The organism is Ensifer sp. YR511, assembly GCF_900103045.1.
Taxonomy (GTDB): domain Bacteria; phylum Pseudomonadota; class Alphaproteobacteria; order Rhizobiales; family Rhizobiaceae; genus Ensifer; species Ensifer adhaerens.
The window spans coordinates 1-55,801 of sequence record NZ_FNGR01000021.1 but is presented as its reverse complement, the minus strand read 5'-3'; the positions used below and the strand labels follow the sequence as shown (position 1 = coordinate 55,801).

The 55,801-nt window shown below is 63.3% G+C and carries 56 protein-coding genes and 1 other RNA gene (1 of these 57 cut by a window edge); 34 read left to right on the top strand and 23 right to left on the bottom strand.

Annotation, left to right across the window (positions count from 1 at the left end):
• The 3 genes from BLU15_RS27125 to BLU15_RS27115 all read right to left on the bottom strand — a co-directional run.
• Positions 1–721: the 5' portion of an efflux RND transporter periplasmic adaptor subunit gene (locus BLU15_RS27125; protein WP_090299738.1), read on the bottom strand. It extends 434 nt beyond the left edge of the window; the window shows 721 of its 1,155 coding nt (coding positions 1–721); the start codon lies at positions 719–721; its stop codon lies beyond the left edge, outside the window.
• A 482-nt stretch (positions 722–1,203) separates the two neighbouring features.
• Positions 1,204–2,028 (bottom strand): TIGR00282 family metallophosphoesterase, encoded by an 825-nt coding sequence (locus BLU15_RS27120; protein WP_034806196.1) that lies wholly within the window; start codon positions 2,026–2,028, stop codon positions 1,204–1,206.
• Positions 2,029–2,240: 212 nt separating this feature from the next.
• Positions 2,241–2,813, bottom strand: a complete 573-nt coding sequence (locus tag BLU15_RS27115; RefSeq protein WP_034806194.1) for a 5-formyltetrahydrofolate cyclo-ligase — start codon at positions 2,811–2,813, stop codon at positions 2,241–2,243.
• 350 nt (positions 2,814–3,163) lie between these two features.
• On the opposite strand from BLU15_RS27115, the gene BLU15_RS27110 reads away from it, so the two are divergent.
• On the top strand, positions 3,164–3,373 hold the full coding sequence (locus BLU15_RS27110; RefSeq protein WP_034806648.1) for a helix-turn-helix domain-containing protein: 210 nt from the start codon (positions 3,164–3,166) through the stop codon (positions 3,371–3,373).
• Between the two features lie 19 nt (positions 3,374–3,392).
• On the opposite strand, the gene BLU15_RS27105 is transcribed toward BLU15_RS27110, so the two are convergent.
• Positions 3,393–3,617, bottom strand: a complete 225-nt coding sequence (locus tag BLU15_RS27105) for a hypothetical protein (RefSeq protein ID WP_034806191.1) — start codon at positions 3,615–3,617, stop codon at positions 3,393–3,395.
• 100 nt (positions 3,618–3,717) lie between these two features.
• Between BLU15_RS27105 and BLU15_RS27100 the strand changes: the two genes are divergently transcribed.
• Positions 3,718–4,599 carry a LysR family transcriptional regulator gene (locus BLU15_RS27100; protein ID WP_234798711.1) on the top strand — a complete coding sequence of 294 codons (882 nt, stop codon included), beginning with the start codon at positions 3,718–3,720 and terminating at the stop codon, positions 4,597–4,599.
• A 23-nt stretch (positions 4,600–4,622) separates the two neighbouring features.
• On the opposite strand, the gene ssrS is transcribed toward BLU15_RS27100, so the two are convergent.
• The 3 genes from ssrS to BLU15_RS27085 all read right to left on the bottom strand — a co-directional run bounded on the left by ssrS (position 4,623) and on the right by BLU15_RS27085 (position 5,495).
• A non-coding RNA gene (gene ssrS, locus BLU15_RS27095) (6S RNA) lies at positions 4,623–4,780 on the bottom strand.
• A gap of 56 nt (positions 4,781–4,836) precedes the next feature.
• Positions 4,837–5,214, bottom strand: a complete 378-nt coding sequence (locus BLU15_RS27090; protein WP_034806187.1) for a cell division protein ZapA — start codon at positions 5,212–5,214, stop codon at positions 4,837–4,839.
• 11 nt (positions 5,215–5,225) lie between these two features.
• Entirely contained in the window at positions 5,226–5,495 is a 270-nt protein-coding gene (locus tag BLU15_RS27085; RefSeq protein ID WP_034806184.1) for a DUF4164 domain-containing protein, read from the bottom strand.
• Between the two features lie 350 nt (positions 5,496–5,845).
• Between BLU15_RS27085 and tkt the strand changes: the two genes are divergently transcribed.
• The 6 genes from tkt to BLU15_RS27055 all read left to right on the top strand — a co-directional run bounded on the left by tkt (position 5,846) and on the right by BLU15_RS27055 (position 13,125).
• Positions 5,846–7,828, top strand: a complete 1,983-nt coding sequence (tkt, locus tag BLU15_RS27080; RefSeq protein ID WP_090299737.1) for a transketolase — start codon at positions 5,846–5,848, stop codon at positions 7,826–7,828.
• A 73-nt stretch (positions 7,829–7,901) separates the two neighbouring features.
• Positions 7,902–8,912: a type I glyceraldehyde-3-phosphate dehydrogenase gene (gap, locus tag BLU15_RS27075; RefSeq protein ID WP_034806178.1), complete on the top strand. Its 1,011-nt coding sequence runs from the start codon at positions 7,902–7,904 to the stop codon at positions 8,910–8,912.
• Positions 8,913–8,917: 5 nt separating this feature from the next.
• Positions 8,918–9,508, top strand: coding sequence for a putative glycolipid-binding domain-containing protein (locus BLU15_RS27070; RefSeq protein ID WP_060605923.1), 591 nt, complete (start codon positions 8,918–8,920; stop codon positions 9,506–9,508).
• Positions 9,508–10,704: a phosphoglycerate kinase gene (pgk, locus tag BLU15_RS27065; RefSeq protein WP_034806155.1), complete on the top strand. Its 1,197-nt coding sequence runs from the start codon at positions 9,508–9,510 to the stop codon at positions 10,702–10,704. The genes BLU15_RS27070 and pgk overlap by 1 nt, the downstream gene beginning before the upstream one ends.
• Before the next feature lie 246 nt (positions 10,705–10,950).
• A complete protein-coding gene (locus tag BLU15_RS27060) occupies positions 10,951–11,976 on the top strand; it encodes a class I fructose-bisphosphate aldolase (protein WP_034806152.1) in 1,026 nt (341 codons plus the stop codon).
• 213 nt (positions 11,977–12,189) lie between these two features.
• Positions 12,190–13,125 (top strand): PhzF family phenazine biosynthesis protein, encoded by a 936-nt coding sequence (locus BLU15_RS27055; protein ID WP_090299735.1) that lies wholly within the window; start codon positions 12,190–12,192, stop codon positions 13,123–13,125.
• A 15-nt stretch (positions 13,126–13,140) separates the two neighbouring features.
• On the opposite strand, the gene BLU15_RS27050 is transcribed toward BLU15_RS27055, so the two are convergent.
• A complete protein-coding gene (locus tag BLU15_RS27050; protein WP_060605929.1) occupies positions 13,141–13,692 on the bottom strand; it encodes a TetR/AcrR family transcriptional regulator in 552 nt (183 codons plus the stop codon).
• Positions 13,693–13,798: 106 nt separating this feature from the next.
• Here BLU15_RS27050 and BLU15_RS27045 point away from each other — a divergent pair, with 106 nt between their 5' ends.
• The gene (locus BLU15_RS27045; protein WP_090299733.1) at positions 13,799–15,313 is read left to right on the top strand and encodes an MFS transporter; all 1,515 of its coding nucleotides are present in this window, start codon (positions 13,799–13,801) and stop codon (positions 15,311–15,313) included.
• Between the two features lie 42 nt (positions 15,314–15,355).
• On the opposite strand, the gene BLU15_RS27040 is transcribed toward BLU15_RS27045, so the two are convergent.
• Positions 15,356–17,236 (bottom strand): TPR end-of-group domain-containing protein, encoded by a 1,881-nt coding sequence (locus tag BLU15_RS27040; RefSeq protein ID WP_034806145.1) that lies wholly within the window; start codon positions 17,234–17,236, stop codon positions 15,356–15,358.
• Between the two features lie 168 nt (positions 17,237–17,404).
• A complete protein-coding gene (locus tag BLU15_RS39640; RefSeq protein ID WP_090299729.1) occupies positions 17,405–17,560 on the bottom strand; it encodes a hypothetical protein in 156 nt (51 codons plus the stop codon).
• A gap of 293 nt (positions 17,561–17,853) precedes the next feature.
• On the opposite strand from BLU15_RS39640, the gene BLU15_RS27030 reads away from it, so the two are divergent.
• The 3 genes from BLU15_RS27030 to BLU15_RS27020 all read left to right on the top strand — a co-directional run bounded on the left by BLU15_RS27030 (position 17,854) and on the right by BLU15_RS27020 (position 20,203).
• A complete protein-coding gene (locus BLU15_RS27030) occupies positions 17,854–19,155 on the top strand; it encodes an MFS transporter (RefSeq protein WP_090299727.1) in 1,302 nt (433 codons plus the stop codon).
• On the top strand, positions 19,142–19,330 hold the full coding sequence (locus BLU15_RS27025) for a DUF1192 domain-containing protein (RefSeq protein WP_034806142.1): 189 nt from the start codon (positions 19,142–19,144) through the stop codon (positions 19,328–19,330). Before BLU15_RS27030 ends, BLU15_RS27025 begins: the two co-directional genes overlap by 14 nt.
• A gap of 354 nt (positions 19,331–19,684) precedes the next feature.
• Positions 19,685–20,203: a protease adaptor protein RcdA gene (locus BLU15_RS27020; RefSeq protein ID WP_034806141.1), complete on the top strand. Its 519-nt coding sequence runs from the start codon at positions 19,685–19,687 to the stop codon at positions 20,201–20,203.
• A gap of 418 nt (positions 20,204–20,621) precedes the next feature.
• On the opposite strand, the gene rpmE is transcribed toward BLU15_RS27020, so the two are convergent.
• Positions 20,622–20,843 carry a 50S ribosomal protein L31 gene (gene rpmE, locus BLU15_RS27010; protein ID WP_034806140.1) on the bottom strand — a complete coding sequence of 74 codons (222 nt, stop codon included), beginning with the start codon at positions 20,841–20,843 and terminating at the stop codon, positions 20,622–20,624.
• 206 nt (positions 20,844–21,049) lie between these two features.
• Here rpmE and BLU15_RS27005 point away from each other — a divergent pair, with 206 nt between their 5' ends.
• Positions 21,050–22,852: an ABC transporter transmembrane domain-containing protein gene (locus tag BLU15_RS27005; RefSeq protein WP_034806139.1), complete on the top strand. Its 1,803-nt coding sequence runs from the start codon at positions 21,050–21,052 to the stop codon at positions 22,850–22,852.
• Positions 22,853–22,988: 136 nt separating this feature from the next.
• Positions 22,989–23,981, top strand: coding sequence for a Bug family tripartite tricarboxylate transporter substrate binding protein (locus tag BLU15_RS27000; protein ID WP_090299720.1), 993 nt, complete (start codon positions 22,989–22,991; stop codon positions 23,979–23,981).
• Positions 23,982–24,230: 249 nt separating this feature from the next.
• Here BLU15_RS27000 and BLU15_RS26995 read toward each other — a convergent pair whose 3' ends face one another.
• From BLU15_RS26995 to BLU15_RS26970, 6 genes are all read right to left on the bottom strand, one after another.
• On the bottom strand, positions 24,231–25,877 hold the full coding sequence (locus BLU15_RS26995; protein ID WP_034806137.1) for an FAD-binding dehydrogenase: 1,647 nt from the start codon (positions 25,875–25,877) through the stop codon (positions 24,231–24,233).
• A gap of 159 nt (positions 25,878–26,036) precedes the next feature.
• On the bottom strand, positions 26,037–27,068 hold the full coding sequence (locus BLU15_RS26990; protein WP_034806136.1) for a peptidoglycan -binding protein: 1,032 nt from the start codon (positions 27,066–27,068) through the stop codon (positions 26,037–26,039).
• A 3-nt stretch (positions 27,069–27,071) separates the two neighbouring features.
• Positions 27,072–28,169: a MotA/TolQ/ExbB proton channel family protein gene (locus BLU15_RS26985; protein ID WP_034806134.1), complete on the bottom strand. Its 1,098-nt coding sequence runs from the start codon at positions 28,167–28,169 to the stop codon at positions 27,072–27,074.
• Between the two features lie 253 nt (positions 28,170–28,422).
• Positions 28,423–29,223, bottom strand: a complete 801-nt coding sequence (locus BLU15_RS26980; protein ID WP_034806132.1) for an inositol monophosphatase family protein — start codon at positions 29,221–29,223, stop codon at positions 28,423–28,425.
• Between the two features lie 271 nt (positions 29,224–29,494).
• On the bottom strand, positions 29,495–30,634 hold the full coding sequence (locus BLU15_RS26975) for a tetratricopeptide repeat protein (protein ID WP_034806130.1): 1,140 nt from the start codon (positions 30,632–30,634) through the stop codon (positions 29,495–29,497).
• A 9-nt stretch (positions 30,635–30,643) separates the two neighbouring features.
• Positions 30,644–31,291 (bottom strand): thiamine phosphate synthase, encoded by a 648-nt coding sequence (locus BLU15_RS26970; protein WP_060605949.1) that lies wholly within the window; start codon positions 31,289–31,291, stop codon positions 30,644–30,646.
• 106 nt (positions 31,292–31,397) lie between these two features.
• Here BLU15_RS26970 and BLU15_RS26965 point away from each other — a divergent pair, with 106 nt between their 5' ends.
• Together BLU15_RS26965 and BLU15_RS26960 are read left to right on the top strand one after the other, a co-directional pair.
• Positions 31,398–32,177, top strand: coding sequence for a sulfite exporter TauE/SafE family protein (locus tag BLU15_RS26965; protein WP_034806126.1), 780 nt, complete (start codon positions 31,398–31,400; stop codon positions 32,175–32,177).
• A gap of 100 nt (positions 32,178–32,277) precedes the next feature.
• The gene (locus BLU15_RS26960) at positions 32,278–32,538 is read left to right on the top strand and encodes an ArsR/SmtB family transcription factor (RefSeq protein WP_090299717.1); all 261 of its coding nucleotides are present in this window, start codon (positions 32,278–32,280) and stop codon (positions 32,536–32,538) included.
• Positions 32,539–32,694: 156 nt separating this feature from the next.
• Here BLU15_RS26960 and BLU15_RS26955 read toward each other — a convergent pair whose 3' ends face one another.
• Positions 32,695–32,868, bottom strand: coding sequence for a YdcH family protein (locus BLU15_RS26955; protein WP_034806123.1), 174 nt, complete (start codon positions 32,866–32,868; stop codon positions 32,695–32,697).
• A 213-nt stretch (positions 32,869–33,081) separates the two neighbouring features.
• On the opposite strand from BLU15_RS26955, the gene BLU15_RS26950 reads away from it, so the two are divergent.
• The 7 genes from BLU15_RS26950 to BLU15_RS26920 all read left to right on the top strand — a co-directional run bounded on the left by BLU15_RS26950 (position 33,082) and on the right by BLU15_RS26920 (position 37,416).
• Complete coding sequence (locus BLU15_RS26950; protein ID WP_034806122.1) at positions 33,082–33,285, top strand: YdcH family protein; 204 nt, start codon at positions 33,082–33,084, stop codon at positions 33,283–33,285.
• A gap of 54 nt (positions 33,286–33,339) precedes the next feature.
• Entirely contained in the window at positions 33,340–33,804 is a 465-nt protein-coding gene (gene purE, locus BLU15_RS26945; RefSeq protein WP_034806641.1) for a 5-(carboxyamino)imidazole ribonucleotide mutase, read from the top strand.
• Positions 33,801–34,856 (top strand): 5-(carboxyamino)imidazole ribonucleotide synthase, encoded by a 1,056-nt coding sequence (locus tag BLU15_RS26940; protein ID WP_090299712.1) that lies wholly within the window; start codon positions 33,801–33,803, stop codon positions 34,854–34,856. The genes purE and BLU15_RS26940 overlap by 4 nt, the downstream gene beginning before the upstream one ends.
• 171 nt (positions 34,857–35,027) lie before the next feature.
• Positions 35,028–35,153, top strand: a complete 126-nt coding sequence (gene ykgO / locus BLU15_RS26935; protein ID WP_034806120.1) for a type B 50S ribosomal protein L36 — start codon at positions 35,028–35,030, stop codon at positions 35,151–35,153.
• Positions 35,154–35,231: 78 nt separating this feature from the next.
• The gene (locus BLU15_RS26930; protein ID WP_034806119.1) at positions 35,232–35,846 is read left to right on the top strand and encodes a tetratricopeptide repeat protein; all 615 of its coding nucleotides are present in this window, start codon (positions 35,232–35,234) and stop codon (positions 35,844–35,846) included.
• A gap of 199 nt (positions 35,847–36,045) precedes the next feature.
• Positions 36,046–36,381 carry a hypothetical protein gene (locus BLU15_RS26925; protein WP_143034267.1) on the top strand — a complete coding sequence of 112 codons (336 nt, stop codon included), beginning with the start codon at positions 36,046–36,048 and terminating at the stop codon, positions 36,379–36,381.
• Between the two features lie 30 nt (positions 36,382–36,411).
• Positions 36,412–37,416 (top strand): alpha/beta fold hydrolase, encoded by a 1,005-nt coding sequence (locus tag BLU15_RS26920; protein ID WP_090299710.1) that lies wholly within the window; start codon positions 36,412–36,414, stop codon positions 37,414–37,416.
• A gap of 154 nt (positions 37,417–37,570) precedes the next feature.
• Here BLU15_RS26920 and pyk read toward each other — a convergent pair whose 3' ends face one another.
• Together pyk and BLU15_RS26910 are read right to left on the bottom strand one after the other, a co-directional pair.
• The gene (gene pyk / locus BLU15_RS26915; protein ID WP_060518631.1) at positions 37,571–39,010 is read right to left on the bottom strand and encodes a pyruvate kinase; all 1,440 of its coding nucleotides are present in this window, start codon (positions 39,008–39,010) and stop codon (positions 37,571–37,573) included.
• Positions 39,010–39,486: a DUF1036 domain-containing protein gene (locus tag BLU15_RS26910; RefSeq protein WP_051659725.1), complete on the bottom strand. Its 477-nt coding sequence runs from the start codon at positions 39,484–39,486 to the stop codon at positions 39,010–39,012. The genes pyk and BLU15_RS26910 overlap by 1 nt, the downstream gene beginning before the upstream one ends.
• Positions 39,487–39,678: 192 nt before the next feature.
• Between BLU15_RS26910 and BLU15_RS26905 the strand changes: the two genes are divergently transcribed.
• The 3 genes from BLU15_RS26905 (at position 39,679) to BLU15_RS26895 (ending at position 41,288) form a co-directional block, all read left to right on the top strand.
• Positions 39,679–40,488, top strand: a complete 810-nt coding sequence (locus BLU15_RS26905) for an N-formylglutamate amidohydrolase (protein ID WP_090299708.1) — start codon at positions 39,679–39,681, stop codon at positions 40,486–40,488.
• Entirely contained in the window at positions 40,485–40,793 is a 309-nt protein-coding gene (locus tag BLU15_RS26900) for a DUF1244 domain-containing protein (protein WP_090299706.1), read from the top strand. Before BLU15_RS26905 ends, BLU15_RS26900 begins: the two co-directional genes overlap by 4 nt.
• A 231-nt stretch (positions 40,794–41,024) precedes the next feature.
• Positions 41,025–41,288, top strand: a complete 264-nt coding sequence (locus tag BLU15_RS26895; RefSeq protein ID WP_034806111.1) for a DUF2312 domain-containing protein — start codon at positions 41,025–41,027, stop codon at positions 41,286–41,288.
• Between the two features lie 168 nt (positions 41,289–41,456).
• On the opposite strand, the gene BLU15_RS26890 is transcribed toward BLU15_RS26895, so the two are convergent.
• Together BLU15_RS26890 and BLU15_RS26885 are read right to left on the bottom strand one after the other, a co-directional pair.
• Positions 41,457–43,313: a peptidoglycan L,D-endopeptidase MepK gene (locus tag BLU15_RS26890; protein ID WP_090299705.1), complete on the bottom strand. Its 1,857-nt coding sequence runs from the start codon at positions 43,311–43,313 to the stop codon at positions 41,457–41,459.
• A gap of 180 nt (positions 43,314–43,493) precedes the next feature.
• The gene (locus BLU15_RS26885; RefSeq protein WP_034806104.1) at positions 43,494–45,038 is read right to left on the bottom strand and encodes a sigma-54-dependent transcriptional regulator; all 1,545 of its coding nucleotides are present in this window, start codon (positions 45,036–45,038) and stop codon (positions 43,494–43,496) included.
• A 187-nt stretch (positions 45,039–45,225) separates the two neighbouring features.
• Here BLU15_RS26885 and BLU15_RS26880 point away from each other — a divergent pair, with 187 nt between their 5' ends.
• The 3 genes from BLU15_RS26880 to BLU15_RS26870 are packed head-to-tail and all read left to right on the top strand — an operon-like array spanning position 45,226 to position 48,959.
• A complete protein-coding gene (locus BLU15_RS26880; RefSeq protein ID WP_090299774.1) occupies positions 45,226–47,085 on the top strand; it encodes a M3 family oligoendopeptidase in 1,860 nt (619 codons plus the stop codon).
• 45 nt (positions 47,086–47,130) lie between these two features.
• Positions 47,131–48,330, top strand: a complete 1,200-nt coding sequence (locus BLU15_RS26875) for an aminodeoxychorismate synthase component I (protein WP_090299703.1) — start codon at positions 47,131–47,133, stop codon at positions 48,328–48,330.
• Positions 48,327–48,959, top strand: coding sequence for an aminotransferase class IV family protein (locus BLU15_RS26870; protein WP_060518639.1), 633 nt, complete (start codon positions 48,327–48,329; stop codon positions 48,957–48,959). The genes BLU15_RS26875 and BLU15_RS26870 overlap by 4 nt, the downstream gene beginning before the upstream one ends.
• On the opposite strand, the gene BLU15_RS26865 is transcribed toward BLU15_RS26870, so the two are convergent.
• A complete protein-coding gene (locus BLU15_RS26865; RefSeq protein WP_034806098.1) occupies positions 48,924–49,874 on the bottom strand; it encodes a sensor domain-containing diguanylate cyclase in 951 nt (316 codons plus the stop codon). The two genes, BLU15_RS26870 and BLU15_RS26865, sit on opposite strands and share 36 nt — an antisense overlap.
• Positions 49,875–50,022: 148 nt before the next feature.
• Between BLU15_RS26865 and BLU15_RS26860 the strand changes: the two genes are divergently transcribed.
• The 5 genes from BLU15_RS26860 to BLU15_RS26840 form a co-directional block, all read left to right on the top strand.
• Positions 50,023–50,901 (top strand): heme-dependent oxidative N-demethylase family protein, encoded by an 879-nt coding sequence (locus BLU15_RS26860; RefSeq protein ID WP_060581091.1) that lies wholly within the window; start codon positions 50,023–50,025, stop codon positions 50,899–50,901.
• Between the two features lie 191 nt (positions 50,902–51,092).
• The gene (locus BLU15_RS26855; protein WP_090299701.1) at positions 51,093–52,544 is read left to right on the top strand and encodes a homospermidine synthase; all 1,452 of its coding nucleotides are present in this window, start codon (positions 51,093–51,095) and stop codon (positions 52,542–52,544) included.
• 173 nt (positions 52,545–52,717) lie between these two features.
• A complete protein-coding gene (gene omp10, locus BLU15_RS26850; protein ID WP_090299699.1) occupies positions 52,718–53,089 on the top strand; it encodes an outer membrane lipoprotein Omp10 in 372 nt (123 codons plus the stop codon).
• A gap of 230 nt (positions 53,090–53,319) precedes the next feature.
• Positions 53,320–55,239, top strand: coding sequence for a bifunctional metallophosphatase/5'-nucleotidase (locus BLU15_RS26845; protein WP_090299697.1), 1,920 nt, complete (start codon positions 53,320–53,322; stop codon positions 55,237–55,239).
• 122 nt (positions 55,240–55,361) lie between these two features.
• Positions 55,362–55,801: ferrochelatase (locus tag BLU15_RS26840; RefSeq protein WP_176960366.1), on the top strand; the 440-nt coding region annotated here is incomplete at its 3' end.

Sequence of the window (55,801 nt, the reverse complement as noted above, 5' to 3'; positions counted from 1 at the left end):
TGACCAGCACTTCGAGCGAGCCGCCGCCTTCCTGCAGCGCACTGCCGCGCTCGCGTGCGACCCGTGCATAGGAAAGCAGCCGCCGTTCGTCGACATCGAAGTAGAAATCGATCGGGTCGAGCGACACGATCGTCGTCAGCACCGTCTGGTCAGCCTGGACGAGATTGCCCGTCGACAGCAGGCGCCGGTCGACGCGGCCGCTGAGCGGCGCGGTGATGGTGGTGTAGTCAAGGTCGAGCTTGGCACGCTCGACCGCCGCTTCCGCGCCGCGCACCAGCGCCTGCGCCGACAGGAGTTCGCGGCGATGATCGTCGAGCGTCGAGACCGAAAGCGTGCCGGTGCCCGTCAGCGATTGCGTCCGCTTGAACTGGGCCTCGGCGAATTCCAGCGACGAGCGCGCCGATTCCAGCGTCGATTCGGCCTGGGAGAGAGCCGTACGATAGGGCCGCTGGTCGATGACGAAGAGCTTGTCGCCCTTCTTCACCAGGGCGCCATCGGTGAAATTGACCTCGTCGAGATAGCCGCCGATGCGGGCGCGAACCTGCACCTCGTCGACGGGCTCGAAACGGCCGATGAACTCGTCGCTGTCGATGACGTCCCGCACGACCGGCTTGGCGACGGTCACCACGGGCAGTTGCGCGTCCTGCGCCTGGGCACCGATTGCGGATAGAAGGGAAAGAGAAGCGCCGACGAACATCGGCAAATGCCACTGAGACAACATGCATGCCCTCCGAATGCACTTGGATCACGAGGGGCAGCCAATCGACCAGACCACCGCGATCGCTTTGAATATTTCAGAGCGGGGCCTGTGCGCAAAACAGCCGCATTACCCGTCCCGCTCCGCACAAATCCTCGGATCGGCAGCGATCCGAGAGGCAAAGTCACACAAGCAATCAAATGATACAGCGGCCTTGCGCCCTTCGGCCCGCGAACGCTGTCAGGTCAAATTCGCTGGGCAGCGAGCAATTGCCCGTGGCGCAGCGACAACAGCACATGCCCGCAATCCAGGACTGCGCACACCATTCATTCTGCAAAAACCCACGAATACATCACGCCCCGGCCCGGCATGATTTCGCGATAACCTGCCATCATTTGATGGGGTTGTCACCTTGAAAAAAATCAATTCCAATAAGGCGATACGGGACAACCAAAGGTGCCCGCGCGCAGCTTCGCGCTGCGTTCAGAATGCCGCCTGACTTGGCCTTAAGACCAGAAATCCGGGATCGTTTCCGCCAGTCTCGGCCCAAGTCGCAGCGGCGCGATCTTCTCGGCGAGCCCGGTGCGATCGGAGATCTCGACCCCGAGACCGCAGATGGTGGCCGGACCCGAGGCCGCCTCGAAGCGCCCCTTCGGCATCTTCGAGATGAAGCGGTTGAGCGGCTCCTCCTTGTCCATGCCGAGCGAGGAATCGTAGTCGCCGCACATGCCGGCATCGCTCATATAGGCGGTGCCGCCGTTGAGGATCTGGTGGTCGGCGGTCGGCACGTGCGTATGCGTTCCGACGACGAGGCTGGCGCGACCGTCGACGAAATGGCCGAAGCACTGCTTCTCGCTGGTCGCCTCCGCATGGAAGTCGAACACGATCGCATCCGCCTGCTCGCCGAGCGGGCAGGCATCGAGGATGGCCTCGGCCGACTTGAAGGGGTCGTCGAGTTCGGGATGCATGAAGACGCGGCCCATGACGTTGGCGACCAGCACGCGCGCGCCATTGCGGGCAAAGAACAGGTTGGATCCGCGGCCGGGCGTGCCGGCCGGATAGTTGGCCGGGCGCAGGAACTGGTCGTGCCGCTCGCAGAAGACCACCGCTTCCTTCTGGTCCCAGACGTGGTTGCCGGTGGTCACCACGTCGGCGCCGGCGTTGATCGTCTCGAGGAAGATGTCTTCGGTGATCCCGAAGCCGCCCGCGGCGTTCTCGCCGTTGACGATGACGAAATCGAGCTTAAGGTCGCCGATCAGTCCCGGAAGCCGCTCCCAGACCGCCGTGCGGCCCGTCTTGCCCACCATATCTCCCAGAAACAGAAGCCTCATGCTCGCTCAAATCCCACCAGGGCAGTTCCGGCGGAAGCGCGTCAGCGGTTGTGGCGGCCGGACCTGCGTAAAACAAAGAGGTAGAGCGTCTACACGATCCTGGGCCGACAGGAAACGCCCAAGATCGATTCCGCGTGGGATCGCGAACCAATCTTCCGCCTCGGCCCGCGCGATTTCAACGCGCCGGGCCGTCGCTCGGCTTCGTCAATGACCTAGAAATGCCGGAATCCGCTCTCGGTGAGAACGGCATCCAGCGCCACATCGTGCGGTTCGGCCGGCACGGCAGCCACCTCCTGGCAGTCGAACGCGATGCCGATCAGTTTCGGCAGATGCCCCTTGTTGCGCAACCGGTCGATGGCCCGGTCGTAATAACCGGCACCGTAGCCGATCCGGTGACCGGTCGCGTCAAAGGCAGAAAGCGGCACGAGCATGATATCCGGGTCGAGCACCGGAGCATCCGGGCCAGGCCCCGTCGTGCCGAAGCCGGTTGAGATGATGTCGACGCCATCGAGCAGTTCGCGAAAGACGATCGTCTTCTTGTCCATGATCACAGGCAGGCAGAGCCGGGCGCCGCGACTCTTCAGCCGCGCCATCAGCGGCCGGATATCGACCTCGGAGCGGATGGGCCAGAAGCCGGAAACGATGTGGCCCGGATCGAGCGCAATGACGTCGCCGGCATGGTCGGCCATGGTCAGGCTCGCCTCGATCCGTATCTCCGCGGGCATCGCATCGCGCAATGCCAGCCGCTCGTTGCGCAGCGCCGCCTTCAGGTCTTTCGGTGACATCGTGCCCTCTCCTGCCTCATGCCATCGTCGCGGACGAATTCTCCTCCCGAAATGGCACAACCCGTCACTTTCTCGCCGATTCCCGGCTCAATCACCAGCCTATATACCCGATGTCGCCCGTGCACATTCACCCGCATCGCCGCTTTTGCCGCGGTTTGCGACAGCACTGCCAGCGCCTTCCCGGTTCGGCACAGCATTAGCGTTCCGTTCATCATGGACGACGGTTCCGCTTTCGCGCATTGGCGAGCGCATGCAAATAAAGACGCGATTTCAAATAATTAGCAGGAACTAATGCCCGTGTTCGATGTATGGACGCGCTCCTGCAGGCAGCAGTGGAAAAGCCGACGTCCATGAAGGACCAGATGAAAGAACTCGAACCGTTGGAACTGCGTTGCCTGACGCTTGCAGCCCGCGGCCGCACGCGCCAGGACATGATGCGCGAAACCGACATTCCGCTCGACCGGATCGACCGCGCGCTGGAAGACGCCATGCGCAAGCTGCAGGCCGGCAATCTGGCCGAAGCCGTCTTTCGTGCCGCAAGGCTCGATCTCATCTCGTAAGGATTGGCGCGGGGACGGGCTAGAGCATCCAGTGCGACCGATAGACCGCCTGCCCCAAGATCCGCTCCCGCTGCCGAAGGTCGGGGTCGCCTGCCGAGATCCCGACGTCACGCAGCAGCAACGGCTTGTCTGCCGGCACCTCGACGGGCGCCTCGACAAACAGCAAATCGACAGTCCATTGCCTTGCCCTGCGTCGGGCGGTAACGAACGTTTCAGAAAAGGCGAGAACGGCAAGCACGCTCATGGCAAGGACTCGGGCGCAAGATGATCTGACGGGACGATCTTCGTCCTCGCATTGACATCTGACAAACGAATTGCAAGCATGACTGTCATCAGAAAATCTGATGGTTGAAGCCATGCCCCTTCCCCTCGATAGCGATCTGCTCAGAACCTTTCTTGCGGTTGTCGATACCAGCAGCGTCACGCGCGCCGCAGACATCGTCGGGCGCACCCAGTCGGCGGTCAGCATGCAGATCAGGAAGCTCGAGGATGTGCTCGGCGACGCCCTGTTCGAGCGCCATTCGCGCGGTGTGGTGCTGACGCCGCAGGGACTGCGGCTCGTCGACAATGCCAGGCGCATCGTTACCCTGCTCGACGACACGGCCGCCGCGCTCCGCCAACCCGCGCTCGACGGCGCGGTCCGGATCGGATTGCCGGAGGAATACATCAACTCGACCTTGCCGAAGGCGCTTGGCAGTTTCGCCGCCATCCACCCGGGCGTCGAAGTGACCGTGCAGCAGGGCGCGTCGATGACCAATGTCGCAGCGCTGGAAGCGGGCGAGATCGACCTTGCCGTCGTCTTCGAGCCCGGCGGAAAGACGAGAAACGAAGTGCTGATGATGGATCCGACCGTCTGGGTGACGTCGGAGCAGCACCGGACCGACGAGCGCCGCCCGGTACCGATCGCGACCTATACCTATCTCGAAGGCGGTTGGTGCGACGACCTCGCTCAGCGCAACTTGAGGAAATGCCGCATCGACAACCGCGTCGCCTATGTCAGCCGCACCAGCGGCGGCCTGATGGCGGCGGTGGTATCCGGCCTCGCCATCGCGCCGCTTGCCCGCAGCAGCATTCCGGCCGGCTGCCGCGAACTGACCGCCGATGACGGCTACACCGTGATCGATCACTCGAATGTCGTGCTGCGGATTTCAAAGGCCGGAAACGGCAAGGACCGGATCGTCGAGGCCATGGCCGACGCCATCCGCCGGGCCTTTGCCGGGGAGTGAATGAGCAACGGAAAGAGGGAGAAGTGCGATCCACACAACCGATGGATATTTTACGATCCCGGGTGCCTACAAAGTAGGTGGGCGCCATGTGTCCGAACCCACGGGTCCGGACAGGGACAGCTCCCTTAGGATCGAGTATGGCCCCGGGGATTGTGGTTCCTGTCGGGGAGCGCAGACCGCATTCGATATATAAAGTGTCTCGGTGCTTCGCGCCAGTGGCTCGCCGACGAAACCTTGTCAGCTCGACGGCGTCGTGGGGCGGCCGTTCAGCTTGGCGGCGATACCGTGGATCTGCTGGGTCACTTCGCTGAGTGCCGAGGCCAGCGCCTCCTCGTTCTTCAGCTGATCCGAAAGCGCGGCGTCGCGCCCGTTGGTCAGGTTGCCGACCTCGGCTTCGAGGTTCTTCAGCCGGCGATTGACCTCGCTGAGCTCGTCCATGACCATGATGCCGGCCATGACGGTCAGGCGCAGATCGCCGATCTCGCCAAACTGGGTCTTGAGGTGTCCGACATACTGATCGAAATTGGTGGCAAGCTCGATCAGATGATCTTCCTGCCCTTCCTCGCAGGCCATGCGATAGGCCTTGCCATCGATCGAAACTGTCACCTGCGCCATGTCGCTTGTTCCTAGCGGTCGAGCACCGCCCGAATGGTTTCCATCGCCGTCACGAGGCGACGGGAAACCTCACGGTTGACCTCCTCGAGCCGGTTTGCCCGGAACTGCGACTGATCGAGTTCCTGCGCCAGCCGCGACCGGTCGGTGTTGACGCGTCGCACCTCGCCCTCGAACTCGCTGAAGTCCCGCTCCCTGTCAAACCGACCGTCGATCGCATTCTCCAGGGATTGCACTGCGTTTCGCAGTTCGTCGATCGCCGCTTTGACAGTCTTTGCCGGCATGTGTTCCGAATACCTCGCCCATGAGGCCGAATCGCCCGAATCCCGTCCGCCGCTTCGGCTCGATCTTTTTTAAACCTATTACGTAAGTCTCAACAATGCCAAGTACAGCAAACAACAGCGGAAGCTGTGGATGGATTGCGTAGCCGGCTTTCTTCAACGGCAGTGCAGCAGGCTTATTGCATTGCGGAACAAGCACTCGGGCAGGGACCGAAGCAAGCTGCCGTCAAATGGCCGCGGAAGCCCCGTATTTATTGACTCGCACGGCGCACCTGCTATGTGTCAGCCGCTTCTTGCGCGGTCTTTGGAGGATAGAGACCGTTCCCTGACCACCGAACGCAAACGGAACAGTCATGATCTCTCGCGAAAAACACGACCGGATGGCAAATGCGATCCGTTTCCTCTCCATGGATGCCGTCGAGAAGGCAAATTCCGGCCACCCTGGCCTGCCCATGGGTGCAGCCGACATAGCGACAGTCCTCTTCACGCGCTATCTGAGCTTTGACCCCAAGAACCCCTCCTGGCCGAACCGCGACCGCTTCGTGCTGTCGGCCGGCCACGGCTCGATGCTGCTCTACTCGCTGCTCTATTTGACGGGCTACGAAGACATCTCCATCGACGAGATCAAGAACTTCCGCCAGCTCGGCGCCCGCACCGCCGGCCACCCGGAATACGGCCACGCCGCCGGCATCGAGACGACCACCGGTCCGCTCGGCCAGGGCATTGCCAATGCCGTCGGCATGGCGATCGCCGAGCGCAAGCTGCGCGACGAATTCGGCTCCGACCTGATGGAGCACTACACCTACGTGCTCGCCGGTGACGGCTGCCTCATGGAAGGCATCAGCCAGGAAGCGATTTCGCTCGCCGGCCACCTGAAGCTCAACAAGCTGGTCGTCTTCTGGGACGACAACAACATCTCGATCGACGGCCCGATCTCGATCGCCGACTCGACCGACCAGCACGCCCGCTTCCGCGCCTCCAACTGGAACACCATTGCCGTCGACGGCCATGATCCGGAAGCGATCGCCGCCGCGATCGACCAGGCGCAGAAGTCCGACAAGCCGACGATGATCGCCTGCAAGACGACGATCGGTTTCGGCGCACCGAACAAGGCCGGCACCCACAAGGTTCACGGCTCGCCGCTCGGCGCCGAGGAAATCGCCGCCACCCGCAAGGCACTCGGCTGGGAAGCCGAAGCTTTCGTCGTTCCCTCGGACGTTCTCGACGCCTGGCGTCTGGCCGGCCTGCGCTCGACCAAGGCGCGCAAGGAGTGGGAAGACCGTCTTGAAAAGAGCGAGGCCGAGAAGAAGGCCCAGTTCGTTCGCCGCTTCTCCGGCGAGCTCGAAGGCCGTCTGTCCTCCGCCATCGACGACTACAAGAAGAAGCTCGCCGAAACCAAGCCGTCACCGGCAACCCGCAAGGCTTCCGAAGACGCGCTCGAAGTCATCAACGGCGTTCTGGCCGAAACCATCGGCGGCTCGGCCGACCTGACCGGCTCGAACAACACCAAGACGAGCCAGACCAAGTCGATCACCCCTGACGACTTCTCCGGCCGCTACATCCATTGGGGCGTTCGCGAGCACGGCATGGCCGCTGCCATGAACGGCATGGCGCTGCATGGCGGCGTCATCCCCTATTCCGGCGGCTTCCTGATCTTCTCGGACTATTGCCGTCCGTCGATCCGCCTTGCCGCTCTGATGGGCATCCGCGTCATCCACGTGCTGACGCACGATTCCATCGGCCTTGGCGAAGACGGCCCGACGCACCAGCCGGTCGAGCATATGGCAGCCCTGCGCGCCATCCCGAACCTCCTGATGTTCCGCCCGGCCGACGCCACGGAAACGGCCGAGTGCTGGCAGCTGGCGCTCGAAAGCCACAACCGTCCGTCCGGCATCGCGCTGACGCGCCAGAACCTGATGACCGTTCGCACCGAGTATGAGGAAGAAAACCTCTGCGCCCGCGGCGCCTATGACCTGATCTCGGCCGCCGACGCCAAGGTCACGATCTTCGCCACCGGCTCGGAAGTCGAAATCGCCGTCAAGGCCTGCCAGACGCTGACCGCCAAGGGCATCTCGACCCGTGTCGTCTCCGTTCCCTGCTTCGAGCTTTTCGCCGAGCAGAGCGAAGACTACCAGCAGGCGATCATCGGCAACTCGCCGGTCAAGATCGCCGTCGAAGCCGGCATCCGTCAGGGCTGGGATCACTTCATCGGCAGCGATGGCACCTTCATCGGCATGTCGAGCTTCGGCGCTTCCGGCCCCTACAAGGAGCTTTACAAGCACTTCGGCATCACGCCCGAGGCGGTGGTCGCCGCCGCGGAAACGAAGCTCGCCTGATCAATCTGCGGGGCGCGCCGAAAGGTGCGCCCCGCTTTTTTTCGTACCACGTCAGTCAGACAGGGAGAGACCCATGACAGTGAAAGTCGCCATCAACGGTTTTGGCCGCATCGGCCGCAACGTGCTCCGCGCGATCGTCGAATCCGGCCGCACCGACATCGAAGTCGTTGCGATCAACGACCTTGGCCCCGTTGAGACCAACGCTCACCTGCTGCGCTATGACTCGATCCACGGTCGTTTCCCGGCCGAGGTCAAGGTCGAAGGCGACACGATCACCATCAACGGCGGCAAGCCGATCAAGGTGACCGCGATCAAGGATCCGGCAACGCTGCCGCACAAGGAACTCGGTATCGACATCGCGATGGAGTGCACCGGCATCTTCACCGCCCGCGACAAGGCTGCAGCCCACCTGACTGCCGGCGCCAAGCGCGTCATCGTCTCGGCTCCGGCCGACGGCGCCGACCTGACGGTCGTCTACGGCGTCAACCACGACCAGCTGACCAAGGACCACCTGGTCATCTCCAACGCATCCTGCACGACGAACTGCCTGGTTCCGGTCGTCAAGGTCCTGAACGATACCATCGGCATCAGCCACGGCTTCATGACCACGATCCACTCCTACACCAACGACCAGCCGTCGCTCGACCAGATGCACAAGGATCTGTACCGTGCCCGCGCTGCCGCTCTGTCGATGATCCCGACCTCGACCGGTGCCGCCAAGGCCGTTGGCCTGGTTCTGCCGGAACTGAAGGGCAAGCTCGACGGCACGTCGATCCGCGTCCCGACCCCGAACGTCTCCGTCGTCGACTTCAAGTTCGTCGCCAAGCGCAACACCTCGGTCGAGGAAATCACCAACGCCATCAAGGCCGCCTCCAATGGCGCGCTCAAGGGCGTTCTCGGCTACACGGAAGAGCCGCTCGTTTCGCGCGACTTCAACCATGACAGCCACTCCTCGATCTTCGCGATCGACCAGACCAAGGTCGTCGAAGGCAACTTCGTGCGTATCCTCACCTGGTACGACAACGAGTGGGGCTTCTCGAACCGCATGGCCGACACGGCGGTCGCGTTCGCCAAGCTCATCTAAGACAGATGTTTCGCGCCCTCTCCTCAACGACGGTCCGCTGGCGTCCGCTGGAAGGGGAAGGGCTCGAACACCTGACGCTGACAAAAATCGACACCACCGACGGCGCGGTCATCCGCGCCGTCGGCGTTCTGATCGGCAGCCGCGGCGGCACGCCCTATGGCGCGCGCTACCGGATCGACTGCGACGACAGCTGGCACGTTCGCAAATTGATGGTCGACACCACCGATGGCCGCAGCCTGCATCTCCGCTCGGACGTTCCGGGCGAATGGGCGACGGCACGCGGCACGCCCCTCCCCGAATTCGACGGCTGTATCGATATCGACCTCGCGGGAACGCCCTTCACCAACACGCTGCCGATCCGCCGCCTCGGCCTTGTGAGCCAGTCCGGCACCGCCAGACTGAAGATGCTCTATGTGCCGTTCGACACGTTTCAGCCTGTTGTGGACGGCCAGCACTACACCTGCCTCGATGATTTCAGGCTCTATCGCTACGAGGCCGAGGACCGCAGTTTTGCCGCGGAACTGCCCGTAGACGAGGACGGCCTCGTCATCGACTACCCCACCCTTTTCCAAAGACTATCACCGGAGACTATCTGATGACTTTCAAGACCCTCGACGATCTGACCGACATCGCCGGCAAGCGCGTTCTGGTGCGCGTCGATCTCAACGTGCCGGTCAAGGACGGCGTGGTCACCGACGCGACCCGCATCGAGCGCGTCGCGCCGACCATCCGCGAATTGTCCGAGAAGGGCGCCAAGGTCATCCTGCTCGCCCATTTCGGCCGTCCGAAGGGTGAGCCGGTCGCCGACATGTCGCTGAAGACGATCGCTCCGGCCGTCGAAGACGTGCTCGACCAGCGCGTTCATTTCGGCGCCGACTGCATCGGCGACAAGGCCAAGAACGCGATCGCCGAAATGAGCGACGGCGACGTGCTGCTCTTGGAAAACACCCGCTTCCACAAGGGCGAGGAAAAGAACGAGGCCGAATTCGTCAAGGCGCTCGCCGCCAATGGCGACATCTACGTCAACGACGCCTTCTCGGCAGCGCACCGCGCCCATGCTTCGACGGAAGGCCTTGCCCATCACCTGCCGGCCTATGCTGGCCGCACCATGCAGGCCGAACTCGAAGCGCTCGAAAAGGGTCTCGGCCAGCCGAAGCGCCCGGTCGTCGCCATCGTCGGCGGCGCCAAGGTCTCGACCAAGATCGACCTGTTGCAGAACCTCGTGACCAAGGTCGATGCGCTCGTTATCGGCGGCGGCATGGCCAACACCTTCATCGCTGCCAAGGGCATCAATGTCGGCAAGTCGCTGTGCGAGCATGACCTCGCCGACACCGCCAAGGCGATCATCGCCGCTGCCGACAAAGCCGGCTGCGCCATCGTGCTGCCGGAAGACGGCGTGATCGCCCGTGAGTTCAAGGCCGGCGCCGACAACGAAGTCGTCGACATCAACGCCATTCCCGCCGATGCCATGGTTCTCGACGTCGGCCCGAAGTCGATCGCGGCCGTCAATGACTGGATCTCCAAGGCCGAAACGCTGGTCTGGAACGGTCCGCTCGGCGCCTTCGAAATCGCGCCTTTCGACAAGGCCACCGTTGCCGTTGCCAAGCATGCGGCTGCCCGCACCCGTCAGGGCTCGCTGGTCTCGGTTGCCGGCGGTGGTGATACCGTCGCGGCGCTGAACCATGCCGAAGTCGCCGACGATTTCAGCTACGTCTCGACCGCCGGCGGCGCATTCCTGGAGTGGATGGAAGGCAAGCCGCTTCCGGGCGTCGACATCCTGAAGCAGAAGTAAGTCATACAACCGGCGCGTGGGAAGCACTCTCACGCGCCGGCCATCAAGAAAAAACATCATTTATTCAAACGATTAAAAAATTTTAAATCGTTTCAGTCGATTTTCCCGCCATTTTCCTGGACAATTTCACCTGTTACTCGCGCTCCTGTTGGGAGCGTGGCGGTTGCCCCGTGCACCGTCGGCCCTGCAACTGTTTCAGTGTTCGCCTGATCCTGATGATCGGCGCTGTCTAGGGAGAGAAAAAGCATGACGGAAAAACTGGAAGACATCGCCGTCGCCATGGTCGCCAATGGCCGCGGACTGCTTGCCGCTGACGAGTCCACGGCAACGATCAAGAAGCGCTTCGATACGATCGGTCTCGAATCCACCGAAACCTCCAGGCGCGATTACCGCGAGATGCTGCTGCGCGCCGAAAAGGCGATGCGCAAATACATCTCCGGCGTCATCCTCTACGAAGAAACCCTGTTCCAGCATGCGGTCGACGGCACCCAGCTCGTCGACATCATCCGGGCGGCCGGCTCGATCCCCGGCATCAAGGTCGATGCGGGCGCCAAGCCGATGACGAACTTCCCGGCCGAGACAATCACCGAAGGCCTCGACGGCCTTGCCCAGCGGCTGGCGAGATATCACGAGGCCGGCGCACGCTTTGCCAAGTGGCGCGGCGTGATCTCCATCTCCGATACGCTGCCCACCGCCGGTGCGGTTCGCGCCAATGCCCATGCGCTCGCCCGCTACGCCGCCCTGTGCCAGGACGCCGGCATCGTCCCGATCGTCGAGCCGGAAGTGCTGATGGACGGCGCGCCGGGCGATCACTCGATCGATCGCTCCGAACAGGTGACCGAGTGGACGCTGCGGACAACCTTCGAAGAATTGGCGGCCATGCGCGTCAAGCTCGAAGGCATGATCCTGAAACCGAGCATGGTGATCGACGGCAAGAAGGCCCGCAATGCCTCCGTCGCCGAAGTGGCCGAGCGCACCATCCGGGTGCTGAAGCGCACGGTGCCTTCGGCGGTACCGGGCATCGCCTTCCTCTCGGGCGGCCAGTCGACCGAGGAAGCGACCGCCCACCTCTCGGCAATGAATGCCAGCCACGACCTGCCCTGGAAGCTCACCTTCTCCTATGGCCGCGCGCTGCAGCAGGAGGCGCTCAATGCTTGGCACGGCAAGGCCGACAACATCGGCGCCGGCCAGCGCGCCTTCTCGCATCGCGCCGAGATGTGCAGCCTTGCCGCCAAGGGTACGTGGAAGAAGGAACTCGAGAAGGCTGCCTAAGCCAGGTCTACCGGATGAGAAGGGGCCGTCCGCCGGCCCCTTTTTTTTTGCCAAAGGGTTGGCGCGCCTGCGAGGTGACGGCTTCGTCGTCGTCGGGGAACTTGTCACCCGGACAAGTTCGCGTCTTTGTGCGGTGTGTCGGCTGCCTTAAGCCTTGGCTTCAGAGCCGACACGATGAGCGCCAACGGCGCCCAACCAGCGAAAGCCAGGACCATGACCTCTGACACCGCGCCGAAATCCGTTGCCTATGTCACCGTCGACGTCTTCACCGACGAGCGCTTCGCCGGCAACCAGTTGGCTGTCATGTCCGACGCTCGCGGCTTGAGCGATCGTCAGATGCAGGCGATCGCGACCGAGTTCGGCTATTCGGAAGCGACCTTCGTGCTGCCGCCCCGCGACCCGGCCAACACCGCCGAGGTCCGGATCTTCACGCCGACGACCGAAATTCCCTTTGCCGGTCATCCCAATGTCGGCACGGCCTTCGTGCTCGGCGGGCAAAAGGAAATCTTCGGCCGCGCGCCCGGTGAAATCCTGCGGTTCGAGGAAAAGGCCGGCCTTGTCGAGGCCACATTGCTGCGGGAAGGCGGTGTAGTGGTGGGCGCCACCATCGTCGTACCGCGCAGCCTGACCGTCGGCCCCGAAATCGACGCCGACACCATCGCCGCCTGCGCGTCGCTCGCGCCTGAAGCCGTCAGCAGACGCGTGCATGCGCCGACCCGGCTTTCCGTCGGGCTGCCCTTCGCCGTCGCCGAAATCAAGGATGTCGCGACGCTGTCGTCCGCCCAACCCAATGTCACCGCCTTCCAGGCGGCCAACGCGCGCTACAAACCCGAGGAAGACAGTTTCAGCCTGTTCCTCTACGCTCGCTCGGCAGAGGCGCCATGGCAGATCCGGGCGCGCATGTTCGCGCCGCTCGACAATGTCAACGAGGACCCGGCAACCGGCAGCGCCTCGGCAGCACTTTCCGCCCATCTCGTCTCGCTCGTCCCGGAGCAGGATATCGATGTCGAGATCATCATCGAGCAGGGTGTGGAGATGGGGCGCCGCAGCCTCATCGGCGCGCATGTCCGAAAGCAGGGTGGTGTCGTTCGCAAGGTCAGCCTTTCCGGCCAGTGCGTCAGCGCCATGCGCGGGCTGATCGAGCTCTAGCGGTTTTTTAACGCCTCAGGCGCGGTCGCGCTCGGGCAGAAGCTTCAAGATATCGGCAAACATATCCTGCCATTCGGCGTCTTCCATCTCGAGGAAACCGAAGCCGCGCAGCAGGAAGACGCCTTCCGTTGCCAGAAACACCATCCGCGCCCTGCGCCCCTCCTCCGTCGAGAGGTCGAGACCATCGAGGCGGGTGCGGTACCAGGCGCGATTCTTCGCCATGTGCTCTTCCCGCTGCAGCAGTGCGGCCATCATGCCGGAAGTGCGGGCATTGTCAGCCGTGTTCATCCGGGCGGTCACCGCCGCATGGGCGCGCATTGCCTTGATCGGATCAGGGTCGTCGCCGCCTTCCGCCGTTACCGCGGCATCGAACTCGTCGAACCAACGCTGCATCATCGCGTCGATCAGGCCGTCCTTGTTGCCGAAGCAATATTGCACGCCGCCCTTGGTGATGCCGGAAGCCTTGGCGACGGCATCGATCGTCAGGCCGGCCGCGCCGACGGAATTCACCACCGCCTCCGCCGCGTCCAGAACCTTGTCCCGATCGATTGTTCGTCGCCGTCCCATCTTGACTTCCTATTTCAAATCCATACGTACGTATTCAAATAACCAACGACCCTGATTTAAACAAGGCCCAGCGCCCATTTCCCAGTGGCGGCCACCGAGGTGTACCATGCTTCCGCAAAATCGCTGGCTCATTCTGGCCATAGTATCGAGCGCGCTCTTTCTGATCGTCGTCGACATGACGGTGCTCTATACCGCCCTGCCCCGCCTGACCCATGATCTCGGCGCCACCGCGTCGGAGAAGCTCTGGATCGTCAACGCCTATGCTCTCGTCGTCGCTGGTCTTCTACCCGGCCTCGGCACGCTCGGCGACCGGCTCGGCCAAAAGAAGCCCTTCATCGTCGGCCTTGCCGTCTTCGGCATCGCCTCGCTGATCGCCGCCTATGCGCCGACACCGGCGATCCTGATCGGTGGTCGCGTCCTGCTCGCCGTCGGCGCTGCCCTCATGATGCCGGCGACGCTGTCGATCATCCGGCTCACTTTCACCGACGAACGCGAACGCGCGCTGGCGATCGGCGTTTGGGCAGCGATCGCTTCGGGCGGTGCCGCGATCGGCCCGGTGCTCGGCGGTTTCCTGCTCGAATACTTCTGGTGGGGCTCGGTCTTCCTCATCAACGTGCCGGTCGTCGCGATGGCCCTCGTGCTCGGCCTCGTCGTGCTGCCGAACAACGCTGGCAATCCGAAACACCCCTGGGACGCGATCGGTTCGCTGCAGATCATGGTCGGCCTCATCGGCCTTGCCTATGCCGTCAAGGAAACGAGCAAGCGCGAGCCGTCGTTGGAAGCGGGTCTCGCTGCCGCCGTGATCGGCGCGATCGCGCTCTTTCTCTTCGTGCGCCGCCAGCGCCGCAGCCCGCATCCGCTGATCGACTTCAGCCTCTTCCGCAATGCGGTGTTTTCCTCCGGCGTTGCCGCAGCGCTCGTGGCATCCGCCTCGATCGTCGGCATCGAACTGGTGCTGAGCCAGCAGCTGCAGCTGGTCGAGGGCTTTTCGCCGCTCGAGGCCGGTGTCTTCATTCTGCCGATCCCGCTTGCGGCTTTCGTCGCCGGCCCGCTGACCGGCACCCTGCTGCCGCGCCTGGGCGCCGAAGTGGTGCTGCGCTCGGGCCTCATCCTGGCGGCTCTCGGTCTTGGCGGCTATCTGCTCGTCCATGAAACCGGCGCGCTCGCCCAGATCGTCACCCTCGTCGTCCTCGGCCTCGGCATCGGTGCGTCCATGACCGCCGCCTCCAGCGCCATCATGTTCAACGCCCCGCCGGAACGGGCCGGCATGGCAGCATCGATCGAGGAGGTCTCGTTCGAGCTTGGCGGCGCGATCGGCATTGCCGTGCTCGGCACCATCATGTCGGTCGTCTACACCGCCTTCCTCGTCCTGCCGGAGGGGGCTGCAATCCCGCCGATGGCGCGCGACAGCCTCGATGAAGCCCTGCTCCTCGCCGAGAAGCTGCCGGCGGAAGTGGCGAGCGAACTGGTGAGCCGTGCCCGCCTCGCCTTCGAAGGAGCGTTTACCGCGGTCGTGATGGTGGCAACAGCAATGCTGTTCGTGACCGGGGCGGCCATTTGGTGGCTGACGGCTGGGCGCGTCAGCGCCCCTCAGGGATCCCGCCAGGCGGGCCACCACTAACAGCAAGCTTCGAGCCGCCGGATGGAAACGACTGTCCGGCGGTCAGCGCAATCCCGCTTCGCATTTCGCGATCGCCTCGACCATCGCCTGGAAGCGAACATGGTGGCGCACCGCGTCGAGGTCGGAATCCTGCTTGAACCAGAGCAACTGGTAGCAGGAGCTCTGCGGCAGCAAGGTTTCGAGAAGATCGAGGGCCGCGTCGATATCGCCAAGGATGCAAAAGACGCAGGCCGTGTTGTAGCGGGCGACCACGTCATCGGGATCGATTGCCAGCGCCCGCGCTGCCCATTCGCGCGCACGGTCGGCCTCGCCCATATGGGCAAGCGCCAGCGCGCCGCGGTGGGCCGGGCCCGAGTTTTCCGGGTTGAGCTCCAGCGCCCGCTCTGCCCGGGCGATGCCGATGCGCGCCCACTGCTTGCGTTCAGTATCCCGGCCGAGCGTGCGATAGGCGCTCATCAGGTGGATCGGTGACAGGTAGTCGTCCGGCCGGATATCGGCGGCACGCTTGAAGAACTGAATCGCCATTTCGAACGCGCCCTGCATGAACAGGAAGCGGCCATAATGGAAATTCGCCTCGTAGAGCCCGGCATCCAGCGCAAGCGCCTGCTCGAAGGCAGCAACGGCTTCGTCGCATTGGCCGTCCTGATGCAGCACGAGACCGCGAGACGCATGGGCCTCCGCGAGGTCTGGGTCGAGCGCCAGCGCCTTGTCGGTCATGGACAGGATGCCTTGCAGCGGAAATTCATCCTCGTGCCAATCGCGAAGCGCCGACTCGCAGTCGGCAATGCCGGCATAAGCGCGGGCAAAATCCGGATCGAGCTCCACCGCCTTCATGAACATGCGCCGCGCGAGCAGGAGATAGGAGCGCGTCCAGGCGTGGGAAAACTGCCGGCCACGCAGATAGTAGGTATAGGCCTCGACGCTTGTCGTCGGGTCGCTTTCGATCGCCCGCCTCTCCGCCGGCAGCAGCTTGATCTTCAACTGGTCGACGATCGCATGGGTGATTTCGTCCTGGATCGCGAAGATATCAGTCAGGTCCCGGTCGTAGCGGTCGGCCCAGAGATGCGTGCCGGTCAGCGCATCGATCAACTGGCCGGTGATGCGCACCCGCGCGCCCGCCTTGCGCACGCTGCCCTCGAGGATGTAGCGGACGCCCAATTCCTGGGCCACCTGCTTCACCTTCACCGACCGCCCCTTGTAGGTGAACACGGTGTTGCGGGCGACGACGTGCAGCTTCGAGATCTTCGAGAGGTCGGTGATGATGTCTTCGGTGATGCCGTCGGAGAAGTATTCCTGCTCCGGATCGTGGCTCATATTGGTGAAGGGAAGCACGCCGACCGAGAGCCCGTAGCCATCGTCGAGCACCACCGGGCACGATCCGTTCGGTGCCGACGCGACCTTCGTCGGGGCGCCGAGCGCCACCGAATAGACGTGAACGCCGGCGGCGATGTTCTTCAGCGTGTGTTCGCCCTTGTCGACGAAGCCGACATCCAGGCGCGACCCGACATGATCGCGCACGGAAGCCGAGACGGCGATGCCCGACGGCTCTGCGAGGCCTTCGAGACGCGCCGCGACATTGACGCCGTCCCCGAAGATGTCGCCATCCTCGACGATGATGTCGCCGAGGTGCACGCCGATCCTGAGCTCGATGCGCTTCAGCGGCGACACGCTTTCGTTGCGCAGCAGCATGCCGCGCTGGATATCGACGGCGCAGGCGACCGCGTGCACGACGCTTGCGAACTCGACCAGGATGCCGTCGCCGGTGAGCTTGACGATGCGTCCCTTGTGACGGGTGATCTTCGGATCGACGAGTTCGCTCTTGTGCCGTTTCATGGCGGCCAGCGTGCCGGTTTCGTCAGCGCCGATCAGGCGACTGTACCCCACGACATCGGCAGCGAGAATGGCAGCAAGCCGGCGTTCCAAGAAACCCTCGAAGTCATCTCCCGAATGAGGTTCGCACTTTAGCGCTTTCTTTCCCATCTGTCCTGCGCCCTTTTCTGGTTGAAACGACAGGTTTCGCAACCAAGGTAGCGGCGAGCCGGAGGCGATGGAGTTCCAAAGGTAACGGGGAGTTGCGGCGGGGCGGCCGGGTCAGGGACGGATCAACACCGTCACCATCATCATCACGATGGCGAAGACCGCGATCTTCCAGAAATCGCGACGGCGGCGCAGCCCCGGAATGCCGATCGGCCAGAGGAGCTGAATGGCCATGATCAGAAGCAGAAAAAGGGCGATCGCCTTCTGCATGTTGCCCTCGTCTACCGGGAGGCCGCCTCGACCGGTGAAGCGTTCGCAACACCGGCACTCTTCGTCGCACGCAGCACCGCCTCCCCCGAGGACTAGCGATACGTTGCGCTTGGCAAAAAGGGCTAGTGTTTCCGCGGGCGATTTGCAATGACCGGCCGCCGCATGTTGCGTCATTCGTCTCCCATCGAAGGACAAAACCTGCGGCACTGCCAGACGCTGCAATCAGAAACCGGCTGGCAATTCACCAGGCACCGCCCTAACTTGCTGACGGCAGAACGAATTTCGGATGAATGATGAGAAAGAACCTGCTCCCGGTCGCCGCCCTCCTGCTCGGCACGCTGTTTCTCTTTCTGGGCAATGGTCTGCAGGGGCTTCTTCTTCCCGTGCGCGGCACCGCTGAAGGTTATCCCACCACCATCCTCGGGCTGATCGGCACATCCTGGGCTGCTGGCTTCGTTCTCGGCTGCTTCTTTGCGCCCACGGTCGTCAAGCGCATCGGCCACGTGCGCGCCTTCAGCGTCTTTGCCTCGCTCATCGCCATCGTCGCGCTACTGACCGGCATCCTGATCGATCCGACCTGGTGGCTGATCCTCAGGGCGCTGACAGGCTTCTCCACCGCCGGCACCTCGATGATCATCGAAAGCTGGCTGAACGAGCGCGCCACCAACGAGAGCCGCGGCGTCATCTTCTCGCTCTATATTGCCATCACGCTCTTCGGCGTCGTCGGCGGCCAGATGATGATCCCCTTCGGCGATACCTCCACCACCATCTTATTCATGATCTGCGGCATCCTCTACTGCGTCGCCATGCTGCCGACGCTTCTGTCCAAGGCTGCCTCGCCGCAACCGCTGAAGAAGGTGAGCCTCGACCTGCGCGGCCTTTACCGCAACTCGCCGGTTTCCTTCCTCGGCATCCTGCTCGTCGGTATTGCCAACGGCGCGTTCGGCACGCTCGGCGCCGTCTTTGGCCGCCAGGCGGGCCTTTCCGACAGCACCGTCGCCGCCATGATGAGCGTGGCGATCTTTGCCGGCGCCGTCATGCAGTTGCCGGCCGGGCGGCTATCCGACCGCATCGACCGGCGCTACGTCCTGGCAGCGCTTGCCGGGGTCGGCGCTCTCGCAGGCTTGCTGATCTTCCTGGTCGAGCCGACCCAGGTCTGGATCGTGCTGACGCTGATTGCGATCTACGGTGCGGCGGCCAACGCGCTCTATCCGATCGCCGTGTCGCACGCCAACGACTTCGCGACGGCCGAGGACTTCGTCAAGGTCTCCGGCGGCCTGCTGCTGCTCTACGGAATCGGCACCATCATCGGCCCGACGATCGGCGGCCCGGTCATGACGGCGGCGGGCCCCTACGGCCTGTTCATGATCACCGCCTGCGCCCATATCCTGATCACCGCCTACGCCATCATCCGCAGCCGGATGCGCGCACCGGTCCCGGTCTCCGACCGCGACGCCTTCTCGCCGGTCAACGCCGGCACGCCGACGACGCCGGAAAGCCTGCAGCTTTCGCCGCGCGCGGCGCCGTTTGACGAGACACGCAACGAGCCAGACAAAGGTCCGGAATGGGAGGATCAGTCCGATGAGCCTGTTTGACGATGATCGGCCGCAAAAGAAGGTGGCCCATGAAATTGGCAGCGATCTCGCGCTGCTGTCGGTTGACGAGTTGACGCAACGCATCACCCTTCTGACCGAGGAGATTGCACGGCTGGAGGCGGAGCGGACACGCAAGTCCGCCAGCCGCTCGGCCGCCGAGAACCTGTTTCGCTGATCCGGCGGCGTAAGGTCGCACCGCAGCAAAACGAAGCGCGTTTAACGCGGCATTAAGCATTATCTGCGATTGTCAGGGCATCCGGAGCTTTCCGGTTTCAGACAATTTCACCGACTGGCGAATGGGTCTGATTTTTCTCCCTGTTTTACCTTGAGAGCCGCTTTCCGCGGCTCTTTTTTTGTTTTGGCATAGGTTTATCCAAAGAACTGTGGAGATTAACCCTTTCTTAAGAATGCCCTTGCGCGAAATGCGCTATCGGATCATTCTTCAAGCATAGAGACGGGCAAGGATTTATTTCCCATAACCGTCCACTACCTGACTGTCGTGATGCGTTTGAACCAGGGAAAACAGGTCATGTCCGAGAGAGGATTGAATACGGTCAGTTTCGCAGGACACGCGGCGTCCTCGGCACAATTCAAGACCCTCTATTCGGAAGGCATGGGACTGGTCGAGGAAACGGCCACCTATCTCGACGGACCGGGCCGCGCCGCTTCCAAGGTCCTGCCGCGCATGGCATCGGTTCTCTATGCAGCCGAATCCATGCGGCTCACCACCCGCCTGATGCAGATGGCTTCCTGGCTGCTCCTGCAGCGCGCCGTCAACAACGGCGAGATGAGCCGCGATCAGGTGATGTCGGAAAAGAGCAAGGTTCGCCTCGACAGCTTCAACGTCGACAAGGCGGCTCCCGGCTGGGCCGAACTGCCGGAATCCTTCCGCGACCTGATCGAGCGCTCGCTGCGCCTGCAGAACCGCGTCGCCCTGCTCGACCGCGAGATCTATCGCCCTAACGAAGCGGCCGCGATCGTCCCGGACAACCAGAACGGCGTCAAGGCGCAGATCAAGCTGCTGCAGACGGCCTTCGGAACCAACTGACGCCGCGCAGAAAATAGACCTGAGAAATCAAACCCGCCGCAACAGCATTTGCCGGCGGGTTTTTCGTTGCGACCGGCAGCACATGGCGGCACTGGCGCGCCTTGGCCTCGACTGCGAAAACTCCTGGAGAAACCTCACCGAGGGCGCCTATCCGATCGACGCCACACAAGGGCATCTCGATCTCCTGACGGAAGAGGCGTTGCTGCTTGCGAAAAGCGCCGGCTGGTCGGGTCAGGAACCGCGACATAACGCCGTCATCCTGCTCCTTGCCTGGAACAGCGACGGAGCGCCAGTGGCCACAGCGCGTCCATGGCACGGCGCCATGTCACCGCCTCGCCCGGCCTACCCCCAGAACCAAGACAGAAAAAGCCCGGGCCAAATGACCCGGGCTTTTTGAATCTGCCGAAGAGGCGCTCGATTAGAGGCCGAGGCCTTCGAAGCGCTTCTTGAACTTGGAGACGCGGCCGCCGCGGTCCATGAGCTGCTGGTTGCCGCCGGTCCAGGCCGGGTGCGACTTGGGGTCGATTTCCAGGTTCATGGTGGCGCCTTCAGAACCCCAGGTCGAGCGGGTTTCGTATTCGGTGCCGTCGGTCATGACTACCTTGATGACGTGGTAATCGGGATGGATGTCTGCCTTCATAACGATCTTCCTAGAGTTCCAGGGTCCAATTGTCGCAAGGCATTGCGACTTCGAGACCGAACACGTAAATGAAGCCGCGCACCGGCTGAACGGCCACGGCTTCCCAATTCGATGCCGTGCCTATACATCAAGGTCTGCGCGATAACAAGTGCCGCACGGAAGACTCATGGGCAATCCCTTCCTCCGTGTCTGGCGAAAGGGGTCAAGTGTCGTCAAGAGAAAACCAGGCGCCTGCGCGCAAGTCCATCCGCCCGCTCGCCACGCTCCTCCCCTATCTCGCCCGCTACCGACATCTGGTCGTCGGCGCCGGCATTTCGCTGATCCTCGCTGCCGTGACCACGCTGGCGCTGCCGCTCGCTGTTAGGCGGATGGTCGACAACGGTTTCTCCAGTCCCGACAGCGGCTTCATCAACACCTACTTCTCGATGCTGATGATGCTCGCCATCGTGCTGGCGCTGGCGAGTGCGGCGCGCTACTACTTCGTCATCACGCTCGGCGAGCGCATCGTTGCCGACTTGAGGCGCAATGTCTTCGATCGCGTCACCCGCCTTTCCGCCTCCTTCTTCGACGTCAACCAGTCCGGCGAGATCGTCTCGCGACTGACCGCCGACACCACCCAGGTGAAGTCTGCTGTCGGAGCCACCGCGTCGGTCGCGTTGCGCAACCTGATCCTGTGTCTCGGGGCCATCGGCATGATGGTCTATACCAGCCCCAAGCTGTCGAGCCTGGTGCTGATCGCGATCCCGATCATCGTCTTCCCGCTCGTCGGCTTCGGCCGTTCCGTCCGCCGCCGCTCGCGCCAGGCGCAGGACACGCTCGCTGCCGCCTCGGCCTATGCCGGCGAGGCGATTGCCGCATCGCGCACAGTCCAGGCCTTCAATGGCGAAGGGCTTGCCAACAGCCACTTCGGAGCCGCCGTCGAGGATGCCTATGGCGCGGCGCGCGCCGCGATCAAGGCGCGCTCGGTGCTGACCGCTTTCGCCATCACCATGGTGTTCGGCAGCGTCGTCGCCGTGCTCTGGTTTGGCGCGCACGACGTACTGTCAGGTAATCTCTCCGCCGGCACGCTCAGCCAGTTCCTGCTCTATTCGGTCTTTGCCGCGGGCAGCCTCGGTTCGCTCTCGGAAGTCTGGGGCGAACTCTCGCAGGCAGCGGGTGCTGCCGAGCGGCTGAACGAGCTTCTGACCGAAATTCCCGAGATCCAGGCTCCGGAAAATCCCGTCGCCATGCCGGTCCCGGCGACCGGCGCCATCGCCTTCGACGACGTTCATTTCGCCTACCCGTCGCGACCCGACTACAAGAGCCTCAACGGCCTCAGCTTCAACATCGCGCCCGGCGAGACTGTTGCGATCGTCGGACCGTCCGGCGCCGGCAAGAGCACTGTGTTCTCCATGCTGCTTCGCTTCTACGACCCTGCCAAGGGCGCAGTGCGCGTTGATGGCGTCGACATTCGCACCGTCGATCCGAAGGATCTGCGCGACCGCATTGCGATCGTGCCGCAGGATGTGACGATGTTCGCCTCGTCCGTGCATGACAACATCGCCTTCGGCATGCCGAATGCCAGCCGCGAGGCGGTGCGTGCCGCCGCCGTCGCCGCGCAGGCGGACGAGTTCATCAACAGGCTCGACAAGGGTTACGACACCTATGTCGGCGAACGTGGCGTTACACTTTCCGGCGGCCAGCGCCAGCGCATCGCCATCGCCCGCGCCATCCTCAAGAACGCGCCGGTGCTGCTTCTCGACGAAGCAACCTCGGCCCTCGACGCCGAGAGCGAGACGCTGGTTCAAAAGGCGCTCGACGGCCTGCTGCACGAGCGTTCGACCATCATCATCGCCCATCGGCTGGCGACCGTGCTGAAGGCCGATCGTATCCTGGTGCTGGATCATGGCCGTATTGTCGAGGAAGGAACCCACGCCTCCCTCATCCGCCAGGGCGGGCTTTACGCCAAGCTTGCGCGGCTGCAGTTCAACCATGGCGCAGAGGCCCTGTTCGTCAACGTGCAGAGCTAAACGCACCGCACGGCGCGAAAAGCGTCCTCCGATTTGCCGTAAAGCGGTTGCCGACGGGAGGCCGAGCCCTATTGTTAGGGGGCCGGCCGAGGAGGCCGGCATCGCTTTCTGCTGAATTGATCGGGAGGACTACCGCATGGCATTTTCGCACCTGACCCGGCGTGCCGCTCTGGCGCTGGGCCTGATGGCGCTGACGGCGCTGCCCCTTGGCTCGACGGCACTGGCCCAGGACTTCCCCGACCGGCCGATAACGCTCGTCGTTCCCTTTGCCGCCGGCGGTTCCACCGACGTGGTTGCCCGCATCGTCGCGCAGAAAATGTCGGAGGACCTCGGCCAACAGGTGATCGTCCAGAACGTTGCCGGCGCCGGTGGCAATCTCGGCGCAGACAATGTCGCCCGCGCCGATCCGGACGGCTATACGATCCTGATGGGCACGGTCGCCACCCACGCGCTCAATCCGCTGATCCTGAAGACCAAGCCCTACGACCCCGAAAAGGATTTCGCGCCGATCTCCCTGCTCGTCGTCGTGCCCAACGTGCTCGTCGTCAATCCGGAACTCCCGGCCAAGGACGTTGCGGAACTGCTGGCACTCCTGAAGGCCAAGCCCGACGAGTACAGCTATGCGTCTTCCGGCAACGGCACGCCGCTGCACCTCTCCGGCGAACTCTTCAAGAAGATGGCCGGCGTCAGCATGCAGCACATCCCCTACAAGGGCGCAGGCCCGGCGCTGAACGATGTCATCGGCAACCAGGTGCCGATCATGTTCGACAACCTCCCCTCCTCCTCCAGCCACATCAAGGCGGGAACGCTGAGGGCGCTTGCGGTGACCACGGCGGAACGGGCACCGTCCTTCCCGGATGTGCCGACAGTCGCCGAGGCCGGCATTCCGGGCTACGAGACCTACACCTGGAACGCGCTCTTCGCCCCGGCCAACACGCCTCAGCCGGTCGTCGCCCGCCTCAACGAGGCGGCCAACAAGGCGCTGAAGGATCCCGCTGTCGTCGAGCGCATGAAGGAATTCAGCGCCACGATTGTCGGCTCGACGCCGGAAGAGCTGGAAGCCCATGTGAAAGCCGAATTGGCGAAGTGGACGCCGGTCGTTCGTGACGCCAATGTGCAGATGGATTGACGATCAGAACGAGCGGGGCCCCTCATCCGACTGCCGCCACCTTCTCCCCGCAGGCGGGGAGAAGGGACTTGTGGCGCGGTCCGTGCGTATGCGCCAGCACATACGATGTTACTCGGTTGCCTGAACCTCGATGTACCGCGCCGCCTCGGCGGCGATTACACGTGAGGGTATCGTTGCACAATCGACCGTCACCTCCCCGCTTGACGAGAAGAGGGCTAGGATGAGGGGCAAATACGCGGCAAGGAGCCATCACACCCCGGCAGCACCCCGCCCCGCGGCCCGGCCGGAAAAGATGCAGCCGCCGAGGAACGTGCCTTCGAGTGCGTTGTAGCCATGCATGCCGCCCCCGCCGAAGCCGGCGACTTCGCCGGCAGCGTAGAGACCGGGCACCGGCTCGCCCGATTGCTCCAACACCTGGCCTGACAGGTTGGTTTGAAGCCCGCCCAGCGTCTTGCGCGTCAGGATATGCAGCCGAACGGCAATCAGTGGGCCGGCCTTGGGATCGAGCAGCCGATGCGGTTTGGCCGTGCGCAGCAGCCGGTCGCCGCGATAGGCGCGCGCACCGCGGATCGCGGTCACCTGCGCGTCCTTGGAGAATGCGTTGGTAATTTCCCGGTCGCGCGCCACGATCTGCTGCCGCAAGTGCTCCAGCGACAGCCGGTTCTCACCGGTCAGCGCATTCATCGCCGGCACCAGGTCTTCGAGACGGTCGCGCACGATGAAATCCTCGCCCTTGTCCATGAACGCCTGGACCGGCCCCGGCGGGTTCTTGCCGAGCCGCTTTAACAGAAGGGCGATGCTCTTGCCGGTGAGATCGGGATTCTGCTCCGAACCGGAAAGCGCGAACTCCTTTTTGATGATCGCCCGCGTCAGCACGAACCAGCTGTAATCATGACCGCTGTCGCGGATCGCCTTCAACGTGCCGAGCGTATCGAAGCCGGGCATGGCCGGCGCCGGAAAACGGTTGCCGTCGGCGTCGCACCAGAAGGACGAAGGGCCCGGAAGGATGCGGATGCCATGGTCCGGCCAGATCGGATCGAAGTTCTTCAACCCCTCCGTATAGTGCCACATGCGATCCGCATTGATGACCGCGCCGCGCGCCTGGCTGGCGATCTCCAGCATGCGCCCGTCGACATGGTGGGGCACGCCCGCAACCATCGTCGCCGGCGGCTGGCCGAGCCGCTTGCGCGGCCAGTTGCGGCGCACCAGATCATGGTTTCCGCCGATACCGCCTGACGTGACGACGATCGCGCCCGCCGAAATCTCGAAATCGCCGACGATGTCGCGGGAGCTGCGCTCACCGCGCCCGACCGGATCGTCCTTGAGCAGCGCACCGCGCGCACCCGTCACGCGGCCGTCGGTGGTCACAAGTTCATCCACCCGATGGCGGAAGCGGAAGCGCACGAGACCACGACTTTCCGCCTCGCGCGTCAACCGGATGAACGGTTCGAGCACCGCCGGGCCGGTACCCCACGTGACGTGAAAGCGCGGCACCGAATTGCCGTGCCCGTGGGCGAGCCCACCGCCGCGCTCCGCCCAGCCGACCACGGGAAACCAGCGCATGCCGAGCGAGTGCAGCCAGGAGCGCTTCTCGCCCGCGGCAAAGTCGAGATAGGCTTCGGCCCAGAGCCGTGGCCAGTGATCCTCCGGACGGTCGAACTGCGAGGAGCCCACCCAGTCCTGCCCGGCAAGCTCGCGGGTGTCGCGGATGCCCATGCGGCGCTGTTCGGGGCTGTCGACAAAGAACAGGCCGCCAAGCGACCAGAAGGCCTGTCCGCCAAGATTCTGTTCCCCTTCCTGGTCGAGCACGATGACCCTGCGGCCGAGTGCCGCCGCCTCCGCTGCGGCGACAAGGCCGGCAAGCCCCGCGCCGATAACCAAAACGTCGCAATCCATGAAATGCTCTCCCCCTCGCATCCCATCCGGCCCCCCACGCTCTGACACGCAAAGGCCGCCGCAGCCATCTGAATGGCTGCAGAATTGTTACGCGTACGTCAAGGTCAATTCAAGCGCCAGGCTGCGTCGCCCGACGACGGGATACGCGGAGAGCGAAGTCTATTTCTCGGTCAGCTTGAGCTCGATGCGGCGGTTCTGCGCCCGCGCCTCAGGGGTTTCACCCGGTGCAATCGGCTGGTACTCGCCAAAGCCCGCGGCCACTAGCCGATCTGCTGGCACGCCCTTCGAGATCAGGAACTTGACCACGGAGGTCGCACGCGCCGACGAAAGCTCCCAGTTGTCGGCGAAGCGCCCGGCGCCTGAAAGCTGCACATTGTCCGTGTGGCCGTCGACGCGCAGCACCCAGTTGATTTCGGCGGGGATTTCCTTGGCGAGGTCGAGCAGCGCGGTGGCGAGCTTGGCCATTTCCGCCTGCCCTTCCGGATTGAGGTCGTTGCCACCAGAGGGAAACAGCACCTCCGACTGGAAGACGAAGCGGTCGCCGACGATGCGGATGTTTTCACGGTCGGAAAGAATTTCCCGGAGGCGTCCGAAGAAGTCCGAGCGGTAGCGGTTGAGTTCCTGCACCCGCTGGGCAAGCGCCACGTTCAGCCGGCGTCCGAGATCGGCGATCTTGGTCTGCGACTGCTGGTCCTTGGCTTCCGACGCCTGAAGCGCGACTTCGATGGCGGCGATCTGGCTGCGGAGCGCGGCGATCTGCTGGTTCAGCAGCTCGATCTGGCTCATGGCCCGGGCGCTGACTTCACGCTCGGTCTCAAGCTCAGAGCCGAGACGGCCGATCTTCTGGTTGGCGGCGTCCGTGCTCCCGGCGCCCTGGTCGAGCAGGGCCTGCAGCCGTGAGCGTTCGCCTTCGGACGTGGCGAGCGACGCCTGCAGATTGGCAAGCGAATCCTCGAGATCCTGCTTGCCGCTCTTTTCGAGCGCCAGAAGCTGGGTGAGTTCGTTGATCTGGCTGTTCAGCCGCGTCAGCACCTCGTCCTTGCCGCTGATTTCGCGACTGAGCAGAAACTGTGCAAGGACGAAGACGGTCAGCAGGAACATGATCGACAGCAGCAGCGTCGACAGTGCGTCGACGAAGCCCGGCCAATAGTCGATCGTGCGCTGAGAGCGGCCTTTTCGGGCAAGCGCCATGGATTACTCTCCTCCGGCCTCTTCCACGCGCGCCTTGGCCGACACGGCCGGCTTGTCATGCGCAGGCGACCGGTCGGAGATGCCGACCCGCGATGCCAGCTTGTCGAGCGTCTTGCGCATCGCCTTGGCTTCGTCCTGCTGAGCCTCGATCCAATCCCGCAGCATCTGCTGTTCGCCGCGCATGTTCTTGACCAGCCCTTGAATGCCTTCGGCGAGGCTTGCCATGGCCGCGGTCGTGCGCTGGTTCGCGCCGCCCTCATGGTTGAGGCGGACGAGCTGGTCGGTGAGCCTCTTCAGCTCCTCGACCGGCGCGCCGGCGGGCAGATCGAGCGCCGGCGAAAGTTCCGAGCCGACGTCCGTCACGGAGGAGAGCCAGTTTTCAAGCTCGGTGTAGAAGCGGTTCTGCGCGCGCCCGGCCTGCAGATCGAGAAAGCCGAGGATCAGCGAACCGGAAAGGCCGAAAAGCGACGTCGAAAACGCCGTGCCCATGCCGGTGAGCGGTGCCGACAGGCCATTCTTCAGCGCCGAGAGGATGTCTTCCGTCGTTCCCGACCCGGCATCCAGAGACTGGATGACCGTGTTGATCGAGCCGATCGTTCCAAGAAGGCCCCAGAAGGTGCCGAGCAGGCCGAGAAACACCAGAAGCCCGGTCAGGTAACGCGAAATGTCACGCGATTCGTCGAGGCGGGTGGCGATGGAATCGAGGATCGACCGCAGCGCCGTGGTCGAGATCGCCGTCTGGCGACCGCCGATCAGCGCCCGCATCGGCGCAAGCAGCACCGGATCGCGCCCGACCTTGTCGGCGCTGCCGGCGGCACGAAACGAGTTGAACCAGCGCACCTCGGGGCGCAAGCCCAGCACGTGGTTGAAGACGAGCAGGATGCCGATCAGAAGGACACCGAGGATCAGGCCGTTGAGGCCCGGATTGGCGAGAAAGGCGTTTTGGGCCTGACGGAAGAGGATTGCACCCACGAAGCCGACGATGATCAGAAAGACCACCATCGTCCAGAAATAGTGCATGGGGCTCGAGAGCTTGTGCGGGTTGTAGCCGTCTTCCATACCTTCCCGACCGTTCCACCCGGACAGATGCAGTTTCGTCATGGGTATGAGTATCTCCCGCTTCACTTGACGGAACGGCGCCGCGCCGGCCCGGAGCCTATCGCATAATTCCTGAAACCGAAATCGATTCAAGGGCCAATTTGTGTATGCAGCCGGGATCACGCCACGGCCTGCAGGTCGCCAGTTAGGCACAGGCCTGTGGCGGTGTCGTGTTGCACCGCCCAGCTTCGTGCCAAAAACAAAGCCTCCGATGCGGGGTGCGCATCGGAGGCTTCGGAACGAACGGGATTGCGACTTACTTCGTCGGCACCGGGCGGTGAACGACTTCCGTCAGCGCCTTGACGATGTATTCGTTGCCGCAGATGACCGAACCGTCATCGACCGGGCGGGCGCCGCCGTTGATATCGTGCGTCCAACCACCGGCTTCGCGAATGAGAAGCACACCGGCGGCAATATCCCAAGCGGCAAGGTCGCGCTCCCAGTAGCCGTCGAAACGGCCGGCAGCGACATAGGCAAGATCGAGCGCAGCCGAGCCCATGCGGCGGATACCTGCAACTTCGCCCATCACATGGCGCAGTTCGATCAGGTACTTGCCGTGGTTGCCGCGGCCAAGATGCGGCGTGCCGGTGGCGATGACGGCATCGGAAAGATGCTTGCGTGCAGCGACGCGCAAACGACGGTCGTTGAGGAAGGCGCCACCGCCGCGCTCGGCCGTGTAGAGTTCATCGGTTGCCGGGTTGAAGACGACAGCGCCGACGATCTCGCCCTGGCGCTCCAGTGCGATCGAAACTGCGAAATGCGGAATGCCGTGCAGGAAGTTGGTGGTGCCGTCGAGCGGATCGACGATCCAGCGGTGCGCACCGTCGGTGCCGATGATCTCTTCGCCTTCCTCGCCGAGGAAGCCATAGGTCGGGCGAGCCTTCAGGAGTTCTTCGCGAATGAGCTTTTCGGCCTTACGATCGGCCTGCGAAACATAGTCGCCCGGTCCCTTGAGCGAGACCTGCAGGTTCTGGACTTCGCCGAAATCGCGGGACAACGACTTGCCCGCCTTGAAGGCGGCCTGAACCATGACATTGAGAAGTGCTGAACGGGCCATCTGGCGATCCCTTGAAAAACGAAGGCCGATCGAACGCGTTCGATCGGACGTTGAACCTGCTTGACGAAACATAGGCGCATTGCCGGCCCCAAGGGCAAGCTGCAAACCGTGTTCCGTCGTCAAAAAACCGAGTGAAGTCTCACTCCGCTCGCGCATTGCTGCCACTGTCATGGCGCCACGAGCAAAACCGCGGCCTCAGAACCACAAAAGCCCCGCGAGTTCAAGCGAAATAGCATTTTTGCCGGCCGGCGGCGACGGGATTCCGCCTCGCTCAGCTCCGGCGATACCTGTTGGCCGCACTCAGCGCCTGCTTCTGCTGCTCTTCATTGAGACCGAGGTAGAAGTCCTCGAGCGCATCGTCCTTGAGACCGGCACGGCGTGACAGCACATACCATTTCGCCGCCTCGACCGGGTTGGGCCTCGTGCCGATGGCATTGACATAGAGATGCGAGAGACGGTTCTGCGCCACCACGTTGCCGCCCTCGGCCGCCCGGCGCATCCAGCCGAAGCCGTCCTCCAGGTTCCGATCACCGGCAATGCCTTCGATCATCCAGATCGCGATGTCCAACTGGGCGGTATCGAAGCCCGCCCGCGCCGCACGGATCAGCCATTCGCGGGCACGCGCCCGCTTGCTTTCCTCGATGCCGTCGACATTGACCAGGATCTGCGACAACGCATATTGCGCGTCGGCAATGCCCTGTTCGGCCGACTTCTCGTAATAGGGCATCGCCAGCTTCAATCCCTTCGGTCCGGGATTGTCGGCAACGAGCGTCTGGCCGTAATTGAACTGTGCCGAGCCATTGCCGAGATCGGCCGCCTTCTTCATCAGCTCTTCGGACTTTTTCCGGTCACGCTTGGCGTAGCGCCCCTCCATCAGGATCAGGGCATATTTGAACATCGCCGCCGGGTCGCCTTTTTCCGCCGCCTGGCCATACCAGAAGGCAGCCTGCTGCGGGTTGCGCACGACGCCAAGCCCCTGCTGCAAGATTTCGGCAATCAGCGTCTGTGCCGCAGGATCGCCGAGCTGCGCCCGTGGCAGCGCCAGATCCATCGCGGTCAGGTAATAGCCGCGCTGAAACGCGCCGTAGGCGTCGTCGACCTTGCCGGCGAAGGGTTTTTCGGCCGGCAGCGCCGGCAATTCGGCGCCCATGCGATCAAAGACACCCACGCCTCCAGATGGCGCCGTGCCGTCCGCCGGCTTCTTGTCCGAAGCCGCGTTCGACTTGTCGCCAGTCTCGGCTCCTTCGGGCATCGCAGCGCCGTTGAAGGGCGTGATGCGGCCACGCTTTTCGACGCCGGCATCGTCGCTTGCGGACGGCTTCTCCTGCGCATGCGCCGGCAGCGCCAGGGCAACGGCCAGGGCGACAAGGGAAAGACCTCGACTCAATCTGGAAGACGGACGGTTCAACATCGAAACGTCTTAATCTTCAAACCGTGGCGCTTTTTCGTCAAGCAACGCGTTGACCGCGGCAACGACGGAGGGCGCCTGTCCTGGCTCACCGAAGACGGCCAGACGAAGCGCCACGAACTCGGCACCGGTCTCCGCCACTGCAAGCGCCGATTGCGGATCGGTGCCGCCCATGACGATGCACGGGATCTCGATCATCGACGCCCACCATTCGGCAAGCGCGAGGTTCTTCGAATGCGCCTCCGGCTTGATGTCGCCGTCGGTCCTGCCGAAGAACACGTAGTCCGGGCGCACTTCGCCGATCTCCAGCGCATGGTGGCGGTCGGCCGCGTTGCCGCCGCCGACGATCAGCTTCGGCGTGTGCTTCTCGACCGCCTCACCGAGCACTTCGGCATTGCCGGAAACATGCAGGCCATCCGCCTTGGCGCGGCCGGCAACGCGCGAGTCGCCCGCGATCAGCGCTGCGGCGCCCGCCTCCTGGATGACCGGCACCAGGCGCTCGGCATGCTTCTGGAACTCGCTATCGTCGAGCCCGTATTGCGGCACGATCACCGAGGCGACGTCGCCACCCTTGAGCGCGTCGGCGAGCACCTTGGCACGTTCCGCCGCATCGGGCATGTCGGGCGCGATCAGCACCAGGCGGCAGCGTTCTGTTGTCATGCTCAGATATCCATTTCCGGCTGTGCCGCGTAAGCCGCGAAACCAGCGCTCGATTTCATTTCCGAAAACCGATAGACGGAGACTGCAAAAGGATCAACAGCCACCCATGCTTCCGGATCTCGACTTCTACCTTATCGCCATCCCGGCCGTTCTGCTTGTCGGCCTCAGCAAGGGCGGCATGGGGGAAGCACTTTCGCTCATGGGTGTACCGATCTTGTCGATGGCGGTGTCGCCCGTCCAGGCCGCCGCCCTTCTCCTGCCGATCCTGATCGCGATGGATCTTGTATCGCTCTGGATGTGGCGCAAGCATGGCGACCGCAAGACCCTTTTCATGCTTTTGCCCGGCGCCATTGCCGGCATCGTCATCGGCTGGGCAACCTCCGCCTATGTCTCGCGTGACCTGCTCCGCCTGATCATCGGCCTGATCACCGTGCTCTTCGTGCTTCGCTACGTCTACAACATCTGGCGCATGCGCCTCGGCATCACCATCGCGCCGAAGACGCAGCGGGCCGGGCCGGCGGCGCTTTGGGGCTCGTTCGCCGGCTATGGCAGCTTCGTTGCGCATGCCGGCGGCCCGCCCTTCCAGATCTACGCGCTGCCACTGCAGCTCGACCCGCGCGAATATACCGGCACGATCGTGCGCTTCTTCGCGATCCTGAACGCGGTGAAGCTCATTCCCTATTTCGCACTCGGGCAACTCGACCTCAGCAACCTGAAAATCTCGGCGACGCTCTTTCCGCTCGCGATCGTCGCGACCGTGTGCGGCGCCTTTATCGTTCGCCGCATGAAGCCGCAGATCTTCTACCCCTTCATGTATAGCATGGCCTTCATCGCGGGCTCGAAGCTGCTCTGGGACGGTATCGTCGGCCTCGCTGCGGGCGGCTGAGCCGCCACCCAAGTATTACGGAAATATTGCAAAGCAAAATTAGCGTTTCGCACCGCACAAAATTCTTGCTGCCTTGCAAAAATTCGCCTAACGTCCGCCCATGACGATCGCGGACCCTTTCGATGCCATTGCGGACCCGAACCGGCGCTACCTGCTGGAGGAATTGCGGCGCGCGCCGAAAACCGTGAACGAGCTGGCCGAAGGCTTGCCGATCAGCCGTCCGGCCGTATCGCAGCACCTGAAAGCCTTGCTGGACTGCAATTTGGTCTCGGTCTCGGCGAGCGGCACGCGGCGGATCTATGCGATCAACCGGCCGGGGTTTGACCGCCTCAACCTCTGGCTCGACCAGTTCTGGTCTTGAGCTTGGAAGCGACGACCCGGAAAACAAGAGGACCGGGCGTCAAGCCCGGCCCGAAATTCCATATATTCCACTGTGGGGGATTGGTTCTAAACCTTGTTGCGCCTACTCAGAGGGGAGATGGCGCTTCCCGATGGTTCTGGGAAATACCGTTGATAATCAGTGAGTCGAGGAGCGAAGCCTTTCGATTTCGTCCTTGATGCGCAGCTTCCTTCGCTTGATATCGGTAATCAGTTCGTCTTCCACGGACGGCTGATTCATCGCTACGTGGAGCTCCTGCTCCAGGGCGCCATGTTTTTTCTCAAGCGTTGCAAGATGAGCCTCAACAGTCATTTGGCAGTCCCTTCCTTTTGCTTGCATCCGGCACGCAAATGCCGGATGTTTCATGGTTGTAACCTTACTACTGTGCCATGCCATTTTTCATTTGTCGAAGGCGAAATGATGACGAGGGATAACTTCCCGTTACCGCCCAAGATGTGATAGAGCGGCGCATGAAATTCCGGTTCGAGGAGGACTTCGCAACCGGGCTGATGGGGATCGCTTTGCATGCCGGACCAGGACCAGGCCGAACTCAGACTGACCGCCGCGCGGCTGAGGCAGGAACATGAAGACTATGATGCTGCCATCAACGCCATGATCGAGACCGGCTGCGACGCGCTCAGAGTGCAGCGCATGAAGAAGAAGAAGCTGGCGATCAAGGACAAGATCAGCAAGATCGAAGACCAGATCATTCCCGATATCATCGCCTGAACGCGGAACAGGACAGACGTGATCGACACCACGACCCCACCCGTCGCCATCATCATGGGAAGCCAGTCGGACTGGGAGACGATGAAGAACGCCGCCGATACGCTCGACGCGCTCGACATTCCCTATGAGGCACGCATCGTTTCGGCCCATCGCACGCCCGATCGGCTGGTCAGCTTCGCCAAGGGCGCCCGCGACGAGGGCTTCAAGGTCATCATCGCCGGTGCCGGAGGTGCTGCGCACCTGCCCGGCATGTGTGCCTCGATGACGCCGCTGCCGGTCTTCGGCGTCCCCGTGCAGTCGAAGGCACTGTCCGGCCAGGACAGCCTGCTGTCGATCGTCCAGATGCCGGCCGGCATCCCGGTCGGAACGCTGGCGATCGGCCGTGCCGGTGCCGTCAACGCAGCCCTCCTTGCCGCAGCCGTCCTTGCGCTTGGCGACGAGGACCTCGCCGACCGGCTCGACGACTGGCGCGAACAGCAGACCATTGCCGTTGCCGAGTATCCGGTGGACGAGGCATGACCACCATCGGCATTATCGGCGGCGGCCAGCTCGGCCGCATGCTGGCGATGGCAGCCGCCCGACTGAACTTCCGCACGGTCATCCTCGAGCCGCAGGTCGACTGTCCGGCTGCCCAGGTCGCAAACGACCAGATCGTCGCTGCCTATGACGACGAAGCCGCGCTCGGAAAGCTTGCTGAAGTCAGCGACATCATAACCTATGAATTCGAGAACGTTCCGGTCGCGGCTGCCGAGCGACTGGCGGCAAAACGCCCCGTCTTCCCGCCACCGAAAGCGCTGGAAGTCGCGCAGGACCGCCTCACCGAGAAGCGCTTCATCAACGGCTGCGGCATTGCCACGGCGCGCTTCCATGCCGTCGACAGCCAGGCCGACCTTGAAGCGGCCCTTGCGGATTTCGGCGGGACCGGCGTGCTGAAAACCCGTCGCCTCGGCTATGACGGCAAGGGACAGCGCGTCTTCCGCTCGACGGCAGACAGCCCAGCGGGCGCTTTCGCAGCACTCGGCGGCGTACCGCTGATCCTCGAAAGCTTCGTGCCCTTCGAGCGCGAAATCTCGATCATCGCCGCCCGCGCGCCCGATGGCGCCGTTGCCTGTTTCGATCCGGCGGAAAACGTGCATCGCAACGGCATCCTCCATACCTCGACGGTCCCGGCAGAGATCGGTGCTGCGGCCGGCGAAGCGGCACGGGTTGCCGCCAAGGCGATCCTCGATGCGCTCGGCTATGTCGGCGTCATCGGCGTCGAGTTCTTCGTGCTCGCCGACGGCAGCCTGATCGTCAACGAGATGGCGCCCCGCGTGCACAATTCCGGCCACTGGACGGAAGCTGCCTGCGTCGTCTCGCAGTTCGAGCAGCATATCCGTGCCGTCGCCGGACTGCCGCTCGGCAATCCGCGTCGCCATTCGGACTGCGTCATGCAGAACCTGATCGGCGACGACCTCGACACGGTCCCCGGATGGCTTGCCGAGGATGACGTGCTGGTGCACCTCTACGGCAAGACCGAGGCCCGCGCCGGCCGCAAAATGGGCCACGTCACGCGGCTCGTCCGCGGCTGAGGACCATAGAAATGCGGGGCAAGACACCAAAATGGGGCGTCTTGTGGTTGACACACCAGGGGTGACACGGTATTTGCCATCCCACCTTAAAGGAGCGCGCTCACGGGCGCGCTTTTGATTGTTAGAGATACCGGGCGAATTTTCATTCCCCGAAACCTGCGGATCAGGAAAATGAAGATCAAGAATTCGCTCAAGTCGCTCAAGACCCGCCACCGCGAAAACCGTCTGGTTCGTCGCAAGGGCCGCATCTACATCATCAACAAGTCCAACCCGCGCTTCAAGGCTCGTCAGGGCTGAGACCCGACAGGGGACTTGGGGACAGCGCTCAAGCGATGTCCCAGAATTGATTTTGAAGTTATTCCGTGGCGAGCTAACATGCTCGCCATGCGAGTTTTTATACCCTTGATTCTGGCGTGTTCCGCCCTGCTCGCCACCTCCACGGGAGCTGGCAATGTTTCCTTCGCGGCGGAAGCCTCGACCCAACCGGAAGCAACCAGCCTCACCACCCCGAAGCAGCGCCTCGACACCCTGTTCGCCGACCTGAAAAAGGAACGCGACCCCGACAAGGCACGCGAGCTCTCCAACCAGATCCGCATCGAGTGGCAGGATTCCGGCAGCGCCACCGTCAATCTGCTGATGCAATGGGCCGACAAGGCGATCACCGACAACAAGCAGCCGGCCGCTCTCGATATCCTCGACCAGGTTATCGCCCTTGCACCCAATTATGTCGAAGGCTGGAACCGCCGCGCGACACTGCATTACGCGATGGGCAACTACCGGAAATCCATGTCGGACATCAATCGCGTGCTGTCGATCGAGCCCCGCCACTTTGGCGCGCTTGCCGGCATGGCGGCGATCCTCGGCGCCTCCGGCAAGGATGAGCTTGCCATGCGTGCCTGGGAACAGTTCCTGGACATTTATCCCGCCGATCGCAAGGCGCAGGAACAACTGGGCGAACTTGCCGAAAAACTCGCCGGCAGCAAGACCTGACAACGCGTGTTCCAGTCGATTGCCAAGCCCGCCACCGCCCATCCTCTCCGACAGGACATCGCTTCTGAAGATCGCGACAGCCGCGCGCCATTTCATCGAACCGATCTGGATCGAATGGCATCGTCACGCCGGCGCGGACCGCCCCACGATCGCCTCGCAAGGCACCTGCGGCCGCACGAGCCTGTTCCTGCAGCGCGTCTTGAGCACCCAAGGCTTCAGCGCCGACTGGGTCTGCGGAACGCCGCGCAGCGGGCCGTTGGAGCCTGAAATCGGACCGTTCGGCTTCAACTGCGGGAAGAGCTGGCAAAGCCATGCCTGGGTCGAATGCGGCGATTTCATCGTCGACATCACAGCCGATCAATTCGGCGCGCCTCCGGTCCTCGTTGTCGATCGCACGGACAACCGCTACAACAAAGGCAACCGGGATGGGGCGCTGCCAGAGTTCGTGCTGGCCCGCCGGCGCGCCGTGGACGACATCTGGCCGCAATGGCAAAGGATAAGTGCCGGTGGCCCCAAGGGTTCGCTTACGCCTTGAAAGCCGGGCGCCGGAAGACAAATAGAGACTATGTTCCCAGTTGCGCTCCTGTCCCTTGCACTGATACTCGCCGGCGTCGCCTACAGCCTCTGGCACGCGCGTAGCTTCGCCCGGCGCTTTCCCAATGTCGGCGAACTGATCGACATCGGCGGCTACCGCATGAACAGCGTACACCTGCCCGCCGGCGGACAAGCCGACCTCTTGCCCGTCGTCTTCATCCATGGCGCCAGCGGCAACCTGCTCGACCAGCTGCATGCCTTCGCACCGGCCCTTGACGGCCGCGCCGAGATGCTGTTCGTCGATCGCCCGGGCCACGGCTACTCGGAGCGCGGCGGGCCGGAAAACGACTTGCCGGACGGTCAGGCGGATGCGACCGCAAAGCTGATGGACAAGCGCGGCATTCGTCGCGCCGTGATCGTCGGCCACTCCTTCGGCGGCGCGATTGCAGCGAGCTTCGCCCTTAACCACCCGGACAAGACCGCCGGCCTCGTCCTGCTGGCGCCGGCGACCCATCCCTGGCCCGGCGGCATCGACTGGTATTACCGCCTGACGGCCCTGCCCTTCGTCGGCTGGCTCTTCGCCCACACGCTGGTGACGCCGCTCGGGCAGCGGCGCATCGAGGGCGGCACACACTCGATCTTTTCGCCCAATCCACGGCCGGCCGACTACATCGACAAGACTGGCCCGCATCTCGTGCTGCGTCCCTCGACCTTCCTCAGCAATGCCCGCGACATCGCCAACCTGCACGCCTATCTGACCGCGACCGCGCCGCGCTACCGGGAGATCGCCGCACCGACGGTGATCATCACCGGCGACAGCGATGGCATCGTGCTGGCCGATATCCACTCACGCGGGCTGGCGCGCGATATCCCCGGCGCCGAGTTGCTCTGGATCGGCAATCTCGGCCATAAGCCCGACTATGTGGTCACCGATGTCATCGTCGCCGCGGTGGAGAAGCTGGCCGGCAAGCCCGGGGATCTGGATGCGGCAGTAAAGCGCGCCGAAGAAAGGCTTGCCGCCGCCAAGACACCCTGATCGTGCCAGGCCATCCGTTGGGCCGCACCTCATCTGGCAGCCTTTCTCGGCGCGCCCGTTATCCCGCTAGCTGCCATCATCAACAAAACACGAAACCCCAGGAGCGGATCAGCGCTCCTGGGGTTTCGTTGCAGTCCGAGAAAGAGAGCGGGCGTCAGACGCCGCTCATGCCGTCCGAGCCGATATAGGCGATACGCAGCATGTTGGTCGCGCCCGGGGTACCGAGCGGCACGCCGGCCGAAATGATGATGCGTTCGCCCGGCTTGCCGAAGCCTTCCGAGGCAACGATGCGGCATGCGCGGTTGACCATGTCGTCGAGGTCTGTCGCATCCTCGGTGACCACGCAATGCAGGCCCCAGACGACCGAGAGGCGGCGCGCCGTCTGCACGATCGGCGACAGCGCGATGATCGGCACCTGCGGCCGCTCGCGGGCGGCGCGCAGACCCGTCGTACCCGACGAGGTGTAGCAGACGATGGCAGAGAGCCGCAGCGTCTCGGCGATCTGGTGGGCCGCAAGCGAAATCGCGTCGGCACCGGTGGCTTCCGGCGGCGTGCGCTGCGCGTAGATGATGCTGGAATAATGCGGGTCGCGCTCGACGTTGCTGGCGATCGACGCCATGGTCGAAACGGCTTCCACCGGATATTCGCCCGAGGCCGATTCTGCCGAAAGCATGACGGCGTCCGCACCTTCGAAGACGGCCGTCGCGACGTCGGAGACTTCGGCACGCGTCGGGACCGGAGCCGAAATCATCGATTCCAGCATCTGCGTGGCGACCACTACCGGCTTGCCGGCGCGGCGACATGCGCGCGTCAGCTGCTTCTGCAGGCCCGGCACCGATTCCAGCGGCATCTCGACGCCGAGGTCACCGCGGGCAACCATCAGTGCGTCGGAGAGCTCGATGATCTCGTCGATGCGGTCGAGCGCCTGCGGCTTTTCGATCTTCGACATCAGGCCGACGCGGCCGCGGGCGATCTTGCGAACCTCTGCCAGGTCTTCCGGACGCTGCACGAAGGAGAGCGCCACCCAGTCGAATTCGCCGGTCGCCAGAACGGCGTCGAGGTCGGCACGATCCTTGTCGGTCAGTACGCCGACGGCAAGCAGCGTATCGGGCAGGCTGACGCCCTTGCGGTCGGAGATCTTCGTGCCGGCGACGACCGTCGTGACGATGCTCTTGCCATCGGTCTTTTCAGCCTTCAGGTGCAGCTTGCCGTCGTCGATCAGCAGCCGATGGCCGGGCTTGACCGCTTCGAGGATCTCCGGATGGGGCAGATAGACGCGGGTGTTGTCGCCAGGCTCGTCCTTGTTGTCGAGCGTGAAGGTCTGGCCGACCTTCAGGTCCACCTTGCCTTCCGCGAACTTGCCGACGCGCAGCTTCGGTCCCTGCAGGTCGCCGAGGATGCCGATCGGCCGGCCACAGCGCGCCTCGACTGCGCGGATGCGCTGCACCAGCGTGCGCATCACGTCGTGGCTCGCATGGCTCATGTTGATGCGGAACAGATCGGCCCCGGCCTCGTGCAGCTTCTGGATCATCTGCTCGTCCGAAGACGCCGGTCCGAGCGTTGCGAGGATTTTGACTTTTCTGTTCCGCTTCATCAATTCTGGCTTTCCTGCGTGCCGGACGGATCCGAAAGCTGAACCATCCAGCTTCCCTGCCGTCCCGTGTCGTACTCTTTGAATCCCATGCGCTGGAAGCCGCGGGCGAAGCAGTCCTGCACGCCCGTGATTTTGAATTCGTTCTCGGCAACGCACATGTTGACGTCACCGGTCCAGCGGCCGCCACGGGCCGCATCTTCCGCGTAAAGATAATAATATCGTGACTGTAGCTCGCCCTCGATCAGGGTCGCGCAGGTGTTGGCAGGCACCTGCCACCAGCCTTCCGTCATCCAGCCGTCCTTGGCTCGGTAGCCGATGGCTACGCCGACCAGTGTCTGGGTGCCGTTGCACACGCGGAAGTCGGCGCGTGCGTCGCTGGCGAAAAGAAATGAGCTTGATGTTGCCAGGAGAAACAGGAGGATGCCTCCCAGTGTCGTCAGCCCCGGCTTCGCTTTGGAAAAAGGATATCTGGACACGGTTTCCGATGGAACTCCGTTTTGATTTGCGTGGCACTTTCTTGCGACGGGCAGCCCCGAAAGTCAACGTAACTCTAATCGATTACAATCGGTAAATTGCTTTCGGATTTCGATAAACAGTTGCGTTTTTCTTGCGATTGACGCCCTCGCGTGCGATCAGCGAGACGGGGCGCTGAAACGGACTGGAACGGCATGCAACACTATTCTCCCTATGAGATTATCGAAGCCAAGCCCACAACCGGGCTCGTGCTCCTTGCCGATCACGCGATGAACCGGCTGCCTGCCGAGTATGGCAGTCTCGGCCTTCCCGCCGCGGCCTTCGAGCGGCACATCGCCTATGATATCGGTGTCGAAGCGCTCGTGCGGCGCCTGTCTGCGATGCTCGATGCGCCGGCCGTTCTCGGCTGCTTCTCGCGCTTGCTGATCGATCCCAATCGCGGCGAGGACGACCCGACGCTGATCATGCGGATTTCCGACGGAGCGATCATTCCGGGAAACCATCCCATCACCGAGAAGGAGTGGGAGAACCGGCTGAACCGGTTCCATCGTCCCTATCACCGCGCCGTCTCCGAGACCATCGGCCGAAGCGCCGAGGCGCATGGCGCAGCACCGCTGGTCATCTCCATCCATTCCTACACGCCGGCCTGGAAGGGCGTCGCCCGTCCCTGGCACGCCGCCGTCCTCTGGGACAGCGACGGCCGCGCCGTTCGGCCACTGATCGACAGGCTCGAGGCACCGGGCGATATCGTCGTCGGCAACAATGAACCCTATGACGGCGCGTTGCGCGGCGATACCATGTTCCGGCACTGCATGGTGCCGGGCATTGCGCATGCCCTGATCGAGGTGCGGCAGGATCTGATCGCCGACTCTGAAGGCGTTGCCGCCTGGGCCGAGCGGCTGGCGCCGATCCTGGCAAGCCTCAACGCCATGCCCGAACTGCATCGGTACGAGCGGCACATCTCGCGCACCGGCGCCTATGATGAAGAGGACGAGCGACCATGACCGAACTGACCCCGGAGCAACAGATCGCCTTCGAGGCCGCCGCCTTTCGCCGGCTGGTCAACCATCTGCGCGAGCACAGCGATGTCCAGAACATCGACCTGATGAACCTCGCCGGCTTCTGCCGCAACTGCCTGTCCAACTGGTATCGCGAAGCCGCCGAACAGGCTGGCGTTCCGCTTGCCAAGGAGGAATCGCGCGAGATCATCTACGGCATGCCCTACGAGGAATGGCGCGAGCGCAACCAGAGGGAAGCATCCGCAGAACAAAAGGCGGCGTTCGAGTTCAACCGGCCCAAAGCTGAGTGAGGAAAGGCGTATGCGGGTTTCCGCGGCATTCCGCTCTAACTCGTAAGCCGCTTCAAAATGATGGCTGGATCGAGCCGACGCAAACCGTCGTGATCAAAGGAATAGGGCCGTTTCGCCCGCCTCTGCCACGGAAATGACCGCGTTGTTGCGCAATCACCCTTGACCTTGGCGGCCGTTCGCGGCACGTCACGGCACCCAAGAAATTCCATTCCCCCTATCAAGGAGAAGACCATGTCGGATGCTCACGGCGTCGCACGCGATCAGCTTCGTGCTTTCATCGAACGGATCGAACGCCTGGAAGAAGAAAAGAAGACCATCGCCGACGACATCAAGGACGTCTATGGCGAAGCCAAGTCCACAGGTTTCGACGCCAAGATCCTGCGCAAGGTCATTTCGATCCGCAAGCAGGACCACGACGAGCGCATGGAACAGGAAGCGATCCTCGACACCTACCTCCAGGCGCTCGGCATGGTGCCGGCAGCCGACGAGGAATAAGCAAGCCTTTTGAAGGCCGCCGACAGGCGGCCTTCGCCTTCCGCGCGTGAACCCGGCAGCAGAGGCTCTCAATGCAGCCGGGAGCCGACATAAGGCGAAGGCAGAATACAGACACGAAAAAGCCCGCCAGATCGGCGGGCTTTTTCGTGTCTAGGGTTTGGTGGAAGCTCAGTTGGTGCTGAACTTCTTCACTTCCATGAAGTTGACGGCATTGCCGCTGAACCGGGCCGTGTCGACGTTTGGTCCAGCGCTGCTGGAGAAGCCGGCGGCATAGACCGTCGTCGGAGCAGTACGCAGAGACTTGCTGACGAAGCGCGGCGCCTTCACCGGCTTGGACAGCGTTGCGACGCGGCCGGTCGAAAGCGCCCATTCGGAAATAATCTTCTGGGTCAGCTTCGGCTCGGCGCGCACCGACGAGCGGGTCGCGGCATCGGCGTCGTTCTTCTTCGGTCGGCCGCCCTTGGCCGGAGCTTCCGCCTGCGTGTCGAAGGCGCTGTCGAAGATCGCGGCGCGCGCATTCGTACCCGACTGCGGCGCATAGGCTGCCATCTCGATCGGCTGCGGCTGGGCAACCGGCTGACGTTCAGCTGGCGTCGGCTGGGCAAGCGCGACACGGGTCTTGGCTTCGGCCGCCACGTCGCGCGGCGGTTCGGCGGATGCCACGACCGGGCGCTCCGCGAAGGAGGGGATCACGACCTGTGCATCGGCAACGGCGGCAAGCGCCGCGTCACCCGCGGGCCGCACGGCCGGAACCGGCACGAAACCGAGCGCCTGCATGTCCGGTTCGGCATCGGCGGATGCGACGAGCGTGTTCATGTCGCGGCGGTCAAGCATTTGCGGTACAGGAACCTTCATCGAGCCGAGGTCGGCAAACTCGCTCGGCATTTCCGAGGTTGGCGGCAGGGCGGCAGCAAGGGCTTCCTGCGCGGGGCTCTTCTCCGGCGCCACCAGGGCTACGGCTACGCCACCATCGGCAGGCGCTTGCTTGAAGGCAGGCCGCACCGCCGGGACCGGCGCATTGATGTTCTGTTCGGCAGCAACCGTCGGCTCGGCGGCGACAGAACCGGCGACGCCGGGCAGCGCTTCCTGAGCGGCGGGCGCGGCAGCCGTCTGCACCTTGGCAGCAGGAGCTGCGCCACCTTCATCGTCGGCACCGGGGCCGGCTGCGATTGCCGAGGGTTCTTCATCCTCGTCACCGCCGCCGCCAAAGAGCATGGCGAACAGGTTGCCGCGGCGCTTGCCGCTCGCCGTATCGCCCGGGCCCGTATCGCCGCCACCGGCGACCTGGATCGCCGACGCGCCGACGCGACGCTTGTAGTCGGCAACCGCCTGGTCATAACCCGGAAGCGGCTTGCCGTCGGACGGCAGATGCATGGTCTTGCCGTCGGGGAAGAGGCGCGCCAATTCGGCACGGCTCATGCGCGGCCAGGCGCGAACGCCACCGACATCCATATGGACGAAAGGCGAGCCGGAAGTCGGGTAGTAACCGACGCCGCCCACCTGGAATTTCACGCCGATTTCACGCAGCGTCTTCAGCTTCACATCAGGCAGATAGAAGTCCATCGCCTTGCCGAGCATGTGCTGGCTCTTCTTGGCGACGCCCTTCGAACGCGAACGCAGCATGCCGTTGGTCGCCGGCGAACGATAGGCCGAAACGACGTGGATGTAATCGCGCGATCCGCTCTTCTGATAGACTTCCCAGACGAGATCGAGCAGGCGCGGGTCCATCTTCGTCGGCTCGTTGCGACGCCAGTCGCGCAGGAAACGGTTGATTTCCTGCAGACCCTTGGCGTCGTAGCGGCCATTGCGCTTGAAGGTGATCTGCGCCTTTTCCTGAGTATGAATGAAATAGAGCTTCAGTGTCCGGGTCTGGCCTGCGGCCTCCACGGGAGGAGCAAAACCAGGCGTAACGAGGGCAGCCGCAAGAGCAACGGATGTCAGAACCTGCGGCACCCGGCGGGTGACCGCCGCGCAGACTCTCGCTAAGGAGCCGAGCGGCTTCTTAAAACCGAACAAATTTGGCATTCAATCCCCGTCCGACGGACAACCGTGCTTCGCTGTCTCAGATGACTGTCAAATAAGGTGACAGCATGGCAAATTTGCCACAGTCGTCACCGCCCCTTATAATATAGTGAATACTTCACTAACAAGGTCTAAACGGCGGTGACTGAATAGCACGGCTAATGAATCGTGAATGCGTCGATTTTATGCCGCCTCTCTCAAAGGGTTATCGGGATCGATGCCATAATCCTTCAGCTTGCGGTAGAGGGTAGACCGGCCGATACCGAGCTTTCGGGCCACCTGGCTCATCTGGCCGCGGTAGAATTTCAGCGCAAAACGAATCAATTCCTCCTCGACTTCGGCAAGCTTGCGCACGTCTCCGCCCTCGTCGACGCTGGCGATCGCATTCTCCATGCGCGGGTCGCTGGAGGCTTCCGCCTCCATGGACTTCGCCGCACTCGCGAAGTCGGGATAGACGCTTGATGCCGTCTCGCCGCCAGCCGGCGCCCGCTCCGGTCCGCCCTCGCCCCAGGAGAAGCCCGAACGATCGGAAACCACGTAGCCGGGTATCTGAGTGGCGATCTGCGGGAAATCCTTCACCGTCAGTTCGTTGCCCTCGGCCAGCACGACGGCGCGGAAGATCGCGTTCTCGAGCTGGCGAATGTTGCCCGGCCAATCATAGGCGGTCAGAAGCGCGAGCGCACCGCTCGATACCGTCAGCGGCTGGTTCAGCCGCTGCTCGGCGGCGAAGCGCTCGACGAAGGAGCGCACCAGCACCGGGATATCTTCCTTGCGTCGGCGAAGCGCCGGAATGGTGATCGGGAAAACATTGAGGCGGTAGTAGAGATCCTCGCGGAACCGCCCTTCGCGCACTTCGTTGATCAGGTCCTTGTTGGTGGCCGAGATCAGCCGCACGTTCACCTTCTGCGGATGGCGCGCGCCGATCGTCTCGACCTCACCCTGCTGAACCGCGCGCAGCAGCTTCACCTGAACCTCGAGCGGCAAGTCGCCAATCTCGTCGAGGAACAGCGTTCCTCCGTCCGCATCGACGAACTTGCCGGTGTGCTTTTCGGTCGCGCCGGTAAAGGCACCCTTTTCGTGACCGAAGAGAATGCTCTCGACCAGATTGTGCGGGATGGCGCCACAGTTAACGGTGATGAAGGGCTTGCCGACCCTGTCGCTTGCCGACTGGATGGCGCGCGCCACCATTTCCTTGCCGACGCCAGATTCGCCCTCGAGCACGATCGGGATGTTGGACTGCGCGGCGCGGCGCGCAAGGTCGATCACCCGGATCATCGCGGGGCTTGCCGAGACGATATCGTCGAAGCCGACGGCGCCACCGCGCGGACGGCGCGAGGTTTTGACCTTGCCGTCACGGCTTGCCATTTTCAGCGCATTGCTGATGGCCACGGACAGCCGTTCCGGAGAGACCGGCTTGACCAGGAAGTCGAAGGCGCCGGCCTGCATCGCGTGCACCACGGTCTCGATGCCGCCCTGTCCGGTCTGGACGATGACCGGCGTGTCGACGCCGCGCTCGGCCAGCGCTTCGAGGAAGCCGTGGCCGTTCATTTCCGGCATCAGGAGATCGAGAAGGATGACATTGATCATGCCGCCCTTGCGCTCCAGCAGTTCCAGACCGCTGCGGCCGTTATCGGCGAGATGCGCCACATGACCGAGACGCTCGATCATGTTCGTCAGCAACCGGCGCTGCACCGGATCGTCATCAATGACCAGAATGTGTGATGTCACGGAAGCCTCCTGCTCTGGACACGCGGTACTCTTTGGCCAACCTCATGTGCCAAATCACGTCAGGCATCTGTGCCATAAAGGGCTGAACATCATGTTTTGAGAAATGCTTGCATTTTATCCATTGCCGGCGATAGCAATGGGGCCCATATCGCTGCCTCTTCCTGTCACGAACGAGAGAAATCCGACGATGACCTTCCGCCCCTTCGCCCCCGAGCAATTTGTTGTCCGCGCCGCCGCCGGCCAGACCCATGGCGCCGCTGCCGACCTCGGTGACCTGCCCTCCTGGCGGCTGGAGGATCTTTATGCCTCCGCTTCCTCGGATGCGTTTCGCAACGATATGAAGAAGGCCGATGCCGACGCGATCGCCTTCGAGACCAAGTGGAAGGGCAAGCTGGCCGAAGCGGCGACGCAGAGCGGCGAAGCCGGCATCGGCGCTGCCGTGCGGGAATTCGAAGCGCTCGAAGACATCATGGGCCGCATCGCGTCGTTTGCCGGCCTCACCTATTTTTCGGACACGTCCAAGCCGGAGAATGGCAAGCTTTACGGCGATGTGCAGTCGAAGCTCACCGACATGTCGGCGCATCTCCTGTTCTTCTCCCTGGAGCTGAACCGCATCGACGACGCGATCCTCGACAAGGCACTCGAAACAGACGCGCTCGCCGCCCATTACAAGCCCTGGCTGACCGACCTGCGCATGGACAAGCCCTATCAGCTCGACGACAAGCTGGAGCAGCTTTTCCTGGAAAAATCGATGACCGGTGCCGCCGCCTTCAACCGGCTGTTCGACGAGACTATGGCAAGCCTCACCTTCACTGTCGACGGTGAAGCGCTGCCGCTCGAGGTCACCCTGAACCTGCTGCAGGACCCGTCGAGCGACGTTCGCAAGAAGGCGGCGATGGCGCTGGCGGAAACCTTCAAGGCCAATATCCGCACCTTCACGCTGATCACCAACACGCTCGCCAAGGACAAGGAAATCTCCGACCGCTGGCGCGGCTTCAAGGATATTGCCGACAGCCGGCATCTGGCCAACCGCGTCGAGCGCGAGGTCGTCGATGCACTCGCCGAAGCGGTCAAGTCCGCCTATCCGCGCCTGTCGCACCGCTACTATTCGCTGAAGGCAAAGTGGCTCGGCATGGAGCAGATGGATTTCTGGGACCGCAACGCGCCGCTGCCGGAAACGCCGAACGCGCTGATCTCCTGGGACGAGGCCAAGGACACGGTGCTCTCCGCCTATAATGCCTTCGCGCCGGAAATGGCTGATATCGCCCGCCGTTTCTTCGACGAGCGCTGGATCGACGCGCCGGTGCGGCCCGGCAAGGCGCCGGGCGCCTTCGCCCACCCGACGGTGCCGTCGGCTCACCCCTATGTGCTCGTCAACTACATGGGCAAGCCGCGCGACGTGATGACGCTCGCCCACGAGCTCGGCCACGGCGTGCACCAGGTGCTTGCCGGCGGACAGGGCGCGTTGATGGCCTCGACGCCGCTGACGCTCGCCGAAACCGCGTCTGTCTTCGGCGAGATGCTGACCTTCCGCGCACTGCTCGACCAGACGAAGGACAAGCGCGAGCGCAAGGCCATGCTCTCCCAGAAGGTCGAGGACATGATCAACACGGTCGTGCGCCAGATCGCCTTCTACGAGTTCGAGCGCAAGGTGCACACCGCGCGGAAGGAAGGCGAGCTGACGGCCGACGATATCGGTAAGCTGTGGCTGTCGGTGCAGAACGAGAGCCTTGGCCCGGCCATCCGGATTTCCGAAGGCTACGAGACCTACTGGGCCTATATCCCGCACTTCATCCATTCGCCCTTCTACGTCTATGCCTATACCTTCGGCGACTGCCTGGTGAACTCGCTTTACGCGGTCTACCAGAACGCCGAACAGGGCTTCCAGGACAAGTACTTCGAGCTTCTGAAGGCCGGCGGCACCAAGCACCATTCCGAACTGCTCGCCCCCTTCGGCCTCGATGCCACCGATCCGTCGTTCTGGGCACAGGGACTGTCGATGATCGAAGGGCTCATCGACGAACTCGAAGCGCTTGATAAGGCCTGATCCGGACAAGGGTCCGGATCGCTGCGCGATCGACAAGACGACTTTATGAACGACACTGCACCCTATGTGCTGTTCCGGGACGACAGCGAAAGCCGCACCACGGTTTTCGCAGCGCCTTCGCGCGTCATAACGGCCCGCACGAAGGCCGAATTTGTCCGCGGCCTTGCCGAGCTTGAACGCGCGCACAAATCAGGCAAATGGATTGCCGGCTTCATGTCCTATGAGGCCGGCCATCTCTTCGAGGAGAAGCTCGAAGGCTTTGCCGAGGAAAATCGCAAGACGCCGCTGATGTCATTCGGCATCTTCGATGCGCCGAGCGAGGATCATCCCCTCGCCGAGCCGCAGCGGCGAACCGAGAACGAACCCTTCTTGAGCGAACCGCGCGCCGGCTGGGATTTCGATACCTACCGCGAACGTTTCGACCGCCTGCACCTGCATTTGCGAAAGGGCGATTGTTACCAGGCAAACCTGACGATGCCGATCCGCGCCCGCTGGTCCGGCGACCCGCGCGCAGCCTTCTGGTCGCTGATCGACCGGCAGCCGGTCAAGTACGGCGCGCTCGTCGCGCTCGACGGGCCAGTGCTCCTGTCGCGCTCGCCGGAGCTTTTCTTCCGTGTCGATGCGGACGGCTGGATCGAGACCCACCCGATGAAGGGCACGGCCAAGCGCGGCGCGTCGGCCGCGGAAGACGCCGAGATCATCGCCGCCATGCGCACCGACGAAAAGACCCAGGCCGAAAACCGGATGATCGTCGATCTCCTGCGCAATGACATCTCGCGCATCACCGAGGTCGGCACGCTTAATGTCCCCAAGCTCTTCGACATCGAGACCTACCCGACCGTGCACCAGATGGTGAGCCACGTCCGAGCAAAGCTCCTGCCCGAGATCAGCCTCAAGGATATTTTCACGGCGCTCTTCCCCTGCGGCTCGATCACCGGGGCGCCGAAGATGCGCGCCATGGAAATCCTGCACGACCTGGAAGACGGTCCCCGCGACGCCTATTGCGGCGCCATCGGTTTCATCGCCCCGAACGGCGTGATGCGGTTCAGCGTCGCGATCCGGACGATATCGCTCTTCGAAAATGGCGATGCCGTCTTTAATGTCGGCGGCGGCATCGTCTTCGACAGCACCGCCCAGTCCGAATACGAAGAGTGCCTCCTGAAGGCCCGCTTTGCCGTTGGCGACGACAGGATCGCGCTCGGCGAAGGCGATGTCGCGCCCGCCGATGACGCGGTCGTCCGATGACGGATTTCTCGTTGATCGAAACCCTGCGCTACGAGCCCGAAGCCGGTTTCATCCGCCTGCGTCTGCACCTCGCCCGGCTGGTCCGATCCGCCCGCCGTCTCGGCATTTCGGGCGCCGATGGCGCGCAGGCCGCGCTGCTTGCAGCGGTCAAGGCCGGAGATGGCGGCGCCGCGCTTCGCGTTCGCCTCGAGCTCTTCCCGGACGGCCATATCGAGGTGAAGACCGCCCCCTTCGCGCCGCTCCCCCAAGATACGGTCTGGCGGGTACGGGTTGCCAGCACCCGGCTCAAGTCGGGCGATCCGCTGCTGCGCTACAAGACCAGTCGCCGCGCCGCCTATGAGGCAGCCCGCGGCGAGTTCGGCCCGAGCGAGGCCGACGAAGTTCTGCTTCTGAACGAGAAGGATGAGGTCTGCGAAGGCACGATCACCTCCGTCTTCCTCGACGACGGCAGCGGCATCCTCAAGACGCCGCCGATCGCCTGCGGCCTGCTTGCCGGCGTGCTGCGTACCGAGCTCATCTGCCAGCGCCGCGCGCGAGTTGCGCGACTTTCGCTTAACGACCTCGCCCGCGGCGACCTTTATCTCGGCAACTCGCTACGGGGCCTGATCCGGGTGAACCTCCTGGTCTGAGCCGGGAAGCGTGTGGCGCCTGACCTGGTCCCGTCCATCGCGCTTGGCGAGATAGAGCGCCTGATCGGCGCGTGCATAGAGGTCGCTGACCGTGTCCCCGTCGCGATACTCCGCAACCCCGACCGAACAGGTGTAGAAGAACTCCGGGATGTTCTCGAGCGGGCGGGAATTGCGCACCCGTTCGAGCAGACGATCGAGAATGCGGTGGCCCTCGCTGATGGTGGTATCAGGCAGGATGAGCATGAATTCCTCGCCGCCAATCCGGCCGAAGCAGTCCGAACGGCGCACGAACTCCTGCATCTGGCGCGCAAAGTCGAGTAAAACCTCGTCGCCGCGCTGGTGCCCGTGGCGGTCATTGATCGCCTTGAAGTAATCGATATCGATGATCGCGACACAGCCCCACATATGCGGGTTCTCGGCGCAGTTGGCGATGAACTCGGTGAGACGCCCCATCGTGTAGCGGCGGTTGGGCACGCTCGTCAGCTCGTCGACCTGGGCGGCCCGAAGCGCAAAGTCGCGGTCCTGGCGCAGTTCCCGTTCTTCGGCATGGATCGTCGTGACGTCGACGGCGATGCACAGCATGCAGCCATCCGCATCCACCGTCTCCGTCATCCACAGCCAGCGACCGTCGTGCAGGTCTGTTTCCATGGCGCGGAACGGCACCTTGCCGCGCCGGTGCAATGTCGAGGCGATCCAGGCATCGATATCTTCCGACTTCAGGATGGTGCCCTGTCCGGCGGCATGGTTCCGACGCATGATCTCTTCCCAGGTCGGGCTCTCGTCCGGACCGACATGGTAGGCCGCGCGAAACGCCGGATTGGCGAAGCGCAGTCGATCGTGCTGATCATAAAGTGCGATCAGCACGGGTGTTTTACTCTGTAGGGCCGCAAGAGCCTTGAGATGACTACCGGTCACGGTCTGTCACGCCTCCGGGAACTAATCAATTATGGCGCGAAGCGGATGCTTCTACCGTAGCTATAGCACGAACCGCTTGTGACAAGCGTTTCACCGTGCGAAACGATAGGGAATATGGTTAAATCGCAACCTCGACCGGTCGCTCCGCATGAAGCATACGCCTTACGACGGTTCTTCAAAACCCTTCACCATCGGCCTTGCCCAGCTCGACCCCGATCGCTGGATTGAGCCGGACGACCAGCTGCAGCACTATCTCTCCGAAAAGAAGCTGCTGCTTGCGCAAGCGCGCGGTACCGTGTTTGCCGCAGCCGACGGTACGCAGGACGCCCAGCGCGAACTGCTGGGCATTCTGGTCGACTACCTGCCGGCCGCCTACCCAGAGATCTACCGCCGCGACGGCGACAGCATGATCGTCGGCGGCGAGCCCGTGCCACTCGACGGCGATGATCCACTGGCCGTTTCGGGATCGCTTGTCCAGGACGATCTCGCCATCATGCAAAAGACCGGAGACGGCTGGCGTCTGAACGCTGCCTATGTCGCCTTTCCCTCGTCCTGGTCGCTCGCCGAAAAATACGGCCGCACCATGAACGAGATCCATGGCCCCGTCCCGGGTTTCGAGCATGGCACCCGCAATGCCGAACTGATTGCCCGCATGTTCGACAACCTGCCGCCGGGTCGCTTCGTCGAGCGCTTCAACTGGGCGGTCAATGTCGACGGCGCGCTGCACCTGCCGAAATCGAAATCCGAAGGCATCGCCGCCGGTGCGATCGAGATGACCGAGGAGCGGACCTTCATCCGCATCGAACGGCAGACGCTGCGCAAGCTGCCTGAGACCGGTGCGCTCGTCTTCACTATCCGCATCTATTCGGACCCGCTGACGATGCTGCGCAAGCGGCCGGATGCCGCAGCCCTGGCCGCGTCCTTCGTCGAGCAGCTGCGCGCCCTGACCTTGCCGCAGGCCGCCTACAAGGGGCTTGTCAGCAAGCGGGACGGGCTGATTGAAGCACTTCTCACGATCGCCGGTTAAGCACAGACGCAAATAGCGGTTGACCCGCCGGCTCTTTATTGTGACAGCAATCTATGCTCTACAGCGCCGCGTGCCCCACGGGCATCGCGGCCGTCGGCACATTCATACGAGCCAGAACAGCGGCCACAGCCGCTTCCTCATGCTTAGTCACCCACCGCCACAGGGAAAGTTTTCTCAGGAGTAAGACAAAAATGGCAGATACCACCTATCCGGTTTATGGCGAGATCACCGGTCCGATCGTGATGATCGGTTTCGGTTCGATCGGTCGCGGCACCTTGCCGCTGATCGAGCGCCACTTCAAATACGACAAGAACCGGTTGATCGTGGTCGAGCCCCGTGAGGATGCTGCCGACAACGAGATCTTCGAACGCCATGGCGTTCGTCACGTTCGCGCGCATGTGACCAAGGACAACTACAAGGAACTGCTGAAGCCGCTTCTGACCGAAGGCGAAGGCCAGGGCTTCTGCGTCAACCTGTCGGTCGACACCGGCTCGCTCGACCTGATGAAGATGTGCCGCAAGCTCGACGTGCTCTACGTCGACACGGTCGTCGAGCCGTGGCTCGGCTTCTACTTCGACGCCGAAATGGACAATTCCGAGCGCACCAACTATGCGCTGCGCGAAACCGTGCGCAAGGAAAAGGAAAAGAACCCGGGCGGCACAACCGCGGTTTCCACCTGCGGCGCCAACCCCGGCATGGTCTCCTGGTTCGTCAAGCAGGGCCTCCTCAACCTCGCCAACGACCTTGGCGTGAAGTTCGAAGAGCCGCATCAGGACGACCGCGAAGGCTGGGCCAAGCTGATGAAGAAGGTCGGCGTCAAGGGCGTGCACATCGCCGAGCGCGACACCCAGCGCACCAAGAACCCGAAGCCGTTCAACACCTTCTGGAACACCTGGTCGGTCGAAGGCTTCATCTCGGAAGGCCTGCAGCCGGCCGAACTCGGCTGGGGCACACATGAAAACTGGATGCCGAAGAACGCCAAGAAGCACAAGAAGGGTTGCAAGGCAGCGATCTATCTGGAGCAGCCGGGCGCCAACACCCGCGTGCGCAGCTGGTGCCCGACCCCCGGCCCGCAGTATGGCTACCTCGTGACCCACAACGAGGCGATCTCGATCGCCGACTTCTTCACGGTTCGCGATAAGGAAGGCGAAGTCACCTATCGCCCGACCTGCCACTACGCCTACCATCCGGCCAACGACGCCGTTCTGTCGCTGCACGAAATGTTCGGCAACGGCGGCAACGCCCAGCCGGTGCACCACGTCCTTGACGAAAAGGAACTGGTCGACGGCGTCGACGAACTCGGCGTGCTGCTCTACGGCCACGACAAGAACGCCTACTGGTTCGGCTCGCGCCTGTCGCTCGAAGAAACCCGCCGCATCGCGCCTTACCAGAACGCGACCGGTCTGCAGGTCACTTCGGCCGTTCTCGCCGGCATGGTCTGGGCTCTCGAGAACCCGAAGGCCGGCATCGTCGAAGCCGACGAGATGGACTACAAGCGTTGCCTCGAAGTCCAACTGCCCTACCTCGGCCCGGTCGAAGGTCACTACACCGACTGGACCCCGCTCGACGGTCGCCCGGGCCTGTTCCCGGAAGACATCGACACCAAGGATCCGTGGCAGTTCAAGAACATCCTCGTTCGCTAAGCTGCTGAGACGTAAGCGCATCCGGCCCGGGACACGAACGTGCCCCGGGCCTTTTCATCTCTGGCGGAAAAGCCCGAGGCCGCGGCCTGCCGCTCTTGCTTTCAACTCATGATCGCGGCATGGTCTGCCGGAATGAAACAATCCGCTCGACCCAAACGCGGGGGAAATCGCCTATGAAGCCATTCGCCGTTCTGACCCTAATCGCAACCGCGGCCGCGCTTGCCTCCTGCCAGTCGTCGCCACGGATCATCGATGAGGGTGGGCAGCCGGCACGCCAGGCTGCGGGCGTCGAGGGCTCCTGGGTAGACCCGAACGGTATCGTCTCGACATTTGCCGGCGGTACCTTCTCCACGCGCACGACCGACACCAACCAGTTGCTCGCCTCGGGCAACTACGTCAAGACGAGCCCGACGCTTGTCGAGATCAATATGACCTCGCTGGTGCGCAACACCCAGTCGAAGGTCGCTTGCGCTCTGGTCACGCAGAACCAGCTCAACTGCACCACCGACGCCGGGGCACAGTTCTCGCTCGCGCGTCGCGGCTAAAACAGAAAACACGAAATTGCAAAAGCCTCCGTCCGGAGGCTTTTTTCGTTTGCGGGCCACGACTTAACCTTAACGGTAAACCCGACAACCAGGGCATGGTTTTAACGCTTGAAGTCGCCTTCAAGTGATGAAAACATCCGGCCCGGCAAAGCCACCCCGACCGTGGGGACCGGATCCGTTTCGGCGGACCGGATGCGGTCGGGCGACAACCGGCAAAACAGGAGAACATCATGATCAGACACGTGCGGACCGGCCTGATGACCGCGTCCATTCTTGCCCTCTCCTCGGGCGCAGCCTTCGCCGATTATGAATTGAACATCCTGCATATCAACGACCTCCATTCCCGCATCGAATCGATCAACAAGTTCGATTCCACCTGCTCGGCGGAAGAGGAGGGCAAGAACGAGTGCTTCGGCGGCGTCGCGCGCCTCAAGGCCTTGATCGACCAGAAGCGCCAGGACCTCTCGGGCAAGAACGTGCTGCTGCTCAACGCCGGCGACAACTTCCAGGGTTCGCTGTTCTTCACCACCTACAAGGGCCTCGCGGAAGCCGAATTCCTCAACCTGATGAAGTTCGACGCGATGACCGTCGGCAACCATGAGTTCGACGAGAGCGAGGACGGCCTTGCCGGCTTCCTCGACAAGATCGCCTTCCCGGTCGTCACCGCCAACGTGCTGCCGAGCCAGAAGTCGAAGATCGGCGACCGCATCAAGCCGTCGATCGTGCTCGATGTCGGTGGCCAGAAGGTCGGCATCGTCGGCGCGGTTGCCAACGACACGCCTGAACTCTCTTCCCCCGGCCCGGACATCCTGATCGGCGACGACGTCGCCACCACCACGGCAGCCGTCGAGGAACTGAAGAAGCAGGGCGTCGACAAGATCATAGCGCTCACCCATGTCGGCTATCCGCGCGACCTCGCGGCCATCGCCAAGATCCCGGATGTCGACGTCGTCGTCGGCGGCCACTCGCACAGCCTGCTCTCCAACACCGATGCAAAAGCCGAGGGTCCTTACCCGACGATGGTCGACAACCCAGGCGGCTACAAGGTTCCGGTCGTCCAGGCCGGCTCCTACACCAAATATCTCGGCGATCTCGTCGTTACCTTCGACGACAAGGGCGTGGTCAAGGCCGCCAAGGGCGACCCGATCCTGGTCGACAGCTCGGTCAAGCCGGATGAGGCGGTGCTTGCCCGCGTCGCCGAACTCGGCAAGCCGATCGAAGAGCTGCGCTCGAAGATCATCGCCAAGACCGAGGCGCCGATCGACGGCTCGCGCGAGAATTGCCGCACCAAAGAGTGCGAAATGGGCAGCCTGCTCACCGACGCCATGCTCGACCGCGTCAAGGGCCAGGGTGTGACCATCGCCATCACCAACGGCGGCGGTCTGCGCGCCTCCATCGATGCCGGCGACGTTTCGATGGGCGAAGCCATTACGGTCCTGCCGTTCCAGAACACGGTTGCGACCTTCCAGATGAAGGGCGACGGCATTCGTGAAGCCCTGGAAAACGGTCTCAGCAAGCTTGAGGAAGGCGGCGGCCGTTTCCCGCAGGTGGCCGGCATGAAGTTCTCCTTCGACAAGTCGAAGCCGGTCGGCAGCCGCGTCGTCTCGGTCGAGGTGAAGGAAGGCGAGGCCTACGTCCCGCTCGATCCGGCCAAGACCTATTCGCTCGTCACCAACAACTACATGCGCAATGGCGGCGACGGCTACGACGTCTTCAAGGAGAAGGGTGAAAACGCCTACGACTACGGTCCGGGCCTCGAAACCGTGCTTGCCGACTACCTTGCCGCCCACCAGCCGTTCAAGCCCTATACCGACGGCCGCATCACCGAGGTCGCTTCGGCGGCCGGTGCGGCAACGGCCGAGCCGGCGGCGGACGCAAAGCCTGCTGCCGACGCCACGGCAGCCCAGCCGGCGGCGGACGCAAAGCCTGCTGCCGACGCCACGGCAGCCCAGCCGGCGGCAACGGCCAGCGGCACGGCGGCAGCGAGCGGCCCGCAGAAGCACGTGATCACCAAGGGCGACACGCTCTGGGATCTCGCCAAGGCCTTCTACGGCGAAGGCGCGCTCTGGAAGAAGATCTCCGACGCCAACGGCAAGCCGGCGCCGCGCCACCTGCATGTCGGCAAGGAACTGGAGATTCCGGCAAAGTAAGACAATTTGCCTCTACTTTCAGAGCCGGCGCGGCTTCCCCGCGCCGGCTTTTCTTTTTAGAAGGACTGGAAACCGAAGGAACGAAAGCGGCGTCCCGATACGGGGACCCGACGAGGATGAAGATGACCGATCAGCTTGCCGTGACCACCCCTGCCAGCCACCCGTCCGTCAAATCCGGAAAGGTCGGTATCCTGCTGGTCAATCTCGGCACGCCTGATGGCACCGACTACACCTCGATGCGCCGCTACCTGAAGGAGTTTCTGACCGACCGCCGGGTGATCGAGTGGTCGCGACTGTTCTGGTACCCGATCCTGTTCGGCATCGTGCTCAACACCCGCCCCGGCAAGGTCGGCAAGGCCTATGAGACGATCTGGAACAGGGACTTGAACGAAAGCTACCTCCGGACCTACACCCGCAACCAGTCCGAACTGATGGCGAAGTCCTTCGCCGACCAGCCTAACGTCATCGTCGACTGGGGCATGCGCTACGGCCAGCCGTCGATCGCCTCGCGCATGGACGCACTGCAGAAGGCCGGCTGTGAACGCATTCTCGTCTTCCCGCT

Excerpts from the sequence above, each read along its gene's own strand:
- BLU15_RS27120 (WP_034806196.1), bottom strand. The coding sequence starts at position 2,028 with ATGAGGCTTCTGTTTCTGGGAGATATGGTGGGCAAGACGGGCCGCACG.
- BLU15_RS27115 (WP_034806194.1), bottom strand. The coding sequence starts at position 2,813 with ATGTCACCGAAAGACCTGAAGGCGGCGCTGCGCAACGAGCGGCTGGCA.
- BLU15_RS27110 (WP_034806648.1), top strand. The coding sequence starts at position 3,164 with ATGAAGGACCAGATGAAAGAACTCGAACCGTTGGAACTGCGTTGCCTG.
- BLU15_RS27105 (WP_034806191.1), bottom strand. The coding sequence starts at position 3,617 with ATGAGCGTGCTTGCCGTTCTCGCCTTTTCTGAAACGTTCGTTACCGCC.
- BLU15_RS27100 (WP_234798711.1), top strand. The coding sequence starts at position 3,718 with ATGGTTGAAGCCATGCCCCTTCCCCTCGATAGCGATCTGCTCAGAACC.
- BLU15_RS27090 (WP_034806187.1), bottom strand. The coding sequence starts at position 5,214 with ATGGCGCAGGTGACAGTTTCGATCGATGGCAAGGCCTATCGCATGGCC.
- BLU15_RS27085 (WP_034806184.1), bottom strand. The coding sequence starts at position 5,495 with ATGCCGGCAAAGACTGTCAAAGCGGCGATCGACGAACTGCGAAACGCA.
- tkt (WP_090299737.1), top strand. The coding sequence starts at position 5,846 with ATGATCTCTCGCGAAAAACACGACCGGATGGCAAATGCGATCCGTTTC.
- gap (WP_034806178.1), top strand. The coding sequence starts at position 7,902 with ATGACAGTGAAAGTCGCCATCAACGGTTTTGGCCGCATCGGCCGCAAC.
- BLU15_RS27070 (WP_060605923.1), top strand. The coding sequence starts at position 8,918 with ATGTTTCGCGCCCTCTCCTCAACGACGGTCCGCTGGCGTCCGCTGGAA.
- pgk (WP_034806155.1), top strand. The coding sequence starts at position 9,508 with ATGACTTTCAAGACCCTCGACGATCTGACCGACATCGCCGGCAAGCGC.
- BLU15_RS27060 (WP_034806152.1), top strand. The coding sequence starts at position 10,951 with ATGACGGAAAAACTGGAAGACATCGCCGTCGCCATGGTCGCCAATGGC.
- BLU15_RS27055 (WP_090299735.1), top strand. The coding sequence starts at position 12,190 with ATGACCTCTGACACCGCGCCGAAATCCGTTGCCTATGTCACCGTCGAC.
- BLU15_RS27050 (WP_060605929.1), bottom strand. The coding sequence starts at position 13,692 with ATGGGACGGCGACGAACAATCGATCGGGACAAGGTTCTGGACGCGGCG.
- BLU15_RS27045 (WP_090299733.1), top strand. The coding sequence starts at position 13,799 with ATGCTTCCGCAAAATCGCTGGCTCATTCTGGCCATAGTATCGAGCGCG.
- BLU15_RS39640 (WP_090299729.1), bottom strand. The coding sequence starts at position 17,560 with ATGCAGAAGGCGATCGCCCTTTTTCTGCTTCTGATCATGGCCATTCAG.
- BLU15_RS27030 (WP_090299727.1), top strand. The coding sequence starts at position 17,854 with ATGAGAAAGAACCTGCTCCCGGTCGCCGCCCTCCTGCTCGGCACGCTG.
- BLU15_RS27025 (WP_034806142.1), top strand. The coding sequence starts at position 19,142 with ATGAGCCTGTTTGACGATGATCGGCCGCAAAAGAAGGTGGCCCATGAA.
- BLU15_RS27020 (WP_034806141.1), top strand. The coding sequence starts at position 19,685 with ATGTCCGAGAGAGGATTGAATACGGTCAGTTTCGCAGGACACGCGGCG.
- rpmE (WP_034806140.1), bottom strand. The coding sequence starts at position 20,843 with ATGAAGGCAGACATCCATCCCGATTACCACGTCATCAAGGTAGTCATG.
- BLU15_RS27000 (WP_090299720.1), top strand. The coding sequence starts at position 22,989 with ATGGCATTTTCGCACCTGACCCGGCGTGCCGCTCTGGCGCTGGGCCTG.
- BLU15_RS26995 (WP_034806137.1), bottom strand. The coding sequence starts at position 25,877 with ATGGATTGCGACGTTTTGGTTATCGGCGCGGGGCTTGCCGGCCTTGTC.
- BLU15_RS26990 (WP_034806136.1), bottom strand. The coding sequence starts at position 27,068 with ATGGCGCTTGCCCGAAAAGGCCGCTCTCAGCGCACGATCGACTATTGG.
- BLU15_RS26985 (WP_034806134.1), bottom strand. The coding sequence starts at position 28,169 with ATGACGAAACTGCATCTGTCCGGGTGGAACGGTCGGGAAGGTATGGAA.
- BLU15_RS26980 (WP_034806132.1), bottom strand. The coding sequence starts at position 29,223 with ATGGCCCGTTCAGCACTTCTCAATGTCATGGTTCAGGCCGCCTTCAAG.
- BLU15_RS26975 (WP_034806130.1), bottom strand. The coding sequence starts at position 30,634 with ATGTTGAACCGTCCGTCTTCCAGATTGAGTCGAGGTCTTTCCCTTGTC.
- BLU15_RS26970 (WP_060605949.1), bottom strand. The coding sequence starts at position 31,291 with ATGACAACAGAACGCTGCCGCCTGGTGCTGATCGCGCCCGACATGCCC.
- BLU15_RS26965 (WP_034806126.1), top strand. The coding sequence starts at position 31,398 with ATGCTTCCGGATCTCGACTTCTACCTTATCGCCATCCCGGCCGTTCTG.
- BLU15_RS26960 (WP_090299717.1), top strand. The coding sequence starts at position 32,278 with ATGACGATCGCGGACCCTTTCGATGCCATTGCGGACCCGAACCGGCGC.
- BLU15_RS26955 (WP_034806123.1), bottom strand. The coding sequence starts at position 32,868 with ATGACTGTTGAGGCTCATCTTGCAACGCTTGAGAAAAAACATGGCGCC.
- BLU15_RS26950 (WP_034806122.1), top strand. The coding sequence starts at position 33,082 with ATGCCGGACCAGGACCAGGCCGAACTCAGACTGACCGCCGCGCGGCTG.
- purE (WP_034806641.1), top strand. The coding sequence starts at position 33,340 with ATGGGAAGCCAGTCGGACTGGGAGACGATGAAGAACGCCGCCGATACG.
- BLU15_RS26940 (WP_090299712.1), top strand. The coding sequence starts at position 33,801 with ATGACCACCATCGGCATTATCGGCGGCGGCCAGCTCGGCCGCATGCTG.
- ykgO (WP_034806120.1), top strand. The coding sequence starts at position 35,028 with ATGAAGATCAAGAATTCGCTCAAGTCGCTCAAGACCCGCCACCGCGAA.
- BLU15_RS26930 (WP_034806119.1), top strand. The coding sequence starts at position 35,232 with ATGCTCGCCATGCGAGTTTTTATACCCTTGATTCTGGCGTGTTCCGCC.
- BLU15_RS26920 (WP_090299710.1), top strand. The coding sequence starts at position 36,412 with ATGTTCCCAGTTGCGCTCCTGTCCCTTGCACTGATACTCGCCGGCGTC.
- pyk (WP_060518631.1), bottom strand. The coding sequence starts at position 39,010 with ATGAAGCGGAACAGAAAAGTCAAAATCCTCGCAACGCTCGGACCGGCG.
- BLU15_RS26905 (WP_090299708.1), top strand. The coding sequence starts at position 39,679 with ATGCAACACTATTCTCCCTATGAGATTATCGAAGCCAAGCCCACAACC.
- BLU15_RS26900 (WP_090299706.1), top strand. The coding sequence starts at position 40,485 with ATGACCGAACTGACCCCGGAGCAACAGATCGCCTTCGAGGCCGCCGCC.
- BLU15_RS26895 (WP_034806111.1), top strand. The coding sequence starts at position 41,025 with ATGTCGGATGCTCACGGCGTCGCACGCGATCAGCTTCGTGCTTTCATC.
- BLU15_RS26890 (WP_090299705.1), bottom strand. The coding sequence starts at position 43,313 with ATGCCAAATTTGTTCGGTTTTAAGAAGCCGCTCGGCTCCTTAGCGAGA.
- BLU15_RS26880 (WP_090299774.1), top strand. The coding sequence starts at position 45,226 with ATGACCTTCCGCCCCTTCGCCCCCGAGCAATTTGTTGTCCGCGCCGCC.
- BLU15_RS26875 (WP_090299703.1), top strand. The coding sequence starts at position 47,131 with ATGAACGACACTGCACCCTATGTGCTGTTCCGGGACGACAGCGAAAGC.
- BLU15_RS26870 (WP_060518639.1), top strand. The coding sequence starts at position 48,327 with ATGACGGATTTCTCGTTGATCGAAACCCTGCGCTACGAGCCCGAAGCC.
- BLU15_RS26860 (WP_060581091.1), top strand. The coding sequence starts at position 50,023 with ATGAAGCATACGCCTTACGACGGTTCTTCAAAACCCTTCACCATCGGC.
- BLU15_RS26855 (WP_090299701.1), top strand. The coding sequence starts at position 51,093 with ATGGCAGATACCACCTATCCGGTTTATGGCGAGATCACCGGTCCGATC.
- omp10 (WP_090299699.1), top strand. The coding sequence starts at position 52,718 with ATGAAGCCATTCGCCGTTCTGACCCTAATCGCAACCGCGGCCGCGCTT.
- BLU15_RS26845 (WP_090299697.1), top strand. The coding sequence starts at position 53,320 with ATGATCAGACACGTGCGGACCGGCCTGATGACCGCGTCCATTCTTGCC.